Annotated in this window: 51 protein-coding genes (1 of these 51 running past the window's edge); 40 read left to right on the plus strand and 11 right to left on the minus strand. The window is 35.8% G+C overall.

The window, feature by feature from the left end:
• Positions 1-127 precede the first annotated feature (127 nt).
• Positions 128-832: a dipeptidase PepE gene (gene pepE / locus ACFO3O_RS20255; RefSeq protein WP_379982268.1), complete on the minus strand. Its 705-nt coding sequence runs from the start codon at positions 830-832 to the stop codon at positions 128-130.
• A gap of 113 nt (positions 833-945) precedes the next feature.
• Between pepE and ACFO3O_RS20260 the strand changes: the two genes are divergently transcribed.
• From ACFO3O_RS20260 to ACFO3O_RS20295, 8 genes are all read left to right on the plus strand, one after another.
• Positions 946-1,773 carry a carboxypeptidase-like regulatory domain-containing protein gene (locus ACFO3O_RS20260; RefSeq protein WP_379982270.1) on the plus strand — a complete coding sequence of 276 codons (828 nt, stop codon included), beginning with the start codon at positions 946-948 and terminating at the stop codon, positions 1,771-1,773.
• A gap of 65 nt (positions 1,774-1,838) precedes the next feature.
• Positions 1,839-2,576, plus strand: coding sequence for a peptidase associated/transthyretin-like domain-containing protein (locus ACFO3O_RS20265; RefSeq protein ID WP_379982272.1), 738 nt, complete (start codon positions 1,839-1,841; stop codon positions 2,574-2,576).
• Positions 2,566-3,354, plus strand: coding sequence for a carboxypeptidase-like regulatory domain-containing protein (locus ACFO3O_RS20270; RefSeq protein ID WP_379982274.1), 789 nt, complete (start codon positions 2,566-2,568; stop codon positions 3,352-3,354). Before ACFO3O_RS20265 ends, ACFO3O_RS20270 begins: the two co-directional genes overlap by 11 nt.
• Before the next feature lie 87 nt (positions 3,355-3,441).
• Positions 3,442-3,948, plus strand: coding sequence for a DUF6702 family protein (locus ACFO3O_RS20275; protein ID WP_379982276.1), 507 nt, complete (start codon positions 3,442-3,444; stop codon positions 3,946-3,948).
• Between the two features lie 58 nt (positions 3,949-4,006).
• The gene (locus ACFO3O_RS20280; RefSeq protein WP_379982278.1) at positions 4,007-6,298 is read left to right on the plus strand and encodes a M1 family metallopeptidase; all 2,292 of its coding nucleotides are present in this window, start codon (positions 4,007-4,009) and stop codon (positions 6,296-6,298) included.
• 124 nt (positions 6,299-6,422) lie between these two features.
• Positions 6,423-6,710: a Sec-independent protein translocase subunit TatA/TatB gene (locus ACFO3O_RS20285; protein WP_379982280.1), complete on the plus strand. Its 288-nt coding sequence runs from the start codon at positions 6,423-6,425 to the stop codon at positions 6,708-6,710.
• Entirely contained in the window at positions 6,710-7,252 is a 543-nt protein-coding gene (locus ACFO3O_RS20290) for a phosphatase PAP2 family protein (protein WP_379982282.1), read from the plus strand. The genes ACFO3O_RS20285 and ACFO3O_RS20290 overlap by 1 nt, the downstream gene beginning before the upstream one ends.
• Before the next feature lie 215 nt (positions 7,253-7,467).
• Complete coding sequence (locus ACFO3O_RS20295; protein WP_379982284.1) at positions 7,468-9,003, plus strand: S8 family peptidase; 1,536 nt, start codon at positions 7,468-7,470, stop codon at positions 9,001-9,003.
• 61 nt (positions 9,004-9,064) lie between these two features.
• On the opposite strand, the gene ACFO3O_RS20300 is transcribed toward ACFO3O_RS20295, so the two are convergent.
• The 10 genes from ACFO3O_RS20300 to ACFO3O_RS20345 all read right to left on the minus strand — a co-directional run bounded on the left by ACFO3O_RS20300 (position 9,065) and on the right by ACFO3O_RS20345 (position 22,737).
• A complete protein-coding gene (locus ACFO3O_RS20300) occupies positions 9,065-9,742 on the minus strand; it encodes an O-methyltransferase (RefSeq protein ID WP_379982286.1) in 678 nt (225 codons plus the stop codon).
• Between the two features lie 75 nt (positions 9,743-9,817).
• Entirely contained in the window at positions 9,818-10,900 is a 1,083-nt protein-coding gene (locus ACFO3O_RS20305) for an amidohydrolase family protein (RefSeq protein ID WP_379982287.1), read from the minus strand.
• A 73-nt stretch (positions 10,901-10,973) separates the two neighbouring features.
• The gene (locus ACFO3O_RS20310; protein ID WP_379982289.1) at positions 10,974-11,753 is read right to left on the minus strand and encodes an SDR family oxidoreductase; all 780 of its coding nucleotides are present in this window, start codon (positions 11,751-11,753) and stop codon (positions 10,974-10,976) included.
• Positions 11,754-11,807: 54 nt separating this feature from the next.
• On the minus strand, positions 11,808-13,268 hold the full coding sequence (locus ACFO3O_RS20315) for an aldehyde dehydrogenase (RefSeq protein WP_379982291.1): 1,461 nt from the start codon (positions 13,266-13,268) through the stop codon (positions 11,808-11,810).
• Positions 13,269-13,913: 645 nt separating this feature from the next.
• Complete coding sequence (gene secA, locus ACFO3O_RS20320) at positions 13,914-17,276, minus strand: preprotein translocase subunit SecA (protein WP_379982293.1); 3,363 nt, start codon at positions 17,274-17,276, stop codon at positions 13,914-13,916.
• Positions 17,277-17,375: 99 nt separating this feature from the next.
• Complete coding sequence (locus tag ACFO3O_RS20325) at positions 17,376-17,597, minus strand: DUF2795 domain-containing protein (RefSeq protein ID WP_379982295.1); 222 nt, start codon at positions 17,595-17,597, stop codon at positions 17,376-17,378.
• Between the two features lie 170 nt (positions 17,598-17,767).
• Positions 17,768-18,343, minus strand: coding sequence for a cob(I)yrinic acid a,c-diamide adenosyltransferase (locus ACFO3O_RS20330; RefSeq protein ID WP_379982297.1), 576 nt, complete (start codon positions 18,341-18,343; stop codon positions 17,768-17,770).
• Positions 18,344-19,058: 715 nt separating this feature from the next.
• Positions 19,059-19,745 carry an ABC transporter ATP-binding protein gene (locus ACFO3O_RS20335; protein ID WP_379982299.1) on the minus strand — a complete coding sequence of 229 codons (687 nt, stop codon included), beginning with the start codon at positions 19,743-19,745 and terminating at the stop codon, positions 19,059-19,061.
• A gap of 147 nt (positions 19,746-19,892) precedes the next feature.
• Positions 19,893-20,663 (minus strand): O-methyltransferase, encoded by a 771-nt coding sequence (locus ACFO3O_RS20340; protein WP_379982301.1) that lies wholly within the window; start codon positions 20,661-20,663, stop codon positions 19,893-19,895.
• 160 nt (positions 20,664-20,823) lie between these two features.
• Positions 20,824-22,737: an ABC-F family ATP-binding cassette domain-containing protein gene (locus ACFO3O_RS20345; protein ID WP_379982303.1), complete on the minus strand. Its 1,914-nt coding sequence runs from the start codon at positions 22,735-22,737 to the stop codon at positions 20,824-20,826.
• 234 nt (positions 22,738-22,971) lie between these two features.
• Between ACFO3O_RS20345 and ACFO3O_RS20350 the strand changes: the two genes are divergently transcribed.
• From ACFO3O_RS20350 to ACFO3O_RS20505, 32 genes are all read left to right on the plus strand, one after another.
• The gene (locus tag ACFO3O_RS20350; RefSeq protein WP_379982305.1) at positions 22,972-23,760 is read left to right on the plus strand and encodes a polysaccharide biosynthesis/export family protein; all 789 of its coding nucleotides are present in this window, start codon (positions 22,972-22,974) and stop codon (positions 23,758-23,760) included.
• The gene (locus ACFO3O_RS20355) at positions 23,760-26,222 is read left to right on the plus strand and encodes a polysaccharide biosynthesis tyrosine autokinase (protein ID WP_379982307.1); all 2,463 of its coding nucleotides are present in this window, start codon (positions 23,760-23,762) and stop codon (positions 26,220-26,222) included. Before ACFO3O_RS20350 ends, ACFO3O_RS20355 begins: the two co-directional genes overlap by 1 nt.
• A gap of 23 nt (positions 26,223-26,245) precedes the next feature.
• The gene (locus ACFO3O_RS20360) at positions 26,246-27,121 is read left to right on the plus strand and encodes an ABC transporter permease (RefSeq protein WP_379982309.1); all 876 of its coding nucleotides are present in this window, start codon (positions 26,246-26,248) and stop codon (positions 27,119-27,121) included.
• 35 nt (positions 27,122-27,156) lie between these two features.
• Positions 27,157-28,002, plus strand: a complete 846-nt coding sequence (locus ACFO3O_RS20365) for a polysaccharide pyruvyl transferase family protein (RefSeq protein WP_379982311.1) — start codon at positions 27,157-27,159, stop codon at positions 28,000-28,002.
• A complete protein-coding gene (locus tag ACFO3O_RS20370; RefSeq protein ID WP_379982313.1) occupies positions 27,995-29,263 on the plus strand; it encodes an ABC transporter ATP-binding protein in 1,269 nt (422 codons plus the stop codon). The genes ACFO3O_RS20365 and ACFO3O_RS20370 overlap by 8 nt, the downstream gene beginning before the upstream one ends.
• A gap of 120 nt (positions 29,264-29,383) precedes the next feature.
• Complete coding sequence (locus ACFO3O_RS20375; RefSeq protein WP_379982315.1) at positions 29,384-30,148, plus strand: cytidylyltransferase domain-containing protein; 765 nt, start codon at positions 29,384-29,386, stop codon at positions 30,146-30,148.
• On the plus strand, positions 30,145-31,179 hold the full coding sequence (locus ACFO3O_RS20380; protein WP_379982317.1) for an N-acetylneuraminate synthase family protein: 1,035 nt from the start codon (positions 30,145-30,147) through the stop codon (positions 31,177-31,179). Before ACFO3O_RS20375 ends, ACFO3O_RS20380 begins: the two co-directional genes overlap by 4 nt.
• Positions 31,180-31,183: 4 nt before the next feature.
• On the plus strand, positions 31,184-31,933 hold the full coding sequence (locus ACFO3O_RS20385) for a crotonobetainyl-CoA--carnitine CoA-transferase (RefSeq protein WP_379982319.1): 750 nt from the start codon (positions 31,184-31,186) through the stop codon (positions 31,931-31,933).
• Positions 31,930-32,433 carry a KdsC family phosphatase gene (locus ACFO3O_RS20390; RefSeq protein ID WP_379982321.1) on the plus strand — a complete coding sequence of 168 codons (504 nt, stop codon included), beginning with the start codon at positions 31,930-31,932 and terminating at the stop codon, positions 32,431-32,433. Before ACFO3O_RS20385 ends, ACFO3O_RS20390 begins: the two co-directional genes overlap by 4 nt.
• Complete coding sequence (locus tag ACFO3O_RS20395) at positions 32,434-33,846, plus strand: hypothetical protein (RefSeq protein WP_379982323.1); 1,413 nt, start codon at positions 32,434-32,436, stop codon at positions 33,844-33,846.
• Between the two features lie 60 nt (positions 33,847-33,906).
• Complete coding sequence (locus ACFO3O_RS20400; RefSeq protein ID WP_379982325.1) at positions 33,907-34,866, plus strand: glycosyltransferase family 2 protein; 960 nt, start codon at positions 33,907-33,909, stop codon at positions 34,864-34,866.
• Between the two features lie 31 nt (positions 34,867-34,897).
• Positions 34,898-35,878: a glycosyltransferase family 2 protein gene (locus ACFO3O_RS20405; protein WP_379982327.1), complete on the plus strand. Its 981-nt coding sequence runs from the start codon at positions 34,898-34,900 to the stop codon at positions 35,876-35,878.
• Positions 35,879-35,888: 10 nt separating this feature from the next.
• A complete protein-coding gene (locus ACFO3O_RS20410; protein ID WP_379982329.1) occupies positions 35,889-37,109 on the plus strand; it encodes a glycosyltransferase in 1,221 nt (406 codons plus the stop codon).
• A gap of 87 nt (positions 37,110-37,196) precedes the next feature.
• Complete coding sequence (locus ACFO3O_RS20415; RefSeq protein ID WP_379982331.1) at positions 37,197-38,123, plus strand: glycosyltransferase family 2 protein; 927 nt, start codon at positions 37,197-37,199, stop codon at positions 38,121-38,123.
• A 10-nt stretch (positions 38,124-38,133) separates the two neighbouring features.
• Positions 38,134-39,294: a glycosyltransferase family 4 protein gene (locus ACFO3O_RS20420; protein WP_379982333.1), complete on the plus strand. Its 1,161-nt coding sequence runs from the start codon at positions 38,134-38,136 to the stop codon at positions 39,292-39,294.
• A 9-nt stretch (positions 39,295-39,303) separates the two neighbouring features.
• On the plus strand, positions 39,304-40,335 hold the full coding sequence (locus ACFO3O_RS20425) for a glycosyltransferase family protein (RefSeq protein WP_379982335.1): 1,032 nt from the start codon (positions 39,304-39,306) through the stop codon (positions 40,333-40,335).
• Complete coding sequence (locus ACFO3O_RS20430) at positions 40,332-41,390, plus strand: glycosyltransferase family 2 protein (RefSeq protein WP_379982337.1); 1,059 nt, start codon at positions 40,332-40,334, stop codon at positions 41,388-41,390. The genes ACFO3O_RS20425 and ACFO3O_RS20430 overlap by 4 nt, the downstream gene beginning before the upstream one ends.
• Positions 41,381-42,505 (plus strand): glycosyltransferase family 4 protein, encoded by a 1,125-nt coding sequence (locus ACFO3O_RS20435; protein ID WP_379982338.1) that lies wholly within the window; start codon positions 41,381-41,383, stop codon positions 42,503-42,505. The genes ACFO3O_RS20430 and ACFO3O_RS20435 overlap by 10 nt, the downstream gene beginning before the upstream one ends.
• A 105-nt stretch (positions 42,506-42,610) precedes the next feature.
• Positions 42,611-43,225 (plus strand): methyltransferase domain-containing protein, encoded by a 615-nt coding sequence (locus ACFO3O_RS20440; protein WP_379982340.1) that lies wholly within the window; start codon positions 42,611-42,613, stop codon positions 43,223-43,225.
• 33 nt (positions 43,226-43,258) lie between these two features.
• On the plus strand, positions 43,259-44,254 hold the full coding sequence (locus tag ACFO3O_RS20445; RefSeq protein WP_379982342.1) for an N-acetylneuraminate synthase family protein: 996 nt from the start codon (positions 43,259-43,261) through the stop codon (positions 44,252-44,254).
• A gap of 2 nt (positions 44,255-44,256) precedes the next feature.
• The gene (gene neuC, locus ACFO3O_RS20450) at positions 44,257-45,417 is read left to right on the plus strand and encodes a UDP-N-acetylglucosamine 2-epimerase (protein ID WP_379982344.1); all 1,161 of its coding nucleotides are present in this window, start codon (positions 44,257-44,259) and stop codon (positions 45,415-45,417) included.
• Positions 45,417-46,124 (plus strand): acylneuraminate cytidylyltransferase family protein, encoded by a 708-nt coding sequence (locus ACFO3O_RS20455; protein WP_379982346.1) that lies wholly within the window; start codon positions 45,417-45,419, stop codon positions 46,122-46,124. The genes neuC and ACFO3O_RS20455 overlap by 1 nt, the downstream gene beginning before the upstream one ends.
• Before the next feature lie 26 nt (positions 46,125-46,150).
• Positions 46,151-47,119: a hypothetical protein gene (locus ACFO3O_RS20460; RefSeq protein ID WP_379982348.1), complete on the plus strand. Its 969-nt coding sequence runs from the start codon at positions 46,151-46,153 to the stop codon at positions 47,117-47,119.
• A 2-nt stretch (positions 47,120-47,121) separates the two neighbouring features.
• The gene (locus tag ACFO3O_RS20465; RefSeq protein WP_379982350.1) at positions 47,122-48,555 is read left to right on the plus strand and encodes an MBOAT family O-acyltransferase; all 1,434 of its coding nucleotides are present in this window, start codon (positions 47,122-47,124) and stop codon (positions 48,553-48,555) included.
• Positions 48,555-49,448 carry an SGNH/GDSL hydrolase family protein gene (locus ACFO3O_RS20470; RefSeq protein ID WP_379982352.1) on the plus strand — a complete coding sequence of 298 codons (894 nt, stop codon included), beginning with the start codon at positions 48,555-48,557 and terminating at the stop codon, positions 49,446-49,448. Before ACFO3O_RS20465 ends, ACFO3O_RS20470 begins: the two co-directional genes overlap by 1 nt.
• Positions 49,448-50,845 (plus strand): UDP-glycosyltransferase, encoded by a 1,398-nt coding sequence (locus tag ACFO3O_RS20475; protein ID WP_379982354.1) that lies wholly within the window; start codon positions 49,448-49,450, stop codon positions 50,843-50,845. Before ACFO3O_RS20470 ends, ACFO3O_RS20475 begins: the two co-directional genes overlap by 1 nt.
• Entirely contained in the window at positions 50,836-51,981 is a 1,146-nt protein-coding gene (locus ACFO3O_RS20480; RefSeq protein WP_379982356.1) for a glycosyltransferase family 4 protein, read from the plus strand. Before ACFO3O_RS20475 ends, ACFO3O_RS20480 begins: the two co-directional genes overlap by 10 nt.
• Before the next feature lie 2 nt (positions 51,982-51,983).
• Complete coding sequence (locus ACFO3O_RS20485) at positions 51,984-53,525, plus strand: glycosyltransferase family 2 protein (protein ID WP_379982358.1); 1,542 nt, start codon at positions 51,984-51,986, stop codon at positions 53,523-53,525.
• Complete coding sequence (locus tag ACFO3O_RS20490; protein ID WP_379982360.1) at positions 53,522-54,532, plus strand: glycosyltransferase family 2 protein; 1,011 nt, start codon at positions 53,522-53,524, stop codon at positions 54,530-54,532. The genes ACFO3O_RS20485 and ACFO3O_RS20490 overlap by 4 nt, the downstream gene beginning before the upstream one ends.
• Before the next feature lie 27 nt (positions 54,533-54,559).
• Entirely contained in the window at positions 54,560-55,621 is a 1,062-nt protein-coding gene (locus ACFO3O_RS20495) for a glycosyltransferase family 4 protein (RefSeq protein WP_379982362.1), read from the plus strand.
• Positions 55,622-55,675: 54 nt separating this feature from the next.
• Positions 55,676-56,749, plus strand: a complete 1,074-nt coding sequence (locus ACFO3O_RS20500) for a glycosyltransferase (RefSeq protein ID WP_379982364.1) — start codon at positions 55,676-55,678, stop codon at positions 56,747-56,749.
• Positions 56,746-57,671 carry the 5' portion of a glycosyltransferase family 4 protein gene (locus tag ACFO3O_RS20505; protein ID WP_379982366.1) on the plus strand. 151 nt of this gene lie beyond the right edge of the window, so only the first 926 of its 1,077 coding nucleotides appear in the window; its start codon is at positions 56,746-56,748; the stop codon falls past the right edge of the window. The genes ACFO3O_RS20500 and ACFO3O_RS20505 overlap by 4 nt, the downstream gene beginning before the upstream one ends.

Raw genomic sequence — 57,671 nt, forward strand, 5'->3', positions numbered from 1 at the left:
AAAATAAGTTACAAGAACTTCTGGAAGTAATAAGTTGGCGGCAGCAAATAGAGCATCTGAGGACATAGAATTTTTTAAAGCAAAGTTGTCTCAATTTTAATTACCCCACAACTTTTTGTGTTGAGCCTTAAAAATCAAGAAGACTGCCTGAAGTTATTTCATAAGGGACTTTGTCTTTTTCAAACACACGTGCTGTTGGCGTTCCACGAAGAGTAATGGCATTATCTAGAACCTCTAGCCAACTTCCTTCTCGTAAGCCTATAACAGGGATGTGATTATGCGCATGAAACTCTTTGATCCTTGTTTCACGTGTTTCGCCCATGTGCGTACTTCCCGCTATGGGGTCTAGATAATGTGGATTAATATTAAATGGTAGTGCACCTAGTGTTTTAAAACTAGGTGGATAGGCAATAGGCATGTCATTGGTCGTTTGCATAGTGAGTCCGCAAATATTACTGCCAGCACTTGTTCCTAAATAGGGTGTACCTTCAAATATTTTTTTACGTAAAACAGGGAGCACTTCTGTTTTGTATAATTGGTTGACAAGTACAAACGTATTGCCACCTCCTGTAAATATTCCTTCTGCATTTTCAATGGCTTCTACAGGGTTTTTGTAGGTGTGTAGTCCAATGATTTTTTTTCCAATTTTTTTAAATGCTTTGGCTGCTATATCTGTGTATTGCTCATGAGAAATCCCTCCGGGTCGGGCATAGGGGATAAAAACAATAGTGTTTGCGTTTTGATAGAGAACTTCTAACGTAGGTAATAGATACGCTAAATAGTCACTTCTGTGTAGCGTTGAAGTGCTAGCAATAATAAGTCTTTTGGGCATTGGGAATTTGTTTTTTTAAAAGTAGCTAATCGTCTTCAATTAACAAAAGTTTATAGGCGTATTAAGTTTTTCATCACATTTGAAACTGTTTCTTTGGAGTAACTAAATAATTCATGCATAAAGCACTATTTCTTTTTTTATTTTTATTGAGTACTGTAGTTTTTTCTCAAGAAACTGTTGTTTTGAGGGGGGAAGTTCTTAATGACTCCATAGAAAAAGCGTCCCTTACAGTCGTAAATATCTCTTTGAAGAAAGGTTCGATCACGAATGAGGCAGGTGTCTTTGAAATCCCTGTGCGTGTTTCTGACACCATTAATATAAGTGCGGTACAATACGAGTCTAGGCAGTTTGTAGTTACGCAAAAGATGTATGACCGAAAAACCATGTCTTTGTATTTGGAACCTAAAATTAATAAACTCGATGAGGTATTTATTAATAATGGATTTTTATCGGGTGTCTTAGATAAAGACGCCAATGATGTATCGCTTAAAGATTTGTTGGCAGGAATCCAAAAAGCTGCAGATCAGGGGTTGCTTGAAGATGTAGATATTGCTACAAGGGAAGAGCGAAGATTACATACCGCTACTTCGGGTACAAACGGGACTGCAAAAGAAAGTTTTACGGGACTTGCGATCCCGTTACCATGGTTGATTAATGGTATCAATGGAAAAACTAAAAAACTTAAAAAACATCTCGCTGTAGCTACTTATCAAGATAAAGTGATGCAAGCAATCACTAGATATTCTGATTCACTATATGTGAAAGATCTTCATATTCCTGAAGTGCTTATAGAAGATTTTATGTTTTACGCTTTACAGGATGCGTCTCTTGAAGAAATGGATACTACTAATTCTTTGTTGTTTTTGGAGTTTTTGAGTGCTAAAGCAACAGTTTACTTAGAATTAAAGAAAGAACACCAACCTAAAGATAAGCAAGATTAGTGATGTATAAAGTTTGTTTTTTACTACTATTATTATTTCTATCTTATTCTTTATTAGGGCAAGAGATGATCATTCTTCGAGGAGAAGTGCTTAATGACTCTATAGAAAAAGCCTCGCTTACAGTTGTGAATATTTCTCTTAAAAATGGGTCAATTACCAATGAGGAAGGTATTTTTGAAATTCCTGTACGTGTTTCGGATACCATTAATATAAGTGCGGTACAATATGAGTCTAGGCAGTTTGTGATCACGCAAAAGATATATGATCGTAAAACTATGTCTTTGTATTTAGTCCCTAAAGTAACTGAACTAGATGAGGTGAATATCAGTAATGTTGATCTTACAGGTTATTTACGTCGGGATATTTTAAATACACCTATTAAAAAGATAATCACGGCTGGAGATTTAGGGCTTCCTGAAAATGCACACGCTCCATTTACTCCAGAAGAACGAAGAGCTTACAGCGCAAGTGCGGGAGGTGCTGGTGCGTTTGGTGCGCTTATCATGGCTATAAACGGACAAGCTAAAAAATATAAGAAACAGTTAGAGGTCATGCGTTTTCAAATTAAAGTTGAAAAAGCACGCGAAACATTTTCGGATAGTTTGTATATGAAATCTCTAAATATACCCAAAGAGCTTATTGAAGATTTTGTATATTTTGTCTTTGAAGAGAAAAAAGCAGAAGGGGATGACGAAAAAGGAAATTCAATGGATTTACTAGAATATATGCTCAAAAAGTCTAGAAAATATATAGCTTTAAAAGAAAAAGAAGGACTCCCTAGTAAGAATAAAAATGATGAATAAAATTATAAAAATGAGTATCGGTTGTCTCTTCTTACTAAGTTCAGGGTTGTATGCCCAGAAATCTATACAGCTAGAAGGACAAATCCTAAATGACACGATAGATAAAGCACAACTTACCGTGGTTAATATTTCTTTAAAGAAAGGAACCATCACAGATTCTAACGGTTTTTTTACGATTGAAGCACGTGTAAACGATACCATTAATATCAGTGCTGTTCAATATGAGTCTAGACAACTTGTGGTGAATCAAACCATGTTTAATCGAAAGAAAATTTCGCTATATCTAATTCCAAAAGTCAATGAGTTAGAGACTGTAGAGATTAGTAATATTGATCTTACAGGTGATCTTACTAAAGATATCCGATCTACAAAATTTAAAAAAGAGGTATATGCAAAAGAGCTAGGTATTCCTGAAAATACTGCCCCCAAACGTACTGTCGAAGAACGACGTTACTACACAGCAGTCACAAGTGGAGCGGGGATTCCTCTTGATGGACTCATTAATTCTATTACTGGGCGGCTTAAAATGCTTAAAAAGCATATAGAAGTATCTCGATTTGAAAAATTGGTGCAAGAAAGCAGGTATCGTATTTCGGATACTATTTACATGAAAAACTTAAACATCCCCGAATCCTATATCGAAGATTTTGTGTATTATGTCTTTGAAGATAAAAAGGCCAAAGAGCTTGTAGATGCTAATAATGCCCTCGGACTTCTGGAGTTTATGATGCTTAAATCAAAACCGTATTTAGCGTTAAAAGAAAGCGAAAAAGAATAGCGGCATATTTTTTGGAAACAGAAATCCTATACCTTTGTTCAATTCTTAATTAGTACGCTTTCGCGAAAGCGCACTCAACCCAAAAAAATGAAGAAAATAGTTTTACTCGCATCCGTTATATGTTTGTTTTTGTGCACATCATTTACCATTCATAAATATTACCTAAGCGTTACCGATATTACATATAATACAGAAGAAGGCTCTCTACAAATGATTACACGCCTTTTTTATGATGACCTAGAGGATGTGCTACGCGAACGTTACAAAGAAGATCTGACGGTAGATGAAACCTCAAACCAGGAAGAACTTGATATCTATATCAAAAAGTACTTGAAAGCTAAGATGATCATTAAAGTGAATGGTGAAGAAAAAAACCTTTCCTACCTTGGGAAAGAATATGAGGATGATTATGTGGTATGTTATATAGAAATAACAGATATCACATCTTTAAAAACACTAGAGATAGAGAACACCGTACTAATGGATGCTTTTGAAGAACAAAAGAATATGGTACATACCGATATTCTGGGGAAAAAGAAAAGCCTTTTACTCGTTAATGGGAAAGCCAAAGCTGTGTTAAACTTTTCAGAATAGATTCACAAAAAAGTTAAGGTTTGGCTATTTTAGACCTCTAATTAAATGACAACAAATTATGATTCGTTTCAAGTACGCGTTATGCGCAATGCTATTACTTTGTGTCTCTTTAGGATACGCTCAAGAAGAAGAGCGTCAAGGAGGCCATGAGAATGAAAATAAATTCAGACAGCTCTATAATGAAATGTCTACCCCAAATTCCTATCGTACCGCTTCAGGAGCTCCAGGACACGAGTATTACCAGAATGAAGCAGATTATAAAATGAAAATCCAGTTGGATGACGCTAATAAGCGTATCACAGGATATGAAACAATTACCTATAAAAATAACTCACCAGATGATTTAACGTACTTATGGGTGCAATTAGATCAGAATATACGAGCAAAAGATTCTCCAGCTAAAGATAAAAATGGTGATAGAATAGGTGCTGTGAGTCAACCAGGAGGTCTTGTGTCTTCCTACATGACAGAAGGCTTTGACGGTGGTTTTAATGTAAATAGCGTTACCGCAAACGGAAAACCCCTCAAGCACACCATTAACTTTACCATGATGCGTATAGATATGCCACAGGTATTAAAATCGGGTGATTCTTTTGAGTTTTCTATTCAGTGGGATTATAACGTTCCAGACCACACGGTAGATAGAGCGCGTTCTGGTTATGAAACTTATAAAGATGGAAACAGAGGATATGTAATTGCTCAGTTTTTTCCTAGAATGGCTGTCTATAATGATGTAGAAGGATGGCAGAATTATCAGTTTTGGGGTAATGGAGAGTTTGCATTGCCATTTGGAGATTATGAAGTAGATATTACAGTACCAGCAGATCACTTATTAGATGGTACGGGTGAGATTACAAACCTTAAAGAAGTTTATAGTAAAGAAGAGTACAAGCGTTGGGAGAATGCCACCAAATCATTTGATAAGCCTGTAATCATTCGTACGCAAGCAGAAGCCGAACAAATGGCTGCTGGAAACGCGACCAAAACAAAGACATGGAAGCTTAAAGCTGAAAATGTACGTGATTTCGCATTTGCTACTTCTCGAAGATATATCATGGATGCTCAGGCAGTACGTTTTCCAGAGCGTAATGTGATGGCCATATCCATATACCCACCAGAAGGAAATCCATTATGGGAAGAGTATTCAACAAAAGCAGTAGTACAAACCCTTAAGACCTATTCTAAATTTACATTTAACTACCCATATCCTAAAGCAATTTCAGTACATGCAAAAAGTCAAGGGATGGAGTATCCTATGATTTGTTGGAATTATGGACGTCCTAATGAAGATGGCACCTATAGCGATCGTGTTAAATACGGGATGATCTCTGTAATTATTCACGAGGTAGGTCATAACTATTTCCCAATGATTGTAAATAGTGATGAGCGTCAGTGGGGATGGATGGATGAAGGATTAGATACCTTTATGCAATACTTAACAGAACAAGAGTTTGGGGAGAATTTCCCAGAGGCTATTGGCGATAATAAAGCATACCCTTCTCGAAGAGGAGCACCATCTAGGATTGTAAATTACATGAAAGGGAACCAAGATTTCATCTCTCCTATCATGTCTAATCCAGAAAACGTATATCAATTAGGGAATAATGCCTATGGAAAACCCGCAACTGCTCTTAATATCCTAAGAGAAACGGTGATGGGGCGTGAATTATTTGATCACGCTTTTAAGACGTATGCACAAAGATGGATGTTTAAACACCCAACACCAGAAGATTTCTTTAGAACTATGGAAGATGCATCTGCCGTCGATTTAGATTGGTACTGGAGAGGATGGTTTTATAGCACAGAAGCGGTAGATATAGGTGTTAAAGAAGTAAAATCATACTACGTTACAGATAAGGTGACTAAAGAAGGAAGAGAGCGTTTAGCGCGTTTTGGAGTAACAGACCCGAGTACCATACAGGCAGTATATGTAGTAGATGAAGATAGTGAAGAATTTGATCCAGCTATGAAAGGGAAATCAATGCTAGAAAACTCGGCAACTCTTAAAGAATATCTTATGGATAACTTTACACCAGAAGAGCGTGCAAAGATGAAAGAGCCTAAGCATCTTTATAAAATAGTATTTGAAAAGCCAGGTGGAATTCCAATGCCTATCATTGTAGAATACGAATATGCAGATGGAACTAAGGAAAAAGTAACGTATCCAGTTCAGATTTGGCGTAAAAATGATAGCGAAGTAAGTAAAGCAGTCGCATCAGATAAGGAAATCGTAAAAGTAACTGTCGATCCAGATCTTGAAACCGCAGATATAGATACTGATAATAATAGCTGGCCTAGAGCCAAGAAACAAGGTAAATTTGAGAAATTCAAAGAAAATGTAAAAGGGTAAAACTTCTTGTATTTTAAATTCTATAGAAATAAGCGTCAATTATATAGTTGGCGCTTATTTTTTTATGATAAAAACACCCAATAAAATATAAGGAACAACTCATAACAATTACTATCTTTGTGGTATGGTTACACTTCCATTATTTATAAGCGGTACCGAGATTGCCTTCATTATTTTTATAGTGATTATGGTGTTTGGTGCAGATAAAGTACCTGAAATCGCAAGAGGTTTGGGTAAAGGAATGCGTACGTTAAAAGATGCGACCAATGATATCAAATCTGAAATTACCAAAAGCGCAGAAAAACAAGGTATCGATCTTGACCTTGATGTAACCAAAGATATTAAGAAAGAGATTGATAAGGCAAAAGAAGATATTAATGATATCACAGGGCCTATTAAACGCCAGTTTTAATGGATCAAATTCTTGATTGGGACAAGGAACTGTTTTTATATCTTAACCGACTTAGCATAGGGAATTGGGATCATTTTTGGTTATTCGTAACCAAAATAGAAAACTGGATTCCACTCTATATTCTCTTCTTTTTCTTATTTTGGAAAAAGCTTCCGCGAAAAAAAGCACTACTCGCCACTCTTTTTACATTTATTTTGATGGGACTTACGCTCGGACTCACCAACCTAGTTAAAAATAGTGTCGCTAGAATTAGACCCAGCAATGAACCTGATTTTAATGGATTAGTAAAAGTGCTCCAAGAGAATCCTGATTTTAGCTTTTTTTCTGGACATTCAGCAGTTTCATTTGCCGTATCTGTTTTTGTAATTCTTATCCTAAAATCACACACCAAGTGGATTTGGGGTATTTTAATATGGCCGTTTCTCTTTGCCTTGAGTAGAATCTTTGTAGGTGTACATTACCCAAGTGATTTATTGGTAGGCGCTATTATTGGAATTTTATTGGCCGTTATATCAAGAAAACTTCTTCGCTCTATTATTTAAATTAAGTATACGGAATAGTCTTACTTTTTGATTTTTCTGGGAATACTTCCTTTTTTTAAGGTTACCTGTAGTATTTCAAGTTATTCGTAATTAAAAACTATTATTTATATGTAACTGATAATTAATTGGCAATTATTTTGATAAATTAATACTATGCATGCATAATGGTTGTGATTTTTTAGTATATTGGGACGTAACTATTTAATATATCCCCCATGAAAAAAACACTAGCCATTTTTGCAGGTGCATTCCTGCTTTTTTTTACATCTTGTACACGCGATGAAAATCTTCCAACTTCTATAGAGGAAGAAAATGCGATTCTAGAAATACAAGAGTCTGACACATTTTTAACCATAGAAGAAATTAATGCGATCATTGATAAAACGCTTTTTGAAAAAGGGACATTCTCTTGGGATGATGTCGCAGACAATGTGCTATGGAGTGCTGTAGTTCACGGAAACGAAATGATCACAGTAGGATATGGTGATAAAGGCGAGAGCTTTAGAATAGGTAAAGATAGTCGCTTAGAATCGATACAAGATGATATATTAACGACGGTAGCTACTTCTGAGCAGCAGACTAAAAATGAACTTAAATATTTGAGCGATGATGTTCTTAATGTAATTGATATTCACGTAACGACATTAGAAACTATTAAAAGCCTGAAAGCGATCTCTTCGATAAGGTATCTAGAACCTAACGGATATTCTTATTTTACGTCCAAAACCGATACTCCTGTTTCTGAGCAATCCCGATCATCAAGCGGTTGCGGTATGTCTGGAGCTAGTTTAAACACAAATGATTACCGTACCGTTACACCAGGCTCTTTGGTTTCTTGGACTTTTGATAATCATAATATTACACAAGCGTGGACTCAAAGTACAGGTGCTGGTATTACCATAGGGGTGATTGATACAGGAATATCACCTAATCAACCTTTATTGAATGCAAATTTTGGGGATGGTATGTCTATAGATAGTCGTACGGTAGAAAAATATGGAACCTATATAGATTCGCCTTGGTGGTGGTCTAATAATTTAGATGGTCCAAATGACAAATGCGGTCACGGTACTAGTATGGCGGCCACAGCTACGGCGCCCCGTAATAATGATAACAGACCTGTGGGCGTTGCTTACGATGCAAATTTAATCTCCTATAGAGGAACTGAAGATGTTTTATTGAATGATTATCATGAACGTAAAGGAGTTTCAAATGCATTACGAGCATTAGCAGATAGAGATGATGTGAAAATAATTTCGATGTCTATAGGGTATTTATGGTCTATAGGAAATGTAAAAGATGCAGTACGATATGCATATAGTAAAGGCAAATTAATATTTGCAGCAGGTGGAACATCAACTGCTATTACAAATTCATATCCTGTTATATTTCCTGCAAGCATGTCAGAAGCTATCGCAGTAACAGGGGTAACGGATGCTAGTACGTATAAAAGGTGTGATACGTGTCACAGTGGGCCACAAATTGAATTTACCATTATTATGGAACGTGATAATAATAACGATAGGACAAGTGCTGTTCTTGGCTTTTATGGAGGTGATAACGATTATGTAGGTGGCTCTTCTGTAGCCACGGCAACCACGGCAGGGATTGCTGCCCTAGTTTGGGCAAAATACCCTAACTGGAGTAGAAGCCAAGTGCTTACTAGATTGCGACAATCATCAGCTTTATATCCAAATAAAAGCAACACATTTGGATATGGAAATATTGACGCAAATCAGGCGGTTCAATAAACACTTGTAATTTTTATACATAAAAAGAGGCTTCTTGTTACAAGAAGCCTCTTTTTACTTATTATATAACTCTACTTATAGTGAGCCCGTCTCTAATGGGTAACAAGACGGTTTCGAGACGAGGGTCCTCATTGAGTAACTTATTATATTCTAGGAGAACCTTTGTATCTGTATCTTTTTTTTGTAGTGGTTCTACCACTTTTCCACTCCAAAGCACATTGTCAGAAAGGATCACTCCCCCAGTATTCATTTTATCCATGATCATATGGAAATAATTCAAGTAGTTAGACTTATCGGCATCTATAAATACTAGGTCGAATGTGGTGTTAAGTGTAGGAATAATATTTAAGGCTTGCCCGAGATGTTGTTCAATTTTTTTGGCATGTGGTGACGCATCAAAATGTTTTCTCTGAAAATCAACAAGCTCTTCTTTGATATCTATGGTATGTAGAATTCCTTCTTTTTGTAGTCCTTCAGCAAGACATAAGGCACTGTATCCTGTAAATGTCCCAATTTCAAGAATAGTTTTGGGGCGTATTAATTTTGATATCATACTTAATACGCGCCCTTGGTAGGGGCCCGAAAGCATGCGAGGTTGTAGCACCTTTTGGTAGGTTTCACGGGTAAGATTATTCAGATATTGAGGTTCTTGCGCAGAGTGCGCTACGACATATTCATCTATATTTTCAGGTAGGAAGTGCATGTTTTTAATTTTCGCGAAAGCGGAACTCTCATCCACCTTGTCTTTTTTTTAGTTCTTAGACTCTCGTAAGAATCTATTCTCCATGTTTTTTTATCTTCAAGTAAAAGCGATTTATTTTCCCATAATCCTTTTCTTAAATGCCTTTTTCTTCTTCTCGTCATCTCCATATAACCATTGTACTACATTGTCATCCCATATTTGGTCATATTCTGTGGCGTTTATGATGTTTCGTTCTAAGGCAAGATCTAGTATTTTGCCGGGATAACTACTTTGCGAAAGACTTTCCATTTCGCCAAGTGGATACGGATCATCCAGTCCCATGATGACTTGTTTGCTTCCTTGATTTTCGATGACTAGTTTTAATGAATTCGTGTCATGTACGAGCGTATCAAAAAAGATATTTGGGTGTCCTACTGATTTTCTAGGGTGCGTTTTGCCTTCAAAAAGATCGGGTCTTCCATCAAACCCTTGGATACGTCTTCCGAGATTTATTTGTGCTAATTGTCCACCGTGCGCAAAACAAACACGCATCCCAGGATATTTATCGGCATAGCCATTTAGGGTTAAAAAATGATACGCATCTGCACATTGCGCGAGCATCCATATTAAATGAAAACGCCAATTGGTATTTTCTAATTTGATAAACTTTTCTCCATCATACGGATGTACTTCTACCGCTAGATTGTACTTGCTTGCAAGCTCAAAAATAGGTTCATTTTCTTCATCAAAAATACAACGCCACGTTCCAATGGTATCCATATAATGTGTGGGAAGGCAAAGTAAATCCATACCTAGTACTTCTACGCAGCGTTCCATTTCCCATAAAGCACCTCTCACAAATCCAGGATGTACTACAAATCCAGTGGTAAATTTAGAAGGGTGTTCTTTTTGTACACGCGCATTAAAATCATTTTGAAATCGTAATGCCTGTTTCATTTCTTCTAGTCGTAACCCATTTCCGTAGAGTTGAGAGAGATTCAGTACCACTGCATGATCTATTTTATTATGTTCCATCCATTCCAGTTTCTCATTTAAAAAGAAACTAGAATCTGTCACTGGACGACTCCAGTTTTTCTGTAACATAAATTTTCGGTCTTTATCCACCCAAAAAATCCCTTTGTCTTTCATGAACTGAGGAATCTCTTCTGGATAAGGAAGTAAATGTGAATGTCCGTTAATGCGTAGTTTTTTCATAAGTGTTTCCTGCAAAAGCAGGAAGGATGTTAGTTAGTGTATAAAAATACAAAATGTAAAGTCAGGATAGATTTTACAATGATTTTGTACGTCCGCCATCTACAGGCACATTAATACCATTGATAAAGCTTGCTTTTTCACTCGCTAAAAAGGTGATCGCACTCGCTACTTCTTCGGGTTGTGCAAAGCGTTTTGCGGGTGCTGCGTTTTGCATAGCCGTGGCAATATCTTCAATAGATTTTCCTGTTTTCTTTGCTTTATTTTCTATAATTTCAGAAAGTCTACCTGTAGCCGTAGCCCCTGGGAGTACGTTGTTAACTGTGATACCAAAAGACCCAAGTTCATTAGCGAGTGTCTTGCTCCAATTGGCAACCGCTCCTCGTATGGTATTACTCACGCCGAGTCCGTCGAGAGGTTGTTTTACAGAGGTAGAGATCACGTTAATAATTCGGCCATAGCCAAGTGATTTCATGCCTGGAACTACTGTTTGAACCAAGAGATGATTGGATTGTAAATGTTGTGTAAACGCTTTCGCGAAAGCGGTCACATCGGCATCTATAATAGCACCTCCTGGAGGTCCTCCCGTGTTATTGATCAGAATATGAAACTGCTTTTTTGTCTCTGAAACGGCTTGTGCCACTTGCAATGGTTGTGTAAAATCGGCTACCACGTACGTATGTGTTTGCGTACCGTCATTGGGAAGCTCTGTAAGGGCTTGTTTTAATTTGTCTTCATTTCGAGCAATCAGTGTCACGTGTGCGCCTTCTTGGGCGAGCGCAATAGCGGTGGCTTTGCCAATACCAGCGGTGCTTCCGCAGACTAAGGCATTTTTATGTGTAAGATGTAAATCCATGTAGGTGTTTGATATAATGTCTATTTATTAATTATAGTGTGTAAGCGATCAACATCAATGATACTTGATGCACACATTTTTGGCTTCTGTAAAAAATCGTAAGGCTTCAAAGCCTCCTTCGCGACCTACGCCACTCGCTTTAACCCCTCCAAAAGGCGTGCGTAAATCACGCATCATCCACGTATTAACCCAAACAATTCCCGCTTGAATCGCGTTGCTCATGCGCATGGTTCGGTTGAGGTCTTTTGTCCATAAGGTGGCAGAAAGTCCGTAGGTAACATCATTGGCATATCCGAGTACGTCTTCTTCGGTGTCAAAGGGCATGATGGTGACCACAGGTCCGAAGATTTCTTCTTGATTCAGTTTACAACGGTTGCTTTGTACTTCAATGACCGTAGGTTCTAGATAATATCCATTCTCATAGCCTTCAACGATAACTTGGTTCCCTCCATAAAGGATGGTGCCTCCTTCTCCAGGGGCTTGTGCGATATAGGATTGTACTTTTTCTAAATGTGATTTGGAAACTAAAGCCCCTAAGTTCGCTTTCGCGGAAGCGGGATGTGCAACAATCAACTCTTTAACTCGAGCCACAAAATCCTTTTTAAATTTTTCATACAACGGGCGTTCCACAAAAATCCGACTGCCACACAAGCAAATTTGCCCTTGATTGGCAAAAGAAGAGCGTACGGTGGTGTCTAACATGCGGTCATAATCACAATCGGCGAAAATGATATTTGGATTTTTACCTCCTAGTTCTAGCGATAATTTTTTAAACTTGGGAGCGCAGGTACGGGCGATGTGTTCTCCTGTTTTGGTACCTCCTGTAAAGCTGATCGCTTTGATATCTGGATGCTCCAAAATGGCTTGCCCTGTGGTGGTGCCTAGACCCTGCATGATGTTTAAAACGCCTGGAGGTAACCCCGCTTCTGTGCAGATTTCTCCCAAAAGAAAAGCGGTCATAGGGGTGACTTCAGAAGGTTTTGCAATCACACAATTTCCGGCAGCAATGGCAGGTGCGATTTTCCAAGTAAATAAGTATAAGGGTAAGTTCCATGGGCTGATGCAACCTACAACGCCAATGGGTTTGCGAAGGGTAAAATTAATGGCTTGTAATCCTACACTTTCATGACTTTCGGAGGCAAACTGGGTAATGGCGTGTCCAAAAAACCGAAAATTGGAGGCAGCTCTTGGGATGTCAACGCTTTTAGCTAGACTCACGGGTTTTCCGTTATCGCGACTCTCTGCTTCGGCGAGTTCTTGGAGTCTGTTTTCTATGCCATCCGCTATTTTTAAAAGAATCCTACTCCGTTCATCAATCGTGGTGGTGGACCATGAGGTAAATGCCGTTTTCGCGAAAGCGACCGCTTCCTGAATATCTTGTGCGTTACTATTAGGAATCTTCCCATAGATGGCTCCAGATGCGGGTTCGTAATTGTCTATCCAATTCCCTGATGCAGGGTCTTTATAGACGCCATTACTGTAATTCTGTATAATGGTGTTGTCGTTGATATCCATAGAGGGTTAAATTACAAATTTTACAGAGCTATTGAAACATATTGTTGGGATTATTTGTTGGGTTTAAGAGTTGAGGAGTTGTTCTGAGTTTAGAAGTTTAAATATATAAATGTTTAAAAGGTTAAAAGTTGGCGGAGTCTGTAATTTCGGCACACATTCTCAGGTAATGTGAACGCACTCAATTACCTGACTTCTAGTTTTTTGTGTTATACCATTTACCAATTGAATTTACTGTAATAAAACACTCTTTTTTCCTTTCTATTTCACAAGAAAAAAGAAACCGTAGCTTAGGCTATGCTTTAGTTTTCTTTCTCATATAAAGAAAAAAATCATCGTTTTCTTTTCCAGTAAATTCAATTAATAACTGGTATTACTAAAGTTAGGGGACTGAGTGATTTTCATAGAAAATTGTATCGAAGTTACCGGAGTTGAGGCGTTTATAAAAGAATATTAAGATATAAAGAATAAGATTCCCTCCTTCGAGGGAATTAAAAGAGTATTCCTACGAAGGCGCAAAATAGCGTAGTATTCTAAAAACAGCCTGATACTCTATTTCTTATTGACTTCATCCAATGAGCTGTGTATTTCAAAAAAAAGAGGCTATTTTTTAAAATAGCCTCTTTGATCATCGTTGTTTTTAAGAAATTACTCTTCAATAATCACCCATTGTCCGTTGGCAATTAGGGGTTCTGCTTGTTTGTATTTAACTTCTTTGTTTTCACCTGTCATTACATTTTTAATAGTGACACGTTCGTTACGTCCTATTTTTGGACGGTCTCGTGTGATAGTTTCTGTTACCTGACGTTGTTGCGTTTGAGTGTTTCCTGCAGCTCTAGCTTGTGCAGAACGCTCATCCATATTTGGAATTTCTTCTTTAGACGTTTCTAATTCTTGTTTAGGACGACGAACTTTGCCAGCATCAGCAACTTGTTGCTGGTTTCCTTGAGGAATTTCTCCTTTAAATAGGAAGGATATCACTTCTTTATTGACTTTATCAATCATTCTTTTGAAAAGTTCAAACGCTTCAAACTTGTAGATTAATAGTGGATCTTTTTGCTCGTGAACGGCCAATTGTACACTTTGCTTTAACTCATCCATTTTACGTAAATGCGTTTTCCAAGCATCATCAATAATGGCAAGTGTGATATTTTTTTCAAAATCAGTAACGAGTTGTTTTCCTCCAGATTCGTAGGCATCTTTTAGGTTGGTCACTACTCTGAGTTCTTTGGTGCCATCTGTAAAGGGAACAACAATACGCTCAAAGTTACTAGCAGGATCTTCGTACACTCTTTTTATAATAGGGAGGGCGAGATCTGCGTTGCGAGTCATTTTGTCTTTGTAATGATCAAATGCTGCATGGTATACTTTGTCTGTAATTTCTTTCGCCGAAAGGCTAGAAAAATCTGATTCAGATACGGGACTACTCATAGAGAAGTAGCGTATCAATTCAAACTCAAAGTTTTTGAAGTCTTGTGCTTGCTTGTTAGACTCTACAATCACCTCAGAGGTGTCGTAGATCATATTGGCAAGGTCAACGCGTAGACGCTCTCCAAATAAGGCGTGACGACGACGTTTGTAAACAACTTCACGCTGTGCATTCATCACGTCATCATATTCTAATAATCGCTTACGTACCCCAAAGTTATTTTCTTCTACTTTTTTCTGTGCACGTTCTATTGATTTTGAGATCATTCCATGTTGGATCACTTCGCCTTCTTTAAGACCCATACGGTCCATCATTTTTGCGATACGCTCACTTCCAAAAAGACGCATTAGATTGTCCTCTAGGGACACATAAAACTGTGAACTTCCTGGATCTCCTTGACGTCCCGAACGACCACGTAGCTGTCTATCTACACGACGAGAGTCATGACGTTCTGTTCCTACAATAGCAAGACCTCCTGCTGCTTTTACCTCGTCAGAGAGTTTAATATCTGTTCCACGTCCCGCCATGTTGGTAGCGATGGTTACAATTCCTGCGTTACCAGCTTCAGCAACAATGTCTGCTTCTTTTTTATGCAGTTTTGCATTCAGTACGTTATGAGGTACTTTGCGTATGGTTAACATACGACTTAACAATTCAGAAATCTCAACAGAGGTAGTACCGATAAGAACAGGTCTTCCCTCATTGGAAAGTTTTGTTACTTCATCAATAACAGCATTGTATTTTTCACGTTTTGTTTTAAAAACGAGGTCGTCTCTATCTTTACGAGCAATAGGTCTGTTGGTTGGAATTTCTACAACATCAAGTTTGTAGATTTCCCATAATTCTCCTGCTTCAGTCACCGCAGTACCTGTCATTCCTGACAGCTTGCGATACATACGGAAATAGTTTTGTAGTGTTACGGTAGCAAACGTTTGTGTAGCGTCTTCAATCTTCACATTCTCTTTTGCTTCAATAGCTTGGTGAAGACCGTCACTGTAACGGCGTCCATCCATGATACGTCCTGTTTGCTCATCGACGATCATTACTTTGTTATCCATCACGACATACTCTGTATCTTTCTCAAAAAGCGTGTAGGCTTTCAGTAATTGATTCATAGTATGAATACGCTCGGATTTTATGCTAAATTCACGAAAGAGTTCTTCTTTTTCTTCTGCTTCTTCTTCTGGGCTAAGTCCTTTTTCTTCAATTTTGGCAATTTCCATTCCCATTTCTGGCATGACAAAGAAATTAGGATCGTCTTCTCCAGATAAAAATTCTATTCCGCGGTCTGCAAGTTCGATTTGGTTATTCTTTTCATCAATCGTGAAGTATAACTCTGCGTCGATTTTTGGCATCTCACGGTTATTATCTTGCATGTAGAAGTTTTCTGTCTTTTGCAGTAATTGACGTATTCCTTCTTCACTTAAATATTTGATAAGTGCTTTGTTTTTTGGGAGTCCGCGATAGACACGTAATAATTGGATACCTCCTTCTTTAGTGTCTCCTGCAGCAATCAATTTTTTTGCTTCGGCAAGGGTCCCTACGAGTTGTTGGCGTTGTATCGAAACTAATTTTTCAATTTGTGGTTTTAGTGCGTTGAACTCATGTACATCTCCTTTCGGTACAGGGCCAGAAATAATAAGAGGTGTACGAGCATCATCTACCAGTACAGAATCCACTTCATCTACGATAGCGTAGTTGTGAGGGCGTTGTACAAGGTCATCTGGAGCGTGAGACATATTATCACGTAGGTAGTCAAAGCCAAATTCGTTGTTGGTACCGTAGGTGATGTCTGCGGCATAGGCTGCACGACGCTCTGGACTGTTGGGTCTATGATAATCAATACAATCTATGGTTAAGCCATGAAATTGGAATAAAGGCGCCATCCAAGCGCTATCACGTTTTGCTAAGTAGTCGTTTACGGTTACTAGGTGAACCCCATTACCAGTAAGTGCGTTAAGATACACCGGTAAGGTTGCCACAAGTGTTTTACCTTCTCCTGTTTGCATCTCTGCAATTTTTCCTTGATGCATGGCGACACCTCCAATAAGCTGTACATCATAATGGATCATATCCCAAGTAACTTCTTTTCCAGCAGCATCCCAGCTATTTGCCCAGATGGCTTTATCTCCTTCAAGGGTCACGTAGTCTTTGGTTCCACTAAGGAATCTATCGTATTCTGATGCGGTCACTTCTAATGAAGTGTTATTTGTAAAACGTTTTGCCGTTTCTTTTACAACAGCATATGCTTCAGGAAGCATATCGCTTAAAGCTTTTTCAGAAACGGTATAGGACTCATCTTTTAAGGCGTCTATTTGTGTATAAACATCTTCACGTTGATCTATGTCTTCTGTATTTTCTGCTTCTGTTTGTAGAGCTTCGATACGATCATTAACATCTTGCAAAGCATCTGCAAGTCGTTTTTTAAATTCAACTGTTTTTCCTCGTAGATCGTCTAATGATAGCGCTTCAAATTCTTTCTCGTACGATTTAATTTTATCTACAATAGGCGTAATAGCGCCAACATCTTGTTTTGACTTATCACCTACAAAAACTTTTAATACTTTGTCTAATAATCCCATAATATATGGTGTTGTTATGTGTAATTTATAAACATCAAATTTACTCAAAAAAAAAGCCTCTGAGCGAGACTTTTTATAGTGTTTTAACGTAATGTTTTATTAATATTCATCTTCGTTCCAGAGATAATCTTCATCAGAAGGGTAATCTGGCCAAATCTCTTCGATAGAATCATAAGATTCACCTTCGTCTTCAATGGCTTGTAGGTTTTCGACTACTTCTAAAGGCGCTCCAGTTCGTATCGCATAATCGATCAACTCATCTTTTGTCGCCGGCCAAGGTGCATCACTTAAATAAGAAGCTAGTTCTAATGTCCAGTACATAGCAAATATGTTTTTAAATTTTGTGCAAAAATAATTTTTCTGAGCAGAAAACCAAGTGAAATGTCGATTATTTCAAAATAAATTTAAGAACGTATGTATCAGAGGCCTATCAATTACTCGTGTTATGTCACTGTGAGCACTGTTTTGCGTGATAAATAGCAGTGGTATTTTTATTCTATTTTTTTGGGAATCCATTTGATCTCCTCTGCCTGTAGATCTTTGGACAACTTCCGTGCCAGCACAAAAAGGTAGTCAGAAAGTCGGTTAAGGTACTTTAGTGTATGGTCATCAAAAGGGGATATATCATAAAGAGCTGTAGCTAATCGCTCTGCTCTTCTACATACACAACGGGCAATGTGACAATATGACACTGTGGTGTGCCCTCCTGGCAATACAAAATGCGTAATAGGAGGTAAGTGGTCATTCATATCATCCATTTCTGTTTCAAGTAACTCAATATCTTCTTCGTTTATTCTTGGTATATTAAGTCTGTCTTTCCCGTTTTTGAGGGTCATTTTATCAGGGTCTGTTGCGAGAACAGCACCCACGGTAAAAAGTTTATCTTGAACGTTGACTAAAATTTCTTTACTTCTTGCGTCAATATCTTGATCTCTGATCAGTCCTATGTGAGAATTAAGTTCGTCTACGGTACCATAACTATCAATGCGTATATGGTGTTTGGGTACGCGTGTGCCCCCAAAAAGGGCTGTGGTTCCTTTATCTCCTGTTTTTGTATATATTTTCATAGTGTTTACGAAGGCGAGCACCTTGTCTCGCAGTCGACTTTTTTATAGAAAGGTGTATGTTGTACACCTTAACTTGATGATTATTAGTTGTATTTTTTCCTTTCGCAAAAGTTTTTGAATTCTCTTTTTTGCTTTACAAATATTTCTAATTAGAAAGAAAACTCGTATCAGAATAGCTATCTATAACATGATTATTCGTTTTTTTCTTTTCTTTTAGCTTGATAATTATCTTTGAAATTACGTCGCTTTCGGTGATAGAGTTTGTTCTTGTTACGTTTGTTATTGGCAAAAACAAGTAAAAACAAGATTGCAAGCCCTATAAAGACAATAAATATTTGCGAAGTATTTGATAAAGAATCAAAGAATTTCATGGTGTTCTATTCTAAGTGATGAAGATACAGCCATACGAAGCAAATTACAAATGTGGATTCTTAAAAATGTTTAAAAGTTTAGGAGTCGAGGGGTTGAGGAGTTTAAAAGGGTAAGCGTTGATGGGATCGTAATTTTTGGTGCAATTTTGCAGAAAAAGTGAACGTACTCAATCACCTAACAGCGAGTTTTAGCTAGTACTAAGGCAGGAGACTGAACGATTTTCGTTTTCGAGAAATAGTATCAAAGTCAGCGACTAGGGCTATGAAAACAGCGTAGATTGGTAATTTTATGCTTTCGCGAAAGCGTAAAAAAAACTAATGATTATATGTTGTATATAAGGTGTTTACCTATTGCGTTCGTCACTTTCTATGACACCGTCACGAAGTCTGATAATACGGTGCGCATGTGCTGCAATATCTTCTTCGTGTGTTACAAGAATTACAGTATTTCCAGCAGCGTGAATCTCATCAAATAATGCCATAATCTCCACCGATGTTTTGGAGTCAAGATTTCCTGTTGGCTCATCGGCAAGGATGATAGAAGGTTTATTGACTAGTGCTCTTCCTACCGCTACACGCTGGCGTTGTCCTCCAGAGAGCTGATTAGGTTTGTGATCCATACGATCTGCAAGACCTACGTCTTTTAAGACTTCTTCTGCGCGTTTATGGCGTTCGGATTTTGAGGCTCCCGCATATACCATAGGTAGTGCGACATTATCTAAAGCCGTGGTACGGGGTAATAAATTAAACGTCTGAAATACAAAACCAATCTCTGTGTTACGAACCTCTGCGAGCTCATCATCGCTCATGCTACTCACGTCGCGATTGTTGAGGATATACGTCCCAGAAGTAGGAGTGTCAAGACACCCTAGAAGATTCATTAATGTAGATTTCCCAGATCCAGAAGGTCCCATAAAGGCTACGTATTCTCCTTTTTCAATATCTAAGTCAATGCCTTTAAGTACATATACAGTTTCGCTTCCTAATGGGAAATTTCTTCGAATATCTCGAATCTTGATCAAATTACTCATACTATAATTACTGTATTGTTCGTGAAGGGTTCACAAGTGGTTTTGCTATTAGAAGACTAAAGTAATGGATTGTTACAAATTTCTCCAGAATATTTTCGCTTAAAGCGAAAAAACGAAGCATTCGCCATCTGGGGAGTTGATTTCCTTTTACAGTTTAATGAAAAAATCTTCTTTATGTTGTTCCTCTCTAAAAAACAAAAAGCCTATGTAAAAGCAGTCTATAGTGACGGTTACTTCAGGAAGTTTTTTTAGTATGTGCCAGGCTTCTGTCATCTCCTGAGACCAATGGATATCATCAAAAACCCACACGGTTTCATTAGTAATTGTTGGAAGCATTTCTTGAGCGTAGTGTAATGTAGCTTCCTTTGAATGATTCCCGTCAAAATAAATGAGATCAAATTTGTTTTTGTTTATTTTCTGTAGGCTTTCGCCAAATTCTCCTATGATGATATCTACATTAGAAACTCCAAAATCCTGGAGCTGTTGTTGTGCGATAGCGGCTGTTTCTGGACAACCTTCTAAGCTGGTTACTACGGATTCAGGGTTTGCAGAGAGTGCGATGGTGCCCATTCCTAAAGACGTGCCAATTTCTAAAATGTTTTTTGGTTGAAAATAGGTAATCATACGTTCTATAAGTTGCATTCTCTTTAAAGGGGCTCCTGCATACCGAGCAATGTCTTTTACCATTCGCTCATCAGACCTAAATACCCGTGACCCTGCACCAAAATCTGTTACCGAAATGATTTTATTATTTTGTAAAAGTGTATTTCTGTAAGCGATTAATTTTGAAACGTTTTCATCTTTGCTTTTACCTTTTAGGCACTTTTTTTCAAATGAAAAGACAAAGGGAGAGTGTATTCCATGGAGATGGAATGTTTTTGGAAGCCATTTTATATACGTGATTATTTGGTGTAACAAGGTGTTGGCAGTAATATACTAAATTTCAGGTTTCAAAAAAATCAAATTCCAAATCTCAAAAAAAATCAAATTCCAAACTCCAAAAAAAAATCAAATCTCAAAAAAACTCTAGTTTCTTATCTTCTTATGATCAGAAAATCATATTAATAATCAACAATAGTTACCCCTCCATTTTTGCGGAGAGTTCAAACCATCGTTCCTCTTTAGTCTCTATATTTTTGATGATTTTTGCTAAGTCTGCCGATGCTTTTGTGATTTGGTCTTGTGTTAAATCAGGGTTTAAGAATTCTTTTTCTTTTTCTACTTTATCCCTTTCTAGTTGTGCAATTTCACGCTCTAATTTAGCATGTTCCTTTTGTTCTTGAAAGGAGAGTTTGCCTTCGTGTTGTTTTTCTTTCCAAGATTTTGTGTCTGATGTTGATGAGGTTTCGTTGGCATCTGAAATTACTTTTTGACTAGCCATTTTTGTTGCCTCATCAGTATTATTGAAACTTACATTTCCTTCGTACGTTCTATAATCAGAGTAGTTGCCAGGAAAACCATCAATCACAGCATCTCCTTTAAATACAAAAAGATGATCTACAATCTTGTCCATAAAATAACGGTCGTGAGAAACCACGACAAGACATCCTGGGAAATCTAATAAGAAATTTTCTAGGACATTGAGTGTTACAACATCAAGGTCGTTGGTAGGTTCATCGAGAATTAAAAAGTTTGGATTTTGTATAAACACCGTACAGAGGTATAGGCGTCTTCGCTCACCACCACTTAGTTTTTCTACAAAATCATATTGTTTTTTTGCGTCAAAAAGGAACCGTTCTAGCAATTGTCCAGCAGAGATGATTCGTCCTTTTTTGAGAGGAATAAAATCACCAAATTCCTTGATGACATCAATTACTTTTTGTCCAGGTTTGATATCGATGCCTTTTTGAGTATAATATCCAAACTTCACCGTGTCTCCAACCACTACTTTTCCAGCGTCTGGACGTATAGCACCTGTCATGATATTAAGAAATGTAGATTTGCCAGTTCCGTTTTTTCCTATCACTCCAACACGTTCTCCTGTTTTGAAAACATATTCAAATGTATCTAAGATTTTTAAATCCCCAAAGGCTTTACTTACTTTATGAAACTCAAGAATTTTACTTCCTAAGCGTTCCATGTTGATTTCTAGTTGTACTTCGTGATCATTGCGACGTTGACTTGCGCGTTCTTTGATTTTATGAAAATCATCGATACGTGATTTTGATTTTGTTGTACGGGCTTTGGGCTGACGACGCATCCACTCAAGTTCTTTTTTGTAAAGCAATTTTGATTTAGCTAACTCAGTAGATTCAGCTGCCATGCGCAACTCTTTGTTTTCAAGGTAGTAGGCATAGTTTCCTCTATAGCTATGCAGTTTTCCTTGATCTAGTTCTATAATTTCATTGCACACATTTTCTAGAAAGTACCGATCATGCGTCACCATGAAAATAGTGAGATTTTCCTTTTTGAAATACTCTTCAAGCCACTCAATCATTTCTAGATCTAGGTGGTTGGTAGGTTCATCTAGGATCACTAAATCTGGTTTGCTCAAAAGCAATGAGGCGAGTGCGAGTCGTTTTTTCTGTCCTCCGCTCAGTAAGGATACTTTTCTATCTAAATCATGTAGTTTTAACTTGGATAGTATTTGTTTGTATTGCGTCTCAAAATCCCATGCGTTCATGGCATCCATGCTTTCAAATGCTTTTTGGTAGGCATCTTCATCTTCTGGGTGGAGCAATGCCTTTTCGTAAGCAGCAATGGTTTTGATAATTTGATTATCGCCTGTAAATATGGTTTCTTCTACGGTAAGGTCTGGAGATAGATTAGGTTCTTGTGGTAAATAGGATATGGTAATACCCTTGCGAGAGACCACTTGACCACTATCTGTAGCTTCTAGCCCTGCTATAATTTGTAGCATGGATGTTTTTCCAGTTCCATTTTTGGCGACAAATCCTATTTTTTGATCTTTATTGATCCCAAATGAAATGTCATCAAATAAGGTGTGTTCTCCAAATGATTTTGATATGTTTTCTACAGAAAGATAATTCAATGTGTATGTTGTTTACGTACATACATCGAAAACTAAAATGGTCGATGTATACTACAAGTTTTTCGTGTTAAAAACGAATTTTTCTAACATCGCAAAAATACCCAATCTACCGATATGATGATACATAATTATGCTTCCTTTTAGAAAATGTTAAGGGAGTTATACGTTAAAGGTCTATGAAAGTTTCATTATTAACGATGAACGCCTATATTTGTTATTCATAACCTTAACCTGATGAAATACCCAGCTGTGCTTTTATTGCTCGTTATACTTGCGAGCATTTCTTCCTGTATCCCTACAAAAAGGCTTACATATCTTCAAGAGACGGAGCAGGTAAATGATAGCTTGATCAGTGTTTATCAACAGCAAAAGCCTTACAGGCTTCAAATAAGTGACGTGTTGAGTATACGTGTTAAAGCGCTGGATCAGAATTTAGTAGAAATATTTAACCCTTTAGGGACTGCTAATACACAGTTAGGAGAAGGGTTTTATTATGATGGCTTTGCTATTGATTCCCATGGGAATATTAGGATGCCTACTTTAGGGGAGATTAACGTATTGGGAAGGACCACAGAGGAAGTTCGGATGATTATAGAAGATAGGTTATTAAAAGATTACTTTAAGAAAGAGGCCAATATATTTGTGACTGTAAAATTAGCTGGGATTCGCTACACCATTGTAGGAGAAATAGCAAATTCAGGAATAAAGAATGAATTTGTAGAGCGACTTTCTGTATTAGATGCTATAGCAAACTCAGGAGGCGTTCCCTTAACTGGAGATTTACAAGATGTTGTAATTATTCGGAAATACCCTGGAGGTCAGAGGGTGCATCATGTGGATTTAACAACGCTAGATGTAATGCAATCCCCTTATTATTATATCCAACCTAATGATCTTATTGTAATCAACCCTCTCCCTCAAAAAAGCTTGGGTGCAGGAACGACAGGCCTAGATACATTTAGGACTATTCTAACCGTATTGACGACACTTACAACAACTATTTTATTATTTACAAGATTATAATGGAAGAAGAGTTTGAAGTAAAAGAATCGGGTAATTTTTTTGATTTTAAAGGATTCCTTATAAAAGTAATTAGTTTTTGGCCTTTGTTTCTTCTAAGTCTAGCCATTGCCTTTGGTGTTGCGTATTATAAAAACTTAAAAAAGTTGCCTATTTACTCTATGAGTAATATGATCTCTATCAAGGATGATCAAAACCCATTGTTTACAGGAAATACAAGTTTAGTGTTTAATTGGGGAGGTACCACTGATAAAGTACAAACAAATATTGTTTTATTTAGATCTCGCACACATACTGAAAAAGTTGTTAAAGAACTTCAATTTTACACAAATTACTTAAAACAGGGAGAGTATTTACTAGAAGATGTATATGGTTTTACTCCTTTTAAATTTAATCTTAATGATCGTTTTCCTCAACTCTATGGGAAAAGAATTACGATTAAAGATCTTGGGAATGAAACTTTTGAATTTAGCATTCCCTTTTCAGGGGGCAATGTCTCACTTTTTAATTATAGTGATTTGAAATTTTCAACGGCGCCAGCACCTGCATCAGATTTTGTACAACAATTCAAACTAGGGGATACTATCGATTTGCCCTTTTTAAAAGGTGTGTTTGAGCGTACAGGAAGAAGAGGGACTGTAGGTCAGGAGTATTTTGTGAATAACGAAAACTTTAATAGTAAAGTAAAAAGTTACAATCGCATCAATATATCTCAAAAGCCTCAGGGTTCTTCTATATTGGTGTTAAGTATGTCTGGCACTAATAAACAGCGACTTATAGATTATTTGAATACCTCAGTGAAGGTGCGCGAACGAGATCAACTAGAGCGTAAAAATTTATTTGCTACCAATACGATTGCCTTTATAGATTCTAGCCTTACCAAGCGAAATGTTGAATTAGAGGGGGTATTAGATGAATTAAATACATTCAAGAATAACAATATAGATGTAGCTCTCAAAGGAGGGTCAGAGCAATTGAGTAACAAACTACAGGGGTATGATTTACAGAAAGAAGAAGTAAATCGGAAAATAAATTATTATAACCTTCTCGAAGACTATTTATTAAATCGTAAGGACTATGTGAACGTGCCAGCTCCATCGGTGGCCGAAATTCAAGAGCAAAGTATTGCGCAAAGTGTTAATAGAATTGTCTCTCTCTCTGTAGAGAGAAGCACCTACGCCTATTCTGCAAAAGAAGGAAATCCAATATATAATGAATTGGATAGAAAAATTAATGCAGAAAAAGCTGTTTTACTAGAGAATATAAGATCTTCCAAAAATATTCTTGATGATCAAATACAAACGATCAATAGAGATATTGTAAGAGCAGAAAATGAGCTTAAGAAATATCCCGCAGGAGAGCAGAAACTGTCTGAAATAGAGCGCAGATTCAAATTGAGTCAAGCAGCATATAATTTATATGAATCAAAGAAGAGTGAGGCTACCATTATAAAAGCATCAAACGTTTCTGATCTTCTTTTTATTGATCCAGCAAAAGATGTAGGAAATGGTCCAGTGGGACCAAATATGCGTTTAAATTATGTTATTGCAACGATCATAGGAGGATTGATACCTTTAGTTTTTGTGTTTCTACTAGTGTTTTTTGATACTAAAATTGGAAATCCAGAGGAAATTAAAATATTATCTAAAATTCCAATTTTAGGGGTAATCGGAAAAAGTGTTTATAAAACAAGTCTTGTTGTCAAGGATAATCCGCGATCTTCTATATCTGAAGCGTTTAGAGGAATACGTTCTAGTTTGCAATTTTTATATAAGTCTAAAGGAATCAAAGGCGCAAAAACGGTTTTAGTGACTTCATCGGTGAGTGGAGAAGGAAAAACATTTACTTCTATGAATATCGCGTCTGTTTTCGCTTTAAGCGAAAAAAAAACAGTACTCGTAGGACTTGATTTACGTAAACCAAAAATCTTTGATGATTTCGAGCTTACTAACGAAACAGGAGTCGTTAATTATTTGATTGGAGATGCAACCTTAGATGAAATTACTCAGAATAGTAGTCTTCCTTTTTTAGATGTTATATTGGCAGGGCCTATACCTCCTAATCCTTCAGAATTATTAATAAGTGATCAAATGAAGGTGTTTATGGAGGCACTTAAAGAAAAGTACGATTATATTATCTTGGATACACCTCCTGTAGGCCTTGTTGCCGATGCATTAGAGATTATGCCTTACGCAGATGCTTCTATTTATATGATCAGACAAGGATATACTAAGAAAGCAATGCTAGGGTTAATTAATGAAAAATACCGTGTCGGTGAAATTAAAAACATCAGTTTTGTTTTAAACTACTTTAGGACAAAAGGAAGATATGGATATGGCTACGGCTACGGTTATGGATACGGCTATGGGTATGGTACTTATGGAAATGGGTACCATGAAGATATGAAAAGATCTGGTCTTCTAAAACGTTTCATTCGTAAGATTAAAAAACGATTTAAAAAATAAATACTACCTTAAATATTCTTGTATTGAATACGACAGACGAATCAGATTGGTTATATGAAATCTCCCCTAAAGGGAAGCTTATAGATCTTAATTTTAAAGAAATTTGGAGATATAGAGATTTGCTGTGGCTTTTTGTGAAACGTGATATAGTCACTGTATATAAACAAACCATATTGGGACCTTTATGGTTTTTTATACAACCTTTGTTTACCTCTGTAATTTTCACCTTAGTATTCAATAATATAGCGTCTATTAATACAGGAATCATACCTTCTTTTTTATTTAATTTGGCAGGTATTACCATGTGGAGTTATTTTAAACTTTGCTTAAATAGTACATCCAATACGTTTAGAGCCAACCAAAGCATGTTTGGGAAAGTTTATTTTCCTAGGGTGATCGTGCCTTTGTCAAAATCAATTTCCAATCTCTTTAGATTAGGAATACAGTTACTTATTTTTATAGGCTTTTATGTGTATTTCGTTTTTGTAAAAGGAGAAGCTGTTCGACCTAGTATATTTGTTTTTTTAGCTCCTTTTTACTTCTTGATAGCCGCTCTATTTGGAATGGGGCTTGGGATGATTATCTCTTCTATGACAACAAAATACCGAGATTTAAATATCCTTGTTGGTTTTGCAGTGCAGTTATTAATGTATGTTTCTGCTGTACCATACCCACTGTCAGTCATGAGAGAAAAACAGCCAGAATACGTTTGGCTAGTAGAGGTAAATCCTATTACACAAATTATAGAAGGGTTTAGATACCTATTGTTTCAGGATCCTACGGTCACCTCATTTAATGGGAATGGTTTGGTCTATACAACAGTACTTGCTCTTATATTGTTTTTTGTGGGCCTGATTGTATTTAATAGAACAGAAAAAAAGTTTATAGATACGGTGTAACTATCTGTAAGCCTATTAATTTAAGGAGTATTAGCGTGAGTAAAATACCATTATTTTTTTGGAGTAATAAACGTTTACAAAAGTGGGCACAGGAAAATTATGGGGATTTATTAAGTGCTTATTTGGTTGAAAAGCTTTCGCGAAAACCAGTACATTGGATACACCCTAGAAAGATAAAATGGTTACAGCCTAAGAAGCATTATTTTGCCATAGGTAGTATTTTGGCGCAAGCAACAAAACATAGTCATATCTGGGGGAGTGGAATTATCACAAGTGATCAACAGATCGCCCCAGCGACATTTTACGCTGTACGTGGACCGCAAACAAGGAGAAGAGTACTCGAATTAGGGTATGCCTGTCCAGAAGTGTATGGAGATCCGGGCCTGTTATTACCTCTTTTTTACAATCCCTCTGTTACAAAAAAGCATGTCTATGGATGGATTCCTCACTATGCAGATCAAGACTTATTTGAAAATTTTAAAATATCAAAAAATCAGACCTATATAGATTTAAAAACAAATGATGTTGAGGCGACCACTCGTGAGATTTTAGCATGTGAGTGTATCATATCCTCTTCTTTGCATGGACTTATTGTAGCACATGCTTATGGAATTCCTGCGATATGGATTCGATGGTCAGATAGGTTGTATGGAGATGATATTAAATTTAGAGACTATTTTGAATCTGTAGGGATTATACCTTACAAAGGCATTGATCCAAATGATGTGCTTAACCATAAAGAATTTAGTACTTTTAGTGCAGAAACGCTGGCTTCTCTTTTTAAAAATATAGCAGAAGCACAACGAGTGCCTGAAAGAGAAATCATAACCCAATTACAAGACGGGCTTCTTGCAAGTTGTCCCTTTATAGCAAATGAGTGATATCATATTAAAAGCAACGAATATTTCAAAGCAGTACCGTTTAGGGCTGGTGGGATCTGGATCTTTAAAAGATGATTTGAATCGTTGGTGGCATTTGGTGCGTGGTAAAGAAGATCCTTTTCTTAAAGTAGGAGCGGTAAATGACCGTAGTGCAGCAGTATCTAGTAAATATGTATGGGCACTTCAAGATATTAATTTTGAGGTAAAACGTGGTGAGATTCTAGGAATTATAGGTAAAAATGGTGCTGGAAAATCGACTTTACTTAAAATTCTTTCTCGGGTCACAAGTCCTACCACGGGTAGTATTAAAACCAGAGGGCGTATTGCTTCTTTATTAGAAGTAGGTACTGGTTTTCATCCGGAACTCACAGGAAAGGAAAATATCTTCCTAAATGGTGCCATTTTGGGGATGACCAAAACAGAAATTGCGAGTAAAATAGATGAGATTATCGAGTTTTCAGGGTGTGAGATGTATATTGATACTCCTGTAAAACGCTATTCTAGCGGAATGCGTGTGCGTTTAGGGTTTGCAGTTGCTGCTTTTTTGGAGCCAGATATACTAGTGATCGATGAGGTACTTGCCGTGGGTGATGCTGAATTTCAAAAGAAGGCGATAGGGAAGATGCAGGATATATCTTCAAAAGGAGGGCGGACTGTGATTTTTGTTAGTCACGACATGGCAGCAGTAAATAGATTATGCGGTAGATGTGTTTTATTGAAGAACGGTAAGGTAGATTATGAAGGTGAAACTAGTGACGTCATAAAACATTATTTGTCTGGAAATCAAGAAGGATATAAATTGTTTGAAACGCCTGTAAACAAGGAAGATAAAGATATTAAACTTGAAAAAGTACAATTACTAGATATACAAGGAAATAAAATACAAGCCATACATGATGTTTTTGAAACTTTTGTAATTGAATTTACAATCAAATTAGAAAAAGATATAGATAGGCCCTTTTTATCTTTTCATTTAAAAAATTCTAAAGATGAATTTGTTCTTTTTTCAGATATACATGATAATGAATTGAATATGCATCCGAAGAAAAAGGGATCATATCTTGTTAAGATTAAAATTGAGCAACCATTGTTGAAACCGGATCGATATTATCTATATATCGGTATTATAAATAAAGATAACAACCAGACAAACCATTTCGGGAATATCTTGAATTTTGAAATTCAAGATTCTAAGAATGTCCGCTCCAAAAGAGCAGGGTATATATTTAAGCCATTTTTCTGGGAAATAGAAACGGCTTAATTTATTAAAAGGACTGAATATTTGATTTCATGGTTTTGTTAGATTAAAACGTAAATTACCATTATGTTTAATATGGGTTTGATTTTGGTAGTAGAATAAAATTCATCAAAAAAAGCAATATTGAAAAATAGCATTTTAGAATATCGTTTTTTTATTCAGGCAAGAACAAATTCTTCTCGCTTGCCAAACAAGATACTATTACCTTTTTATGAAGGGAAAGGTATTTTAGAAATAATAATAGAAAAGCTTAAATTAAAATTTAATTCCATTCCAATTGTAGTCTGTACTTCTGATACGAAAGGAGATGATGCGACTATAGAACTTTGTAAAAAACTTAATGTAGACTTTTTTAGGGGTAGTGAATTGAATGTTTTAGATAGATTTGCCGAGGCTTTAGAGGTGTATCCAGCTAAAAAGATAATAAGGATTTGTGCTGATAATCCTTATCTAGATATTAACTTTATGAAATATCTTATAGATTTTTCTGAGGATTGTGGTGCAGTTGATTATTGTAGTTTCTGTGATAAAGACGGTACTCCAGTAATTAAAACCCATTGGGGACTTTTTGGTGAAATTGTAAATTCGAAAACACTTATTGAAATCAATACAATAGTTGAAGACATTATTTTTAAGGAACATGTTACAAATTATTTGTATACTAAAAATAATTACAATGTTCAATTAAAGAGAATTCCTGAAAAAATACTACATAGGTCGGATATTCGATTTACAATAGATGATGATAAAGATTTTGAGATTATGCGAGAGATTTATCCCTATTATCTAAAAGATAATCAAGATATTTTTAGCGCTATTTCTTATGTAGATGAAACCCCTCGACTTAAGAATCTTATGATTGAAAATATAGAAAAATATTCAAAATGACATACATAATTGGAGAAATAGGGCAAAATCATAATGGGTCTGTAGATTTGGCTAAAGTTATTATAGACCTAGTTTCTAGAGAAATTAAAGATGAAGTGTTTGGGAATACTCTAAAAGGTATGGATGCTATAAAGCTAACTAGGCGAGACTTAAAACAAGAATTGTCAAATTCTCAAATGAAGAAGCCATATGATACCCCTAATTCTTTTGGTAAAACATATGGCGAACATAGAGAATTTTTAGAGTTGAGTGATGAAGATCATTTTGAAATTTACACCTATGCAAAGGAAAGAGGATTAGATTTTGTGGATACACTTTGTGCAATAGGTTGTTTGTCTATTTTGAATTTATTTACGCCAGATCGTTTAAAAGTAGCAAGTAGAGATCTTACAAATTTACCTCTTCTTGATGCAATGGCTGAAACTAAAATACCTATAATATTATCTACGGGAATGACAGGTAAAAGAGAATTAGATGAAGCCTTAAATATAATAACGAAACATCATTCTGATATATCTATTTTACACTGTGTATCTCAATACCCAACAGCTCCTCACAATGTAAATTTTAATACGATAAGGTATTTACAAAAACATTATAAAGATTATGTTATTGGATATTCTGATCATACTATCGGTATCGCAGCTCCAGTGGCAGCAGTAGCCATAGGAGCTCAAATTATAGAAAAGCATATTACAATCGATCGAAGGATGAAAGGCACTGATCAAGCCGGATCATTAGGTCCTGATGGGGTTAAGAGGATGGTTCGAGATATACGTCTAACAGATATAGGAATGGGAGTAGAAGATATCTTTACTGTAGCTGATACTAATTCTGCCAAGGTGAAATTAGAAAGATCCATAGCAACAAAGAGGGATATGAAAGCAGGAGAAGTTTTGACTATTGATGATATCCATTTACTATCACCAGGCGACGGTTTTAAGTGGCAGGATAAAGAACAAGTGTTAGGTAAGCCATTAGTAAGTGATCTTCCTAAAAATGAAATTATATACTCTTCTAACTTGAATTAATACTATGTCAATAGAAATCAAAACAATAGCGTCTAAAAATGAATTAGAGAATAGAAATAAGTTGGTTGATTTATTTAATTCATGTCCCATACCTAGTAATGAGCGTTTAACAAATTCAGGATTGTTTGTAAAACGTCAAGATCTTACGAAGCAATTATTTTTAAATGACTTGTATACAAGATTTAAAGATGTACATGGAGTCATTATGGAGTTTGGAGTCAGATGGGGGCAGAATTTAGTGACTCTAAATAATTTGAGAGGAATTCACGAACCTTATAATCATAGTCGAAAAATTATAGGTTTTGATACTTTTGAAGGCTTTGCAACTGTTGATGAAAAAGATGGAGGTCATGAAATCATTAAAGAAGGAGGGTTTTCTGTAACAAAAGATTATGAAACTTATTTAGAAGAGGTGTTACAATATCATGAGAAAGAATGTCCATTATCACACATAAAAAAGAATACCCTTGTAAAAGGTGATGCATCTATTAAACTCAAAGAATACTTAGAGCAACATCCAGAAACGATTATTGCTTTTGCTTATTTTGATTTTGATGTTTATGAACCTACAAGAAAATGTTTAGAATTAATAAAGCCTTATCTCACCAAAGGAGCTATTATTGGTTTTGATGAGCTGAATGACCCTCATTTTCCAGGAGAAACCGTGGCTTTAAGAGAAACCTTAGGTCTAGAAAATGTTGCAGTAAAAAGAAGTCTATATAGTGGTATTCAATCTTATATTGTTGTAGAATGATGAAAAACCTTCCAAAGTTAATTTTAACAGATATAGATGGTGTGTGGACCGATGGAGGGATGTATTATGACCAGCAAGGAAATGAATGGAAAAAGTTTAATACTTCTGATAGTGCTGGTGTTTTATTTGCTAAAAAACTCAATATCCCCGTAGGAATTATTACAGGAGAAAACACTAAATTGGTCGCAAGACGAGCAGAAAAGTTAGGTGTATCCATACTTTATCAAGGCATCTCAAATAAGTTGAAAGTAGGTGTCGAGTTATGTGAAGAATACAACATAAGCTTAGATGAAATAGCCTACATTGGGGACGATATAGGAGATATCAATTTGCTTAATGCGGTAGGATTTAGTGCTTGTCCTTCTAACGCTCCTGCGTATATAAAATCTCAAGTTGATTTTATTACAAAACTTTCAGGAGGTAAAGGTGCTTTTAGAGAATTTGTAGAATATATTATAGGTGAGGAAAGGCTCTTTCAAATCTTACAAGATTATAACTAAGTGAAAAATCGAAGTGATATACGAGATTTTATAATTCATTTAGAACATTCTTTTCCAGTGAATACATGGGTGATGAATGATGTTCATATTTGGCCATACGTAAGACAAAGATTATTTTTCCATTTGATAGAAGAGCTAGAATCTCAAGAAAAAAATGTTAGCACGTTAGATGTTAAAGAAGAAATAGTTTCAATAAAAAAAAATACTATAAATACACGAATTAGAGATGTATTGAGATATGTCAAATTCATAGCTAATCTTGAGAAAAAAGAATATCTTTTTTTAGGAGCTAATACATACAGGACATTACACGAAGGAACTTTGTATAACAAATACTTTGATTCATTTATAGAAAAAGAGAATCTATTAGAAAAATCTATTCTATTTGAGTACGATACTGATAATCACACAAATTATCACAATAGAGAGATCATTCAGAAGTATAAGTATATAGTTAATGGATTTAGTATTCTCAATAGATTTAAATCGTTATTTAAGATTCAACGTAAAAATGAGTTAGATGATTTCTTTACACAGTTTATATATTTTTTGAATGAAAAACCCATCACAAAATCTTTCGTAGACACACGTTTAAACAATACCTTTTTTAAAGAATTAGAAAATCTTTTTAATAAGAAAGATCTTTTTGAGAAAATATTTTTAAAAATAAAGCCCCATACCGTTATCGTTTTATGTTATTATTCTAATTTAGATTCATTAGCCGCCGTAATAGCAGCTAATAGGCTTGGAATTAAAACGGTAGAGCTCCAACATGGTCCACAAACCGATATTCATTTATGCTATGGGAGTTGGACTAAGATACCTAAAGAGGGATATGAAATGATTCCTAAAAATTTTTGGTGTTGGGATGAAGATTCAGAAGAGACCATCAGAAAATGGGCGAATAATACTTGTGTGAAAACCAAAATAATAGGTAATCCGTGGTGTGAATATTGGAAAGCTAGGTCATTGAATTATTCAAATACTAATTTTATACTTTATACATTACAACCAGAACCTTTAAGCTTTGAACAGTTATTTCCAGAGGGTATTATCAGGTTGATAAGAAAAGAATCGTATACCTGGTATGTTAGACTACACCCTAGGCAATTACTAATTATTGATGAATTTATTGAATTTTGTAAAAGTAATAACATATATCATTTAATAAATTTAGAGTCAGCAACTAATGATTCGCTTCCTCTATTATTAGCTAATTGTAGTTTACATCTAACCCATTTTTCAGGTTCTACAATTGAAGCCAGTTTTTTTAACAAAAAAACGATACTCATCAATGAATCGGGAAAAGTATCGTATAATCATCTAATTAAAGACAATAGAGCTTTTTTTATACCTTATGATGATGATCATATTGAAGATAAATTAAATGAATTAATAAAGAGATTAATGTAAGTTTAACTAGCTTTCTATGAAATTTTTAACTGAATATTATGATCGTTTACCTTTTTTAAAATGTCATCACTAGTCTCCATCATCATACCCACCTATAATAGGGCTTCTTTGTTAAAGGAAACATTAAGTTCTATTCAAGCACAAACCTATACACATTGGGAGTGTATTATTGTTGACGATGGGTCTACAGACAATAGTATGAAGCTTCTAAAAAAAATACAAGAAGCGGATGATCGTTTTAAAATATTTCAAAGGGAAGCACATTTAAAAAAGGGAGGAAATACCTGTCGTAATATAGGATTGGATAAGGCAGAAGGAAAGTACATTCAGTTTTTTGACAGTGATGATATTATGAAACCTGCTATGATCCAGTCTAAAGTGGAGTTATTAGAAGCAAAAAGATGTGCCTATGTAATTTCAAAAACAGCTAATTTTGAGCATCCAGATGTGACAACTATTACAGATGTACACGATCGTTTCTATACCTTTAAAGAATACCCAATTACTCATGTAAACTATGTGACACAAGTCATCAACTGGTTGACTCCAGATTTTATGGGAGAAGCAAGGCTTTTTGATACCTTGCGTTTTAATGAAAACCTACCCTCAGGACAGGAGTATAACTTATTTTGTAAACTTACATTAGAGAGCAACAAAGTCGTGGTACTAGATGAATTTACCACACTTAGAAGAATGCACACTGCTTCTATGCGTGCTATACTTGACAGTGATAAAGAGCGATTAAAACAAGAAAGGATTTTATTATATACAGAAACCTATAAAGAATTAAAGAAAAGAAAAGCACCTAAAAAAGGACTTTATAAACTGCTCAAAAATATATGTTTATTACACGTAAAAGATCAACCCTCTCGTCAGGATCTTTTTTTTATAAGTAGCTCTTTACTATATGTGGGCGCATATAAAATGTCCTTGTACTATACAGTATATCAATTGGGTGCTACTTATTTTTCTAAAGGATATGCACTCCGAAAAAAACTATTAACCTATTTGATTGATTAATTCGGATCACTAGAAAACAGTATTTCAACACATGAATATTCCTCTCGTAAGTATTATTATCCCTGCCTACAATGCAAGTGCTTACATTGAGAAGACCATAGCGAGTGTGTTAGCTCAGACGTATGCTCATATAGAGGTCATCCTTATAGATGATGGGTCTACAGATGGAACACGTGATTTTTTTAGTTCCTTTGAAGCACAAGGAATACAGTGTTATCATATCAAAAATAGTGGCGCATCTCATGCTAGAAATATAGGATTAGAAAAAGCAAAAGGCGAATATATTCAGTTTTTGGATGCAGATGACCTATTGCATCAAAATAAAATCTCGCGGCAGATCACGCGGATGCAAGAAGAGCAAGCACTTTTGTGCTTTTCGCCTTGGGCTAAATGTAAAGAGGAAATTGATCCCAACGAAACCTATAGATTTGAAAACCTTCCGTATGCATTAACACGCAGCGGTAAAGAACTCATGATGAGTTTTGCGTTGTATAATTGGTTTATGCCTGTGTTTTCTTGGTTAACGCATAGAAGTCTCATAGACAAAGCAGGTGTTTGGAATACAACTATTAGTAATAATGACGATGGTGAGTTTTTCTCTAGAATCTTATATCACACAGAAAAAGTGGTATGTGAAGATGCTATATTGGGGTATTATAGAATCTTAGAACATACGACTCTTAGCACATTTAACACTGTCAAAAAAATAGATTCTGCCTATAAGAGTTATCAGTTAATAGAAGATTTTCTGTCAAAAGATTCAGACGCCTCCTTACTCTCTTATCCTAAGCGAATGTACTACCTTCAGTATATTATGATTCGTAAAACAGATCCAGTGTATGCAAAACGAGCCGCGGCTTCTTTCGATCGAATTAAGGCCGATAGTTTTTTAAGAAAGAATAAATTACAATGGTTTTTTATACAAGTCCTAGGCTTATATAACGGAAATGCCATATATGAACTGTATCTTAGGATCATTAAAAAAATAAAGAAAACGTTTAAGAAATTATAAAATAGACCCTTTGAGTAAAGAGATTGTCTTTGTTACACGATTTTTTCCAAAAGCATCTGAAACTTTTGTAGTTTCTAATGTTGTAGAGGCGATTAAGAAAGGGTTTTCGGTACGTGTGATAGCTCAAGAAGTAGCTCCTGTGATGGAGAGTTCTCAAGAGTCACTTTTGAAAAAATACAAGGTGATGGATGTGACAACGGCATTTACAGAGCCCATAGAAAAGAAGGAACGTCTTAAAAAAGCAGTATACTATCTCTGTAATCCCGTACTTCTTTTTTATTTTCTTAAATATGTATACGTAAAAAAGAAAGTATCACTCAGTTATATCTTTTTACTTCACTTCTATAAACCTTATAGAAAAGCAGCAGCTTTTCATGTACACTTTGCCACCGTATCTGGATCTATTAGTATCCTAAAAAAAATAGGGTTTATCTCTTCAAAGCTCATGGTTACATTTCATGGGTATGATGCTTTTTATAAAAATGAACAAGAAAAATTAGATTGGCAAGATCGATATGCGTTACTATTTCGAGTGGCAGATAGGATCACCTGCAATACCCCTTATCTAAAAGCACAGATAGAAACAATAGGGAAGCCTCGGGTTGGTATCAAGACAGTTCCTATGGGAATAGACACAGCCTATTATACCCCACAGCAACACCCCAAGGAGCTTATTAAAAATGAGACAATCCGTATCCTTAGTATAGGTCGACTTATTGAGTTTAAGGGGCATATATATGGTATACAGGCTGTAAACGTACTTGTCACTAAAGGCTATAATATACACTATACCATTATAGGAGATGGAGTATTGGAACACGAACTTCAGCAGTTGATAGATCAACTAGGGCTTCAACAGCATGTGAAGCTTTATGGAAGTGCCACGCAGGAAGAAATTAAAACACTGCTTGAGAAAACCCATCTTTTTCTAATGACCTCTATAAAAGATGCGCGAGGAAGAGAAGAAACCCAAGGGGTGGTTACTGCAGAAGCACAAGCGATGGGCGTTCCTGTGGTAGGTTTTGAAAGTGGGGGCGTGCCCTATACCATAACCCCCAACACGGGAGTCCTCGTGCCTCAAAAAGATGTAGAAGCATTGGCTCAGGCAATGAAGCAAGTACTAGAGGATCCTATGCGATACAAAGTGATGAGTCAAGAAGCTCAACAATGGATTCGGAAGGAATTTAGTCTCTCTCAAATGACCTCAAATTTCTATGATGATTTTATATAAAATGGTATTTTATAGGTGGCTGTTTCCTAGTCATATCTCTTTCTTGTATTCGGTCTCTTTTTTAATCGTTTTGTTATCTTAGCATATATGCAAGAGCTAGTTTCTGTCATCATTCCTGTTTTTAATCGTGCACATTGTATAGAGGAAACGCTGCGTTGTGTTCAGGCACAAACTTACGCACATTGGGAGTGTATTTTGGTTGATGATGGATCCACAGATGATTCGATGGATGTTGTTTCCGCTTTCGCGAAAGCGGACCCAAGAATACGCCTATTGCGTCGGCCAGATAGTTTACCAAAGGGCGCGAATTCATGCCGTAATTTTGGATTTGAAAATAGTAAAGGAACCTACATTAACTGGTTGGATAGTGATGACTTAATGAGTCCAAACAAGTTGGAGGAGCAACTAAAACGGTTGTCTGAAGCCTCAGAACAAAATCTTGTGAGTACCTGTAAATGGAATAAATTTGTAAACGAAACCACAGGAATTCTTCCTAGAGATCAGCATATCAATCGTGATTTTCATCATGGTATAGCCCTTTTACAAGCCTTTGACGCTAGAAGTCCTTTTTTTCCTTGCCATAGTTATTTGGTATCTAGACGTATTATAGCTTCTAGTGGATTATGGGATGTGTCGCTACGTATCAACCAAGATGGAGAGTTCTTTACACGTGTCTTAATACACGCAGAGAAAGTGGTACATCCTAAAGAAGGAATGGTCTATTATAGAGTCCCTCAGAAAGGAAGCGTAAGTCAGTTAGATTCTAAAGAAAAAGCAGAAGCAGCGATACAAAGCTGGGAATCTATAAGTGCGCATTTAGAAAAGATAACTCCAAATGTGACCTATGCCTATATTGAAAATGCAAAGGACTATTTATACACAAAAATACAAGACCCATCTATCGTAAAATCACATACATCATTCTTTGCTACACAGCTTAAAAAGTCACAACAAGGAGTTAATTTGTTAAGAAAAATGAAGAGAAAGCTACAGCAGCTATTTTCTGTCAATTAAAGGAGATCATTTGAAACCAAAAGTAGTACTTATTGGACCTATAGGAGATTATGGGGGTAGAGATGTAGAGGCACAGCTTATTACAAAAGCTTTAGAAAAAGATTTTGAAGTGCAGTTGCTCTCTACAGGCGTTATCTCTTCTGCATCTTTTGCGCTTTCAGAAAGTACAATAACCTCTTTTTTAAGTATCCAGAAATTACAGTTTAAAAAATCATGGCTTTTACGATGTACCGCGTATCTTTCTTTTTTAATACATAAAAGGAAACAGCCTCCGTATATGTATGTGAAGAATAAATTATCTTTGGGGTGGTATGATTTTAGGAAAAGCGCCCATGCCTTTATCTATAAAGAAATTGATACAGCAGATGTGGTACTATTCATCGGGCAGTTAACCTCTACTTTCTTAGAAGAAGTCATCACGTATTGTGATACTGTGAACATCCCTTTATTAGTGAGAACTACAGGAACCATTGTACTTCATCCTACGTATGATATAGGCTATTTAAGTAAGGTGACAAGGTATATACATCACTCAGCATCTAATGCAGCACGAATGCCTTCAGCGCTTCAAACATCGTATGTGCTCATTGATCAGGCGGCTACCACAGAAGCAATGCTTCTTGAAATTCCTGTTTTACATACAACTGTAAAAAAATATGGGTTTATAGGAAGGCTCAGTAAAGAAAAAGGATTGTTAGAGCTGCTCAATATGATTGATCTTGCGCCAGATGAAACGCTTCACATTGCAGGCGATGGACCGTTGCAAGAGGATGTGCAAAGCGCTATCGCGGGATATGATGCGATTACCTACTTAGGGCAATTATCAAGAGCCGATTTAAAGGCTTTTTATGAAAATGTTGACTGTGTGATTATCAGTTCGTTTGAAGAATCGGGCCCTCTTGTCGGATTAGAAGCGATGGCAGCAGGAAAACTTATCATAAGTACAGATGTAGGCGCGATGAAAGATCGATTAGAAGCAATAGATCCCTGTTTTTGGTTTGATATTCAACAACCAGAAACCTTTAAAAAACAAAAAAAAATGATCAGCGCTTTACAAGCTGATGAGGTTCGTAGAATTTCAGTAAGTTTACGCCAACGATATACCTCAAAATACACGAAGCACCTGATTTCAGAACGTTATAGACATATAGTTTCTGAAGTAGTATCATAAGATAGCAGCATGAGAAAGGGAATAAATCCTCAGAAAAACTCAGAAGTGACCGATTCGGGACACTATCATAAAGTGATAGTGCCCGTATATATTCCTCATCAAGAAGATTATTATAAAGATGCATTCAGTATACTCAAAGTATGTTTAGAGACACTTACCGCTACAGTACATGGCAAAACATTAATTGCTGTTGCAGATAATGGGAGCTGTGATGCTGTGATTGCATACCTTCAAACGTTATATGTGGCTGGGACTATTCAAGAGCTTTCGGTAACCAGAATGAATGTTGGTAAGGTAAATAGTATTTACAAAACACTAGCAGGTGATACCTATCCTTTAGTTACCGTAAGTGATGCTGATGTGTATTTTTATCATGGATGGCAAGAAGCTGTGGAGCGTATCTATATGAATTTTGAGAACGTAGGGGCCGTATGTCCCACACCATCTTCAAGATCGTATGGACACATGACACAACCTGTATGGTTGCGATACCTTTGGAGTAAACAATTAAAATTTGAGAAAAATCCAGATCCAGAAGGAATGATTTCTTTTGGGAATAGTCTAGGGAATCCTGATTTTTATAATAAAGTACAACTCGAGAAAACATTGGTTTTAAGGAACAACTCGGGAGAAAAAGCAGTACTAGGTGCAGGTCATTATGTAGCGACGTACAGAGGTGATATTTTAAAAACCAACTTACAAAAAGCAACTAGCCATACCCTAGGCGCAAAAATGGTACAAGAGTATATTGATAGGCCTGTATATGAGTCTGGATTGTATAGATTATCTACCATGAGATCGTATGCCACTCATATGGGAAATGTGTATGAGCCGTGGATGGATTCATCAAAAAATAGTTTAGAAAAAAAGCCAAAAGAAGAAGCATCATTTACTGCAATCTCAGCATATAAACAACCGGGAAAATTTAAAATGCTTTTGTATAAAATGATAAGTAAGGGCTTAAAAAATAAAAAAATTGGGACATACGTATTTAAAAAGAAAGGGCTTACAGCTCAGGAGGCAAAAGAGTATCTTTCATGATGACATTACTTTTTCCATACAGGGGGAGAGAAGTCTCTAGAGTAAAGCGATCCTTAGATTCGTTGTTATTACAATCCAATAAAGATTTTCAAGTTGCCTTCATAGATTATGGGACACCCTCAGAAAAAGCAGCACAAGTAAAAGAACTGGTCACTAGTTATGCGTTTGCTAGCTATCAATATTCGTATCATATAGATACGATGTGGAATAAATCTAGGGCGCTTAATATCCTTATTAAAGAGTTAAAAACGTCACATTGTTTTGTGGCGGATATCGATATGATTTTTCATCCTGATTTTATAAGAACCTTACATGAACTTAAAACGGTAGATCATGTTGTTTATTTTCAAGTAGGATTTCTTTCAGAAGAAGAAACACAGCAAGAAAAGAGTTTTGAGGACTATACTATCAAATTTAAGTCAGCTCCAGGCGCAACAGGACTTTCTATGTTTCCTGTAAAAGCACTACAAGAAGTACGTGGATTTGATGAATATTATCATTTATGGGGATCTGAAGATACCGATATACATGACAGATTAAAACATAAAGGACTCTCTGTTTATTTTTATGATAAGCAGTTACTTATGCTACATCAATATCATAAAATATATAGAAACCTTGAGGATAGTTATATCACAAAGAATATTACAATTAAAGATATTGCTCGTAAAAATTATACATATCGCTTGGAGCGAAATGAGGCAAAAGCAACTGTGGCAAATTTAGAGAATCACTGGGGAGCCATACAAACTAAAGAAACATACGATCTATTGTTAAAGCCTGAAAGTATCACCGAAGTTCCTTTACAAAAAAAACAGTTTACGCATTGGCTTTCAGAACTGCATACACACCCTAAGACGGGAATACATCGGTATGATCTTAAAGGAGACAACCACTGGCTTGGTAATTTTAAAGCGAGCATATTAGGTAAGTACACCTTAAAATCGGCAAGTGATTCTTTATTGTGGTTTCATATTAATCATTTTAGGTATAAGAGGTATCTTTATACAATAAGTGCAGACTGTAAAACCATACGTTATACTATATGGCTATAAATACTCCAAAAGTTATTGTAATTTCTCACCTTCCATTACCCTATGATGGTATTGGGAGTTGGACTACGCTATATGATTATTACCTTACTACAGATACGCATCAGATAGACTATATCATTTGTCCGGAGCCTAAAAAACGATATAAAGACATTACATATTCCTGTACAAGGACGTCTACAGTTCAAAAAATAAAGAATAAGTTAGGAACTAGTAAAAGTTATGAGCGTATTTTTAAGGCACTTGATGAGGTGCTAGAAAAAGAAGATGCTGTTATTATAAAAATCATTGATAATGCGGGGGTCGTTTTACCACTAAAGGCATATCTAAACGATAACTATCAAACAAAGCATTGCTATCTACAGTTCTACTATCACGGATTCCCACCCTTTTTTGGCAACCCCAAAGGACGCTTGTTTTTTGCAGCACTAGACGAGACGATCCTACTTACACATGCCTCTTATAAAGATCATCTAGCATATTATACAGACTTACCTTGCGCATTTTCTGTGTTACATAATGGGATTGATGGGAACTTATTTTTTAAGCTTGATCATGCTCCCAGAGCAGCCTTAAGATTGTCTTTGGGGATTACTCCAAAAGAACAAGTATTTTTATGGCTGTCTCAAGATAGACCCAAAAAGGGGCTTGACTTTATCTTGAAAATATGGAATTCATTTTATAAAAATAATCCACAGTGCAAACTATGGGTTATTGGCGCAGATCGAGCAGAAAATCTGTCTGGCGTTACTTTTTATGGTAAAATACCTAACCAAGAATTATCTCAATACTATCAAGCAGCCGATGTATATCTCTATCCTACACTGTGTAAAGAAGGTTTTGGATTAACATTAACAGAAGCGATGAAGTCGGGTTGTTATTGTATTGCTTCGGCTAATGGGGGCATTCCAGAAGTAGTGCAACACGGAAAATTAGCGGTATTAATCTCAAATCCTAATTATAGACAGGAATGGGAAGATGCTATGAATAAAACGGTAGAATTGTTTGCAGAAAATAAGTTGCAAGATGTATTTAAAGTACCTGAAAATCTTTACAACCTCAGTACATGGTGTGCGGAACTTAACACGATTATTACCAAAGCTAAAGACACATTTTGACAATAAACAAAAAATAGTATTCGTGTACTATAGTATTTTGTTTAACAGTAAATTTGGCATCACCTAAGATTTGTTTATATTACCCCAATTAGTAGCCTATTCCTCATGTCATTATTAAAAAAAATAAAAAACAAACTTTTTCAAAAGCCCCAGAATAGTGAGCGTTCAGATCAAGTAGCTAAGACAAAAGAACTTCGGGCAGAAGCTTCTTCAGATGTAGAACGATGGAGTAAAAATCAATCTCTAAAAGAAGACTGGAACATAAGAACAAAAATGTTAGGAGATTTTGTCCCTAACGGATCCAAAGTGATAGAGTTTGGGGCAGGTGCCATGTTTCTAAAGGATTATTTAAACGATACAATTACCTATACCGCTTCAGATATTGTACAGCGATATCCAGAAACTATTGTTTTTGACCTTAATGATCTATCCAGAAAAATAGACTTAACACCTTATGACACGGCAGTTTTGAGTGGTGTGTTAGAATACATATATGATATTGAAGCTGTATTGTTATTTTTATACCCGAACATTAAAAATATATGTGTTTCTTATTGCTGTGCTGATATTGCAAAAGATAACCGTCTTAAGAACGGGTGGTTAAGTGATTATACAGAGGTAGCGTTAAAAGAAATATTTGAGAGTTGCCATTATGAAGTAATGGAACAAACACTATGGAGAAGCCAATCATTATTTTACTTAAGAAAAAAAAGAAATTGACGCTCTTACTAACTAACGAGTAAATAACAAAAGATGTATACTATTGTAGAGATAGGACAAGCACATGATGGGAGTTTAGGCATGTTACACGCTTATATAGATGCTGTAGCTACAACAGGTGTAAACGCTATCAAATTTCAGACTCATATAGCACAAGCAGAAAGTAGTATTCACGAACCTTTTAGGATACAATTTTCCAAACAAGATATCACTCGATACGATTATTGGAAACGTATGGAATTTTCCCAAGAGCAGTGGATCGATATTGCAGAACATTGTGCAGCGGTAGGATTGGACTTTATAAGCAGCCCTTTCAGTAATGCGGCTGTAGATGTACTTGAAAAAGCAGGTGTTGTTTCCTATAAAGTTGGAAGTGGCGAAGTAAATAATCACTTGCTTCTAGAAAAAATCATAGCGACAGGAAAACCTATTATTATCTCTAGCGGGATGAGTTCTTACGAAGAACTAGATGAAACAGTTGCGATTTTAAAAAATAGTGGTGTACCGTTCTCTGTTTTACAATGCACCACAAGTTACCCTACAGAACCAGAACAATATGGATTAAATGTGATTGCAGAACTCAAGCAAAGATATCAGGTTCCTGTTGGATTCTCAGACCATTCTGCTCAAATAGCAACAGGAATCGCTGCAACAGCTCTGGGCGCAGAAATTTTAGAATTTCATGCAGTATTTGATAAGGCTATGTTTGGACCCGATGTTTCTTCGTCACTTACCATTCCTGAAATCAAAGAACTCGTAAAAGGAGTTACGGCGATTCATCATGCATTGAAGCATCCAGTGGATAAAAGTAATAATTCCGCTTTCGCGAAAGTGAAAAAAATATTTGAAAAATCATTAGCAGTAAATAAAAAACTACCCAAAGGGCATATCATTACATTTGAAGACTTGGAGGCAAAAAAACCAAAAGGATATGGAATTCTCGCTTCTGAGTATAAAAATGTGATTGGAAAAAAGGTGTCTAAAGATATGGTAGCGTGGGAGTTTTTAACAGATGAAACTATTGAATAACAATGGATAAAAAACGAAAAATATGCGCTGTCATTACAGCAAGACCAAGTTATAGTAGAGTAAAGACCCTGTTACAAGCCATTAAAGAACACCCATTACTAGAATTACAACTGGTCGTTGCAGGATCTGCATTGTTAGACCGTTATGGAAGTGCTGTTGACTTTATAAAAAAAGATGGATTTATAATAAACGAGAAGGTCTTCATGGTTTTGGAAGGAGAGAACAAAACGGCCATGGCAAAAACGACAGGGCTCGGTGTTATGGAGCTTTCAAACGTCTTTTATAATCTAGAGCCAGATGCTGTTCTTACCATTGCAGATCGGTTTGAAACGATCGCCACCTCTATTGCCGCGGCCTACCAAAATATCCCTTTAATTCACTTGCAAGGAGGTGAGGTGACCGGAAATATAGATGAAAAAGTACGTCATGCCAATACCAAACTAGCTGATATTCATTTTGTGACCTCAGAAGATGCAAAAGAGCGTGTTCTTAAAATGGGAGAAGATGAAAATTATGTCTTTAATACAGGATGTCCCTCTATTGATCTTGCGGCTACTATTTTAAAAAACCCTACGCTTGATTACGATCCCATACAAAAATACGGAGGTGTAGGCGCAGATGTAGACCCGAGTAAGGACTATATTGTTGTGATGCAGCATCCAGTTACTACAGAATATAATGAAGCAAAAAAGGATGTTTTAAAAACGCTAGAAGTTGTTGACGCATTGGGAATCCCTACATTTTGGTTTTGGCCTAATGTAGATGCAGGAGCAGATGGGACTTCAAACGGGATACGATCGTACAGGGAAAAACACCAACCTAAAAACATACGTTTCTTTAAAAATATGGAGCCTTTTGATTTCTTGAGGCTTTTAATAAATAGTAAATGCTTGGTAGGGAATAGTAGTGTAGGAATCCGGGAATGCTCTTTTCTAGGAGTACCCGTAGTAAATATAGGGACAAGACAAAATAAAAGACTAAGAGGAGACAATATTATAGATGTACCCTACGAAGTAGAAGCCATAAAAGAGGCTATCTCAGAGCAATTAACGAACCCTAAAAATAAGCAGAGTTCGATCTATGGAAATGGAGATAGCGGCGTCAAAATTGCAGAAATTTTATCTGAAATAACGTTGAGGTTTCATAAAACGATCACCTATTAATGAAGATCTTAGGCGTCATACCTGCGCGAGGAGGAAGTAAAGGAATTCCCCATAAAAATAGAAAGCTCCTAGGAGGACGACCTTTAATGCAATATACTATTGAAGCGGCTTTAGCTTCAAAAGAAATAAGCGCTGTCATTTTTTCATCAGAAGACCAGCAATTACGAACGCTTGCAAAAGAATTAGGGGTTAGCGTTCCTTTTGTCAGACCTGATCATCTAGCTACCGACAGTTCTGGTTCTCTTGAAGTTGTTCAGCATGCCATAAAAGAAATGGAAAAGCTAGGTGAAGTGTATGACGCAGTATGTCTATTGCAAGTAACAACCCCATTTAGAACATCAGAAGAAATCGATATAGCTATACGAAGATTTAGAGAAGCAAAAACCGACGCTCTAATCTCGGTACAAGAAGTACCACATCAATACAATCCTCATTGGGTTTTTGAAACAACAGATACGGATCATCTAAAGATAGCAACTGGAGAAAAAGAAATCATTAAGAGAAGACAGGAATTACCACCTGCCTACATAAGAGATGGAGGGATTTATATCACAAAGACTTCAGTGCTCATAGAAAAACAGTCCTTTTTTGGAGACTCTGTATCCTATGTTCATTCAGATAAAACACGCTATGTAAATATTGATACGATGGATGATTGGGAGAAAGCAGAATCTATTATCAAAGAAAATAAACAACAGAAGGTTTGATTTTCGTGATCATAAATAACTGAGGTATGCGGCGATTTTTAATTTATATTCTAGTATTATTTTTCCTGACATTTGGAATTGCTTATACCATAGAATATGCCGCGGATATGGGTTTAAGGAAATTTAAAAAAGGTATTTTAAATGAATGGGTAGCAATTCATGAAGGCTCTGTAAATGCAGATATACTCATTGTTGGATCTTCAAGAGCATATACTGGGTATAATCCAACAATAATCTCTGGAATGTTAAATAAAAAAGCATATAATTTAAGTGTAAATGGGGGAGGATATAATATTCAAAAAATGAAGTTTGATCTTTATTCAAATGCAAATAAAGCACCTCAGTTTGTTGTGCAAAATATAGATTTATCCCATTTTATGGCTTCAGAAAAAATCTTTGAAGAATATCAATACCTGTCGTATTACTCAAAAGATATTATTAAGAAAACATTTATTGAAATAGATGATAAGTATGCGTTTTATAATACAATACCTCTTATAAAATATAATACAAATAAAGAATATTTAAAGCGTAGTCTTCGTACGTTGATTTTAGGTAAAGTATACAATGAACCTGAACTTATAGATGGCTTTTGCCCTAAAAACAAAAAGTTTAGGCTTGATTCTCTTAATTTACAACGATTCGAAAGATTAGATACATCCTATCAGGGACATAAAAAGTTTGAGTTAGGATATGAGCACACTGTAAATTTTGCTTCACAATTGTCTGACTCATCTATAAAAACAATTTTTGTGTGGGCTCCTGAGTATGAAAAACGGTTAAAAGCAGATAAAACATTGAGAACCTATTTTTCAAAAAAAATAGACAGTATCGCCTCTTTAGATCCTAATATTTACTTTTTAGATCTTTCTGACACTTCCATAAGTTATGACCAAGAAAATTATTATGATAGTTTTCATTTAACATCAAAAGGAGCAGATGCTTTTTCTTCATTGCTTAGTACAGAAATTAAAAAGATAGTAGTAAACCAATAAATATGTTTTTTAACTCACTCACCTTTGCTGTTTTTTTACCGATCGTATTTATCTTATACTGGTTTGTCTTTAAACGCCATCTAAAAGCACAAAATATATTTTTACTTATTGTTAGTTATGTTTTCTATGGTTGGTGGGATTACCGATTTTTAAGTTTGATTTTACTGAGCACCCTTATTGATTTTTATATAGGGTCAGCTCTCAAAAAGGAAGAAAGCTCAAAAAAACGAAAATGGTTACTTGCAACTAGTTTGCTGTTTAATTTAGGAGTTCTTGGATTTTTTAAATATGCCAATTTTTTTATAGAAAGCTGGGTTGATGCTTGGTCGATTTTAGGTGTTCAAATGCATACAAGTACATTACAAATTATATTACCTGTGGGGATTTCATTTTATACATTCCAAACCTTAAGTTATACCATAGATGTGTACCGTAAAAAAATGGAGCCTACCTCTAGCTTTATTCAATTTGCTACGTATGTAGCATTCTTTCCACAATTAGTAGCGGGCCCTATCGAGCGTGCTTCGCATTTATTACCTCAGTTTAAGAAACCACGCGTCTTTGATTTTGAAACTGCAAAAAGCGGATTGCATTTAATTATTTGGGGTTTATTCCAAAAAATAGTGATTGCAGATAGTTGCGCTACCTATGTCAATGCTATTTTTAATAATTATGAAGGAATGAATTCCTTAAGCCTACTTCTTGGAGCTGTATATTTTGCACTCCAGATTTATGGTGATTTTGCAGGGTACTCCAATATTGCTATAGGGGTTGCTAGGTTGCTAGGTTTTGATCTCATGCGCAACTTTAATTACCCTTATTTCTCTCGGGATATAGCAGAGTTTTGGAGACGTTGGCATATCTCATTATCCACGTGGTTCAGAGATTACTTATACATACCACTAGGAGGCTCTAGAGGTTCTAAACGACAACAAATACGCAACGTGTTTATTATATTTATTGTAAGTGGCTTTTGGCATGGCGCTAATTGGACATTTGTCGTTTGGGGAGCTCTTAATGCTTTTTATTTTTTACCCGTTTTACTCTTAAAACAGAATAGAAAAAATCTAGATGTAGCGGGTAAGGGTACTTTAGTGTCTACAGGCAAAGAAATGATTCAAATCATCATCACTTTTGCCCTTACTTGTATCGCTTGGATATTTTTTAGATCTGCAAGTATTAAAGATAGTTTCTATTATTTAGAGCGCATGTTTACAAATCTTGAGTTTAAAAAACAATATTTAAATATTGAGCGACATAGTATAGAAATGGTATTGCTTATTGCAGGATTTCTTTTTGTAGAATGGCTATGGAGAGAAAAAGAAACACCACTCTCGGGAAAATTTGATATGATAAAAGTAATCACCACAATACTATTAATAATCGTGTTAGGTGTATTTTCAGAACATCAAAGTTTTATTTATTTTCAATTCTAATGAAACGATTTATAAAACATATTCTTTTTTTAATAGGGGTTCTTTTAGTGCTTCTCTTTGTATTAGATGCGCTATACACAAAGGTCTATAGAGAAAGCGTTCCTAGAAATAAAGTAGCCAATTTAATGGCGTATAAGGGAGATGCCATAGATTATGTATTTATAGGGTCTTCTAGAGTAGATAATACCATAGATGCCGCACTCATAGAAAGAAAAACAGAAAAGACAGCTATTAATCTAGGTGTACAAGGGGGTAAATTGGATGACTATTATTTAATGCTACAACTGCTTGTAGATAAGAAAATCCAAACAGAGACTGTTTTTATACAACTAGACTATGTGTACAATATAGATGGAACGTCTGAAATCTTGAAAAGTGAATTAATGCCCTATATCGAGAATCCAATTATTGATGCATATGTAAAAGAAAGAGACCTAAGTTATAAAACGCTTCGGTATGTCCCTTTTGTACGCTATATGAAGTTTGATTATAAAATTGGATTTAGAGAGTTTTTTAGTTCCAGTATAGGGAAACTTCCAAAAACAAATCTTTCTAATGGATATAGTCCAAAATACAATTCACAAGGCGCTACCTTAAAGTATTCGTTGCCTACCAAAATGGCCGCCACTAATTCTGTCATTCAAAAAATAGAAAAATTAGCAAATGATCATCAAATAAATCTGATTTTCTTTACAGCTCCATTTTGTGGAGCAACACAAAATTTTGAATATATAGATCAATTAAAAGAGCGATTTCCTACACTTATTGACTATTCAAGAGTATTTGTAGATCGAGATGATTATTTTTACAATTGTAGTCACCTTAACCATAAGGGAGCTCAAGAATTCACAAATTTATTTGTCAAAGCATATTTACAAACGCCCCCTAATTAATGCCAGAACAAAAGAAAATATACATATTATTACCTGATGGTATTGGACTCAGAAATTTTGCCTATACCTCTTTTGCTAGTATTGGTAAAGAAAAAGGGTGGAATATAGTCTATTGGAATCATACCCCTTTTAACCTCACAGAACTTGGACTTCAAGAACAAAAGCTAGAAGGAAGAGCATCAGCACTTACAGATCTTTATAAAAGAGCCCGTAAGGAGATAGAGCTTACTAATTTTGAAAAGCAATATCAAGATAGTATTTATAATAGCTATCGTTTTAAAGCTAAAGGAGGGAGTATAAAAAATAAAGTCAAAAACGGTATTGTTCGTTTTTTTGAAAAAAAGTATGCAGGTGATGGGCTACACAAATTACGAGAGAAAATAAAGGATAAAGAACGTTCTACTTCATATTACAAAGACTGTGTCGCTCAACTAAAAAAAACAAAACCGCATATTGTATTTTGTACAAATCAGCGTCCTGTGCATGCAATAGCACCTATATTGGCAGCACAATACTTAGGAATCCCAACGGCAACATTTATTTTTTCATGGGATAACGTGCCTAAAGCAATGCTAGTCGTGGAGACAGATTTTTATTATGTCTGGAGTACATTTATGAAAGAACAACTCATGGGGTATTATCCGCATATAACAGAAGATCAGATTGTGGTGACAGGAACGCCACAATTTGAACCTCATTATGAGGTTGAAATAAAAAAGTCCAAAAAAGAGTTTTGTGAGACCTATTCCATACCCCAAACACTTGATTATATTTGCTTTTCAGGAGATGATGTGACAACATCTCCACATGATCCCATCTACTTACATGATATCGCTACAGCAGTTAAAAAGCTGAATGCAAAAGGCAGAAATCTCGGTATCATTTTTAGACGATGTCCCGTAGATTTCTCAGATAGATTTGATCAGGTTTTAGAAATGCACAAAGATATTGTATATCCTATAGCACCAAAATGGGATAAAATTGGTGGTGCTTGGAACACTATATTACCATCACAAGAAGACATGACCTTATTAGCAAATACAGTAAGACACTCTATGTTTGCTATTAACTTAGGATCCTCTATGGTTTTTGATTACATCAGTCAAAAAAAACCATGTCTATATATAAAATATAATCCTAAAGACATACCCCTTCAGAAGGATGTGTTTAAGGTATATGATTATGTGCATTTCAGATCAATGCCAAATGCTAAAGCTGTATTTTGGATTAACTCAAAAGAAGATATAGAAACTAAAATTGAACAGGCTCTAACAGACCCTAAAGAAACCTGTAGAGAGGCACATGAGTGGTTTTCTGTAATTAATACAATGCCACCAGAAAAAGCATCCGAGCGTATCTGGTTCGCTTTAGAAAAAACAATAGACACATGCATCTAGGATTTATAACTCCAGAATACCCACATCCTCGTGTAAAAACGGCGGCAGGAATGGGGACAAGTATTAAGAATTTAGTCGTTACGCTTACGCGAAAAAACATAACGGTTTCCTTATTTATTTATGGTCAAGATGAAGATGCTATCATAGAAGCAGATGGTGCGAAAATCCATTTAATAAAGAATAAAACCTATCCTTTTGGAGGGTGGTACTTGCATAGAAAATATATTAATCGCTATGTAAATACCTATATTGATAGTGATGAAATTCAAGCGATAGAAGCTCCTGACTGGACAGGAATTACTGCATTTATGAACTTTAAAATACCTTTGGTTATCCGTTTTCACGGAAGTGACACCTACTTTTGTAACCTAGAGGGTAGAGCTCAGAAAGCCAAAAACAAATTTCTTGAGAAACAAGCATTAAAAATAGCAGATCACTACATCGCTCCTACAACCTATGCAGGAACAGAAACTGCAAAATTGTTTGGGATACACTCAAAACGAGTTAAAACGATTCACTACGGATTAGACCTTTCTAAATTTATTAATACGACGCCAGAAAAATTCGAATCGTATAGGCTCGTGAATGTAGGTACTGTCATACGTAAAAAAGGAGTATTTCAACTCGCTGAAGCATTCAATAAATTAGTTGCATTACAACCCAAAGCAACACTCTATTTTATAGGAAGTGATTCGGGAGATATAAAAACAGGAAGTGCTTCCACTTGGGAAATAGTAGAAGCAACCTTAACTCCAGAAGCAAAAAAGCGCACAACATACTTAGGAAAAGTAAACTATGAAGATGTGCAAAAACACCTTAAAGAAGCCCATGTGTGTGTATTCCCTTCACTAGCAGAAACGTTAGGAATGGTCACTATTGAATCTATGGCATTACAAAAAGTGGTAGTCAATACAAATTATGGTTGGGCACAAGAACTTATAGATCATGAAGAAAATGGATTTTTGATTGATCCCAATGCTATAGATGCCTATGTACAAACGATAGAAGAACTTTTTAATGATATTCCTAGATGTATTTTATTAGGAAGTGAAGCAAGAAAAAAGATAGAGAATACATTTGATAGTGAGGAGATTGTAAAGAAAAATATTAAATTTTATAAAGAGGTGATAGCCTAGTTATGATTGTATTAATACATCAGCAAGGAAAAAAAGTAAAAGAGGTCGTACGTACGTCAGGAGAAACTATTGAAGTTATAGCTACATCTTGTGCTAAAGCATTACTTGAGCTTTCTAAAACCTATCCAAAAGAATGTATCATTTGGTGTGAAGAACAACTATTCCCATATATAGATGAAAAAAAAATAAAAGAAGTATTTCACCATAAAGGCGTTTTGGCAAGCTATACGACCGGCGAAGCTCACTTTATACCGTCTGCTATAGAATATATAGAAGACAACCCATTTCATAAGATTAATAAGAAAGTACGATATCCTACTTGGTTAATGAGTACAGATATTGGAGGCGCTTATGGAGTCTTGCTTTTACACTTTAAAGAGCTACTACTACAAAATGATAGCTTTGGATATGTACTTAATACCATTTCTAAAGCAGGAATGCCACAAGGTGTTTTTTGTTACCAAGTGCCTTTATTAAAGGAAAACCATCCTACTATACAATCTCAAAAAGCTACTATAACCGAACTATATAGGTTTACAAGAGCTCATTATAGATTGCAATGGGTCTTTTTCTTAGGTGTCTGCTTGTACAGATATGAAAATAAAACCACCTTACTTTCTCTTTTTAAATCCCTATTCTATAAAAGGAATACGATGTCTATCTCATTAGATGCTGAAATGATACAATCAGATAGACTTATAAACATTCAAAAAGAATATGATGTGATTATCCCAACCATGGGACGTGAAAAATATCTTTTTGATGTACTTCAAGATTTCTCTAAGCAAACACTACTGCCTAATAATGTTATTATTGTAGAACAAAATGCAATAAAAGATAGTGTTTCAGCATTAGATTATATAGAGAGTTATACGTGGCCTTTCCCTATAGCGCATTATTTTATCCATCAGACCGGAGCCTGTAATGCCCGTAACATGGCTATTGAAAAAACAAAAGCTCCTTGGGTATTTTTTGCAGATGATGATAATCGCTTTGAAGCTGATGTTGTCCAGCGTGTTTTTGATAGTCTTGAGAAGTATGGAGTAGAGGCCCTCACTACAAGTTATCTCCAAGCTCACGAAAAGCAAACAGAGACCACTATAAAACAATGGCAAGCATTTGGTGCAGGGAATAGTTTTGTAAAAGGAACCTTAGCGAGAAGTACGTCTTTTGATATGGCTTTAGAATTTGGGTATGGAGAAGATACGGATTACGGAATGCAACTACGACAAAAAGGAGCGGAGATTTTATATCAACCAGAAATATCTTTATTACATTTAAAAGCACCCGTTGGAGGATTCAGAAAACCAGTTGTTTTTCCTTGGAAGGATGAAACCATAAAACCCAAACCCTCCCCTACGGTCATGTATCATAAACTTAAAAATACGACAACTAAGCAATTAAAGGGATACCGTCTTGTATTAGCCTTAAAGTTTTACAAGAGACAATCTATTAAAAACCCGCTGAGGTATCGTTCTTATTTTAGAGATGCATGGAAACAAAGCCTGCATTGGGCAGCCATACTTAAAAATAATACCTTGTGAAAGTAGCGCTCATCATATGTACATACCAACGACCTATCCCTATTGTTACGTTGCTACATTCGGTAAAGAAACAAACGCGACAACCAGATCGTATCATCATTGTTGATGGTTCCTTAGATAATGCTTCTGAACTAACATTGCAAAAGGAAAACTTTCAAGATGTATCTTATTACAGAGTAAACGCTGAGCAACGCGGACTCACAAAACAACGTAATTATGGAATAGATAAAGTAAACGATGCGATAGATATTGTTTGTTTTTTGGATGATGATACGGTGTTGGAACCCATGTATTTTGAAGCTTTAATAGATACATATAAAGTGCATCCAGAAGCCTTAGGTGTAGGAGGATACATTATAAATGAAATTAATTGGAAAAAAGTAGATACGTCATTTAAACCCACGATTCATCAGTTTTTATACGACGGATACGTTCGTTCAGATGGTAGTAGATTTGTGCTTAGAAAGAAATTAGGCTTAGATGCCGATCGTCAGCCAGGCTTCTTACCTACATTCTCTCATGGAAGATCTGTCAGTTTTCTACCGCCCTCTGGTAAGACGTATCAAGTAGAACAATTTATGGGAGGGGTAGCATCTTATCGCTTAAGTGCTCTTAGATCGCAGCGTTTTTCAGAATATTTTGAAGGGTATGGTCTATATGAAGATGCCGATTTTACATTGCGATTATCAAAAAAAGGAGCTTTGTACGTAAATACAAATGCGCAATTACACCATTACCACGATCCAGATGGGCGACCTAATAAATTCAGTTATGGGAAAATGGTCATCCGTAATGGATGGTATATATGGCGCGTACGATATCCAAACCCAAAATGGATAGCACGAATAAAATGGAATGCTACTGCTGCATTGCTTACATTAATACGCTTTACAAATGTGCTTACAAAAAATAAAAAAATAAGAACAGAAGCTTTTACAGAAGCATCAGGAAGAGTAGCGGGTTGGTTCAGCTTATTAGTTAATAAACCAAAAATTAAAGACGAGTAAATTCTCTGTGTACAAATAATAATGGATATGAAACCTTGTGTTTTTCTAGCTTTTTCTATTTCAAAGTCATCAGTCTCTGATTATTTTACTACGCTTGCTATTGAAATGTCAGAAAAATACAACGTAGTTATCTTTACCGACACCCAAGAGCGTATTGAACGTAAGAATATCTCCACATATATATGGCCTTCTCTTAGACCCACGGGTATAAAGGACTTTTTATTTTTAAGGAGCAAGATTAAAGCACATCATCCAACCTTGATGATCTCTGTGTTTGGAGCTGTAAACATGTTTTTAATTGGTGGATATGTATATAGAGTTCCTAAACGTATTGCTTGGAGAAGAACACTCACAGGACAATTGAATCCTTCAAAAAAATCAATTAGAAGAAAAGGTCTTATATACAAGTTAGCAACAACCATTTTTGTAAATTCTAATGCGACCAAAGAAGATACTATTACCTACTTCAAAGTTCCTGAAGATAAAATAACGGTAATTTACAATGCCGTAAAAGACCATAAAATAGCCGCTCGTAAAAGAGAACCCTATCGTTTAGTATATGCAGGGCGTTTACACCCTTCCAAAGGGATTGACACACTACTAGAGGCTATACAAATTTTAAAAACAGATATAGAGGAGATAGAGTTACTCGTGCTAGGGGGCAGTTTGCAAGGAAATGTGATCAAGAAGTATCAAAAACAAACAGAAGACTTGCAAATAGAAAAGCAGGTACGCTTTTTAGGAAACCAATCCAAGGAGAAGCTTTTAGAGTTATTTGCTAGCACGCAGTTTGTTGTAGTGCCCTCAGTATTAGAAGCGTTTGGATTTGTTGTAATTGAAAGTTTTTCTGTAAAAACACCCGTGATAGGATCTAATACATCAGGTATAGCAGAAATTATAAGAGATGGAAAAGATGGTCTGTTATTTGAGCCCTCAAACGCGGATGATCTCGCAAAAAAAATAAAATATTTGTTCGAACATCCAGATAAAGTAACGGTATTTAGTCAAAATTGCTATCAGCGTTTTTTAGATACCTTTGAAGTAAATACCTCAGTCAAAGAAGCCCTTATCATCGTAGAACGTTTATAACCCAATTCATACAGCTAGATGAACTTCCTTATTATTACACACGTAAGACATAAAATGAAAGAGGATACTTGCTATGGGTATGGCCCTTATGTTAAGGAAATGAATATCTGGAATTCACACGTTAAAAATATTGAGGTAGTAGGCCATAAAGTAGATGATCCTATAACTCCTATTGATTTACCCTATAAGAATCAGGTGAGATTTACAGAAATTCCAGAAACGTCACTTACCTCTTACAAAGAGATACTACTAAGTATTTTTAGAATACCTATTATTTTTTTTAAACTACTACCTGCTATGCGCAGAGCAGATCATATCCATCTGCGATGCCCAGGAAACATAGGGTTAATAGGTGTTATTGCACAAGTGTTTTTTCCTGCAAAAAAGAAAACAGTTAAATATGCGGGAAATTGGGATCCAAAAGCGATACAACCTTGGAGTTACCGCCTTCAAAAATATATAGTTAGTAATACGATACTCACAAAGAATACGCAAGTACTTGTGTATGGCAAATGGGAAAATCAAAGTAACAATATAACCCCTTTCTTCACAGCAACGTATCCTAAAAGTAAGATACCTGAGCTGAATACCAAAGCGTACACAACCCCATTAAAAGTGATTTTTGTAGGGAGCCTATCCATTGGAAAAAGACCGCTCTATGCTTTACAATGGATGCAAAAATGTAAAGAAAAAGGGATGCAGGTAACATTAGATTTTTATGGAGATGGTCAGGAAAGGGAAGGGCTAGAATTATATATTAAAACACATCAATTGCAAGATAATGTCATCTTACATGGGAATCAAGATGCTGGAACTATTGAAAAAGCTTATAAAAACACACATTTTATGATATTACCCTCTAAGTCAGAGGGGTGGCCAAAGGTTGTTGCTGAAGCCATGTTTTGGGGAGTAATTCCTTTAGTGACTCCTATTTCATGCGTACCCTGGATGTTAGACCACGGTAAACGAGGTATTCTCTTGACGCTGGATGTTGAAAAAGATGTTTCCGCTTTCGCGAAAGCGGTAAAAGATACATCCAATCTTGAAAAAATGGCTAGATTAGGACAACAATGGTCACATCAGTACACATTAGACGATTTTGAAGAAGCAATCAAGAAATTATTATGAAAGTCCTACAGTTAATAGATAGCTTAGAACCTGGCGGGGCGGAACGCGTTGCTGTAGAGTATGCAAACCTACTTTCTAAACATATTGCAGGTTCTTATCTGTGTACTACACGCGCAGAAGGAGCGCTATTAACGACCATGCAGCCAGAAGTAAAGTATCTATTCTTGAAAAGAACGCGTACGTTAGATTACGGGGCATTCAAGCGATTATACGCGTATGTTTTAAATGAAAAAATTGATTGTATTCACGCACATGGCTCTTCCTATTTTTTAGCCACACTCATAAAAATGAGACGTCCTTCCGTAGTAGTAATATGGCATAATCATTTAGGCGCTAGTACTGCACTAGCAGGGATTAAATTGAAGGTGTTACGCTATTGTTCTAGTTATTTTGATGTGATTATCAATGTTAATAAGGAACTTGTGTATTGGGCAAATACAAAGCTGAAATGTAAGAAAGTAGTGTATTTGCCTAATTTTGTTAATTTCGAACAACAGTACAAAGGCAAATTGCCTGAAGTAAGTGGAGAAAAAGGAAAACGCATTGTTTGCCTTGCAAATTTAAAAAACCCCAAAGGGCATCATTTTTTGATGGAAAGCTTTTTGATTCTTCAAAGAGAAGTGCCTGAAGCAACATTACATTTGATAGGAAGAGATTTTAAAGATGTTTATAGCGATAAAATAAAACGGTTCATAACTAACAATGATTTGCATACTAATGTGTTTATTTATGGTTTGTTATCCGTTCCTGAGTCTATAGTAGAACAATGTGATATTGGTGTACTAGCCTCATCATCAGAAGGACTTCCTATGGCATTGTTAGAATACGGAAAAGCAAAACTTGCCGTGGTTGTCACTAATGTAGGATATTGCCCAGAGGTAGTACAAGATTATGGTACCTTTGTCTCCTATGGAGATACAGA

The organism is Dokdonia ponticola (assembly GCF_042653865.1).
Lineage (GTDB): Bacteria > Bacteroidota > Bacteroidia > Flavobacteriales > Flavobacteriaceae > Dokdonia > Dokdonia ponticola.

Bases quoted from the DNA above. Each gene is read 5' to 3' on its own strand.
- ACFO3O_RS20415 (WP_379982331.1), top strand. From the start codon at position 37,197: ATGCAAGAGCTAGTTTCTGTCATCATTCCTGTTTTTAATCGTGCACAT.
- ACFO3O_RS20385 (WP_379982319.1), top strand. From the start codon at position 31,184: ATGTCAATAGAAATCAAAACAATAGCGTCTAAAAATGAATTAGAGAAT.
- ACFO3O_RS20265 (WP_379982272.1), top strand. From the start codon at position 1,839: ATGATCATTCTTCGAGGAGAAGTGCTTAATGACTCTATAGAAAAAGCC.
- ACFO3O_RS20445 (WP_379982342.1), top strand. From the start codon at position 43,259: ATGTATACTATTGTAGAGATAGGACAAGCACATGATGGGAGTTTAGGC.
- ACFO3O_RS20275 (WP_379982276.1), top strand. From the start codon at position 3,442: ATGAAGAAAATAGTTTTACTCGCATCCGTTATATGTTTGTTTTTGTGC.
- neuC (WP_379982344.1), top strand. From the start codon at position 44,257: ATGGATAAAAAACGAAAAATATGCGCTGTCATTACAGCAAGACCAAGT.
- ACFO3O_RS20495 (WP_379982362.1), top strand. From the start codon at position 54,560: ATGAAACCTTGTGTTTTTCTAGCTTTTTCTATTTCAAAGTCATCAGTC.
- ACFO3O_RS20470 (WP_379982352.1), top strand. From the start codon at position 48,555: ATGAAACGATTTATAAAACATATTCTTTTTTTAATAGGGGTTCTTTTA.
- ACFO3O_RS20260 (WP_379982270.1), top strand. From the start codon at position 946: ATGCATAAAGCACTATTTCTTTTTTTATTTTTATTGAGTACTGTAGTT.
- ACFO3O_RS20295 (WP_379982284.1), top strand. From the start codon at position 7,468: ATGAAAAAAACACTAGCCATTTTTGCAGGTGCATTCCTGCTTTTTTTT.
- ACFO3O_RS20405 (WP_379982327.1), top strand. From the start codon at position 34,898: ATGAATATTCCTCTCGTAAGTATTATTATCCCTGCCTACAATGCAAGT.
- ACFO3O_RS20430 (WP_379982337.1), top strand. From the start codon at position 40,332: ATGATGACATTACTTTTTCCATACAGGGGGAGAGAAGTCTCTAGAGTA.
- ACFO3O_RS20390 (WP_379982321.1), top strand. From the start codon at position 31,930: ATGATGAAAAACCTTCCAAAGTTAATTTTAACAGATATAGATGGTGTG.
- pepE (WP_379982268.1), bottom strand. From the start codon at position 832: ATGCCCAAAAGACTTATTATTGCTAGCACTTCAACGCTACACAGAAGT.
- ACFO3O_RS20480 (WP_379982356.1), top strand. From the start codon at position 50,836: ATGCATCTAGGATTTATAACTCCAGAATACCCACATCCTCGTGTAAAA.
- ACFO3O_RS20355 (WP_379982307.1), top strand. From the start codon at position 23,760: ATGGAAGAAGAGTTTGAAGTAAAAGAATCGGGTAATTTTTTTGATTTT.
- ACFO3O_RS20315 (WP_379982291.1), bottom strand. From the start codon at position 13,268: ATGGATATCAACGACAACACCATTATACAGAATTACAGTAATGGCGTC.
- ACFO3O_RS20425 (WP_379982335.1), top strand. From the start codon at position 39,304: ATGAGAAAGGGAATAAATCCTCAGAAAAACTCAGAAGTGACCGATTCG.
- ACFO3O_RS20350 (WP_379982305.1), top strand. From the start codon at position 22,972: ATGAAATACCCAGCTGTGCTTTTATTGCTCGTTATACTTGCGAGCATT.
- ACFO3O_RS20280 (WP_379982278.1), top strand. From the start codon at position 4,007: ATGATTCGTTTCAAGTACGCGTTATGCGCAATGCTATTACTTTGTGTC.
- ACFO3O_RS20440 (WP_379982340.1), top strand. From the start codon at position 42,611: ATGTCATTATTAAAAAAAATAAAAAACAAACTTTTTCAAAAGCCCCAG.
- ACFO3O_RS20325 (WP_379982295.1), bottom strand. From the start codon at position 17,597: ATGTACTGGACATTAGAACTAGCTTCTTATTTAAGTGATGCACCTTGG.
- ACFO3O_RS20435 (WP_379982338.1), top strand. From the start codon at position 41,381: ATGGCTATAAATACTCCAAAAGTTATTGTAATTTCTCACCTTCCATTA.
- ACFO3O_RS20310 (WP_379982289.1), bottom strand. From the start codon at position 11,753: ATGGATTTACATCTTACACATAAAAATGCCTTAGTCTGCGGAAGCACC.
- ACFO3O_RS20290 (WP_379982282.1), top strand. From the start codon at position 6,710: ATGGATCAAATTCTTGATTGGGACAAGGAACTGTTTTTATATCTTAAC.
- ACFO3O_RS20460 (WP_379982348.1), top strand. From the start codon at position 46,151: ATGCGGCGATTTTTAATTTATATTCTAGTATTATTTTTCCTGACATTT.
- ACFO3O_RS20485 (WP_379982358.1), top strand. From the start codon at position 51,984: ATGATTGTATTAATACATCAGCAAGGAAAAAAAGTAAAAGAGGTCGTA.
- ACFO3O_RS20400 (WP_379982325.1), top strand. From the start codon at position 33,907: ATGTCATCACTAGTCTCCATCATCATACCCACCTATAATAGGGCTTCT.
- ACFO3O_RS20270 (WP_379982274.1), top strand. From the start codon at position 2,566: ATGATGAATAAAATTATAAAAATGAGTATCGGTTGTCTCTTCTTACTA.
- ACFO3O_RS20335 (WP_379982299.1), bottom strand. From the start codon at position 19,745: ATGAGTAATTTGATCAAGATTCGAGATATTCGAAGAAATTTCCCATTA.
- ACFO3O_RS20380 (WP_379982317.1), top strand. From the start codon at position 30,145: ATGACATACATAATTGGAGAAATAGGGCAAAATCATAATGGGTCTGTA.
- ACFO3O_RS20370 (WP_379982313.1), top strand. From the start codon at position 27,995: ATGAGTGATATCATATTAAAAGCAACGAATATTTCAAAGCAGTACCGT.
- ACFO3O_RS20305 (WP_379982287.1), bottom strand. From the start codon at position 10,900: ATGAAAAAACTACGCATTAACGGACATTCACATTTACTTCCTTATCCA.
- ACFO3O_RS20475 (WP_379982354.1), top strand. From the start codon at position 49,448: ATGCCAGAACAAAAGAAAATATACATATTATTACCTGATGGTATTGGA.
- ACFO3O_RS20465 (WP_379982350.1), top strand. From the start codon at position 47,122: ATGTTTTTTAACTCACTCACCTTTGCTGTTTTTTTACCGATCGTATTT.
- secA (WP_379982293.1), bottom strand. From the start codon at position 17,276: ATGGGATTATTAGACAAAGTATTAAAAGTTTTTGTAGGTGATAAGTCA.
- ACFO3O_RS20330 (WP_379982297.1), bottom strand. From the start codon at position 18,343: ATGAAAATATATACAAAAACAGGAGATAAAGGAACCACAGCCCTTTTT.
- ACFO3O_RS20285 (WP_379982280.1), top strand. From the start codon at position 6,423: ATGGTTACACTTCCATTATTTATAAGCGGTACCGAGATTGCCTTCATT.
- ACFO3O_RS20455 (WP_379982346.1), top strand. From the start codon at position 45,417: ATGAAGATCTTAGGCGTCATACCTGCGCGAGGAGGAAGTAAAGGAATT.
- ACFO3O_RS20500 (WP_379982364.1), top strand. From the start codon at position 55,676: ATGAAAGAGGATACTTGCTATGGGTATGGCCCTTATGTTAAGGAAATG.